This is a genomic window from Tenacibaculum skagerrakense, from assembly GCF_004345825.1.
Taxonomy (GTDB): Bacteria; Bacteroidota; Bacteroidia; order Flavobacteriales; family Flavobacteriaceae; genus Polaribacter; species Polaribacter skagerrakensis.
The window spans coordinates 288357-346027 of record NZ_SLXM01000002.1; the positions used below are offsets into that span (position 1 = coordinate 288357).

Below are 57671 nucleotides of genomic sequence, written 5' to 3' on the forward strand. Positions count from 1 at the left end.
AAAGGATGTGAAAAAATAGAAGCAGAAGTTGTAAGCTATAAAAAGGAAAGAGGCGGAATGAGAAATGATTACACAACTTTTCATTATCCCTATGTAAAAATAGAATATGAGCCAGGTGAATATATTCTTGTCAAATTAAGGTATGCCAATAATATAACTAAACCGTTTTCTATTGGAGAAAAAGTGAATGTGTTTTGGTATTACGATGATTTATTATATTGGGATACTTATGAGAAAGGGATTTATAAATATTTGCCAAATTCATGGAATATTTTTTAAGAATATAAAATCAACGCTACACCAATCATAATTCCGGCTAGCGGCACTAATTTCTTTCGTTTGTTTTTCTCTTTAAATAAAATACCACCGAGAATAACAGCAATAATTAACTGACTTCTTTTTATGGCAGATAATAGCATGATTAACGATTCTGGATCTTGTAATGCTTTAAAATAAAAGTAATCTGCTAATTGTAGTAAAATTCCAACTGCAGGAATAGACCATCGCCATTTAAAAGCTTTACGTTTTTCAATTTTTGGAAACCAAATAACACTCAGAATAACTAAAAGAATCAGAATACAATAAAAGCAAAACCAAAATTGTAAGGTTTGCGGATTCAAACTAATTTTCTGAATTAAAAACTTATCGTATAAACCACTCGAAGCTCCTAAAAAAGTTGCAGCTATAATGGCATAAATCCACTTGTTACTTTTAAAGACTATTCCCTCTTTTTTTCCAACTTGAGAATATAAATACACAGAAAAAATAATTAGAAAGAAACCAATCCATTGATATAAACTTGGTCTTTCTTGATAAATAAACATCGCTCCTAAAAATGTAAAAAAGGGTCCGCCAGAACGAATTGGAGCAACAATAGTCAGTGGTAAATGTTTTAAAGCTTGGTATGCTAAAATCCAAGAAGCACACATAATCATCGACTTTATAAATATAAAACCATGTTTTTCTAGTGGAATATCCTGAATGATAAATCCTGCTTTTCGGGTTGCCTCAGGAAAGAAATGAGAACCAATGTAAAAAGGTAATAAAAGTAAAAGTCCACTAATTAGTGTACCTAAAAGTACTGGATATACTTCATTGTCTTTTACAGCATGCTTTTTACATAAATTGTGTAAACCTAAAAATAATGCAGCCAAAAGGCCTAAATACATCCACATAAGTATTGCTTTTTTGTTTTAAAAGCTGCAAAACTAATTAATACAAATGATTTAGACCTTGTTGTTTAATGATTGTCTTTAATATGAAAGTAATAAACATCAACCTGAACTTATTTCAGGTTCTCATTTACGTAGCTTACAATCCTTTATAAACCATTTTAATATCACTGCGTTTATATGGAGAGTTATTTTCTAATTGTACTTCTACAAAACCAAATTTTCTATAGATATAGATTGCATTTTCTAATTTAGTGTTCGAGTAGAGTAGTAGCTTGTTGAACTTATTTTCTTTGGCAAAATCAATACATTTTGTCATTAATTGTTGACCAATTTTATAACCACGATGTTTAGGCGAAACAGCCATTTTTGTTAACTCAAAAGTTCCATTGTCATCTAAAGGCATTAAGGCAACTGTTCCAACCACCTCGTCATTTAATTTAGCAAAGAATATATATCCACCTTTGTCAATAATATACTTTTGGGGTTTGCTTAAAACTTCTTCATCAAAAGGCTCCACATAAAAGTATGTTTTCAACCATTCAATATTTAATTCATAAAAATATTGAGCATATTCAGGATTGTATCCTGTAATTTCTAGCTGTTTTTTGTTGTTTAACGTGTAATGTTCCATAATAGCATCACTAAAATTCTGTTGAGTAAATTTTTTTTCTAGTTTATTGATGTGTTCGATTAATGAATCCGATTTAATTTGAGTGTAATCTTTAATGGTATGTTCTATACTTTCCCAAAGTGGTTGAATATCTTCAACTAGTTGAATTCCTTTTTTGGAAAGAGAAATGAGTTTTTTACGCTTGTCTTCTTTGTCTGATTTTAAACGAATCAATCCTTTTTTAGCTAATTTGTTAATTGCTTGAGTAGTTGCTGGCTGAGATGTTTGTAAACTCTGATTGATTTCTGTATTCGTAACTTCCTTTTTATGTAGTATTACTTTCAAGGTAGGAAATAGATATGGGTCAAAATCAAACCCTAAAGTATCATAGACAATCTGAGTTTCTTTCATCATATATTCACTTAATCTTTTAAGACGAGATCCTATTCCAACTTCTCCAATTCCTTGTAAAGCATCCATATTTAAATTCTTATTTATATAAGTACTTATGCAAATTTATAAATTTAATTTAAATAAATGTAAAATAAATTATATTCCATAAATTTATATTCCTTGGAAAATAATTTAAAATTTAGTAACTTTGTATAGAAATTAAATAACCTTAATCATGAATAAAAATAAAATCATCTATTACGCAGCTACTGGATTGTTAACAGCACTTATGCTGTTTTCTGTTAGTATGTATCTTTTTAATAATGCTGAAATTGTAAAAGCTTTTGAAACAATGGGGTATCCTAGTTATTTAGTGTATCCTTTAGCTACCGCAAAAGTTTTAGGTTTAATTACTATCTGGTTTATAGCGAACAAATCATTAAAAGAATGGGCATATGCTGGATTCTTTTTTAATACGTTACTTGCTTTTTTTGCACATGTAATGATTGGAGATGGACAACAAATGGGAGCGTTAATAGGATTTATTTTAGTGATTATTTCATACACTTTTAGTAAGAAAATAAATGAATAAAGCATCAATAAAATTATCGACAAGAGATTACATGACTGAAGCTAAAATGAGAAATCATTTTGAAGTAATCGACGAACCAGTTACTGTTGGAGGAGATGACAATGGAGCAACACCGGTTGAACATTTATTGTCTGCATTAGGCAGTTGTGTTGCAATTACTTTACGCATGTATTCACAACGTAAAGGTTGGGATTTAGGAAAAATATCTGTAGATATTACTCAAAAGAATGTTCAAACGCAAAATGGAGTTTCTCAAGTTTTTGTAGAAGATATTTCTTTTGAAAAAGAACCAACAGACGAACAAAAAAAGAGACTTAAAGAAATAGCAGGAAAATGTCCTGTTGCCAAAATAATAAAAGGAGAAAATTTAATAGAAAGTAATATAATATGAAAAAAATAGTAGCATTCGCAGGAAGTACAAGTAGTACATCAATCAATAAACAATTAGCAACTCACGCAGCATCAAAGTTAAACAGCTTAGCATATGATGTGTTGGACTTAAATAATTATGAAGTGCCAATTTATAGCGAAGATGTAGAAAAAAACAATGAATATCCTAAAGGCGCTTCAGAATTTAATACTGCATTAGATTCTTATGATGGTTTTATTATTTCTTTAGCAGAACATAACGGTTCTTACACTGCCGCATTCAAAAATTTATTTGATTGGGTATCTAGAAAAAATAAAGAAGTATTTAGAAACAAACCGGTTTTAGTGATGGCAACTTCTCCAGGAGCTAGAGGTGGTGCTTCCGTTTTAACAAGTGCTAAGGCAACTTTCCCACACATGGGAGCGAATGTAGTAGCTAGTTATTCTTTACCTCAGTTCTATGAAAATTTCAAGGATGAAGAAATACAACATGATGGACTAAAATCTCAATTAGAAGAAGCAGTTAGCGAATTCGAAAAATCAATTTAAAATGGGAGACATAGCTAAGGATATCAATACAACATTTGAAAGCAATAAGCTTAAGGCTTTTTTGAATATTAAATACACAGCAAGTTGGATTAATACAAAAGAAGTTGAGTTTTTTAAACCTTATGGTATTTCTCCTCAGCAATATAATATCCTTCGAATTTTAAGAGGTGCGGGAGAAAAAACTAAGGTGCAAGTTGTAAAAGACAGAATGGTAGATAGAGCACCTAATGTTACTCGTTTAATGGATAAACTCTTAGAGAAACATTTAATTGCTAGATCTCGTTGTGAGGAGGACCGGAGAGTAGTATATGTTAGTATTACTGATGAAGGTTTGTTATTGCTATCTGAATTAGATGAAGCGATGACAGGGTTCGATGTTGTTAAAAATTTAACCGAAGAAGAAGCTGAAATATTAAGCAATTTATTAGATAAAATAAGATAATCATGAAACTAGAAAAGTTTCCTGCAGAAACAAGAGGATTTGCAAATCACGGTTGGTTGCAGGCTAACCACTCTTTTAGCTTTGCAAATTTTTATGATCCAAATAGACTTCATTACGGAGCATTACGTGTTTTAAATGATGATTTAATAGCGCCTGGGACAGGTTTTAGTACGCACCCACATCAAAATATGGAAATCATAACAATTCCTTTAAGTGGTGTGTTAAAACATAAAGACAGTATGTCTAATGAGTGGTTGTATGTAAAACCTAATGAGGTTCAGGTGATGTCTGCTGGAAAAGGAATTTATCATTCTGAAATGAATGGATCAACAGAAGACCATTTAAGCTTATTTCAAATTTGGATTATTCCCAATAAAGATGGAGTTGAACCAAGATATAATCAAGAAGCTTTTAATCCTGAAGAAAGAAAAAACAAACTACAAGTATTAGTAAGTTCACTAGATGATTCAAATAAAAATGGATTAAAAATTCATCAAGATGCTAAATTATCTCGTATCGATTTAGATGAGGGAAAAACTTTTAAGTATGATTTAAAATCTGAAAAACATGGAGTTTATATCATGAATATAAGTGGAAATATAGCTGTGGATAATCAAGAATTATCCAATAGAGATGCACTTGGGGTTTCAAAAACAACTACTTTTAGTATTCAAGCAAACACAAATTCTGAACTATTATTTATTGAAATCCCTATGAACTAGTTTTTGACTTCTTGGTTAAAGACTTATTAATATCATTTATCTACGTCATTCTGAATTTATTTCAGAATCTTCTAATCTCTATTGCTGAAGCATAATGAGAAACTGAAACAAGTTCAGTTTGGCGTAAAATTTTAAAACAGCCTTTTATTTTTTAATCACTTTTATAACTTGATGTTCACCATTTTCATTTTGAATTCTTATATGGTATAAGCCACTAGCAAAAGAATCAATATTTAGTTGAACTTTAGATGACGAAATTTTGGTAGATAAAACTGATAGTCCAACTGAATTAAAGATAGTAATTGAGTAATTGTTAAATTCTTTAAATTGAAGGTTTAAATCTCCAAAAGTCGGATTTGGAAAAGCATTATTTTCGAGTAATACAACATCTGGGTTACTAAGTGTTCGATTTACTGAAAAATCTGTTACAACAGGAAAATGATCAGAAGCTACACTAGTGTCAAATTGTTGAAGCCCGTATAAGTTTAATCGGTCGGTTGGCATTATTTCAGTTTGAATTACAAATGACTTTTCTGATGTTAATACATAGTCAGAAAAAATCATGAAATCCAATTTACCTGGAGGAAAAGAAGAACTATCCGATCGCCACGTATAACTCATTCTAATCTCACTCTGTAACGCATTTTCTTCTTTAAAATCAGAGTTATCCCAATCCAATGCTCCTCCAGCACCGTACGTAAATGTATCTTGAATATCTCCAGTTAAAAGTGTTGTTAATTGTTGTGAAAGTCCTACTAAATTCAAATCACCAGAGTACACCATAGGTGTGTTCTCAGGCAATGTAATTATTCCGCCTTCAGATTTAGCATCCAAAATAAAAGCAGCGTATTGGTCGGCTTGATCTTGACGGGCATCGTCTGCACCACAACAATTTAAATGTGCGTTTGTATATAATAAATCAGTTCCATAACTATCAGGTAAATCTATCAATACAGGAAACTGTCTCGTTAAGTCCCATTCTTGAATAATTTCCCAACGCGATACTGTAACTTCACCACCATGTTTTCGAACATGCCAACCTTCAGCATTACCAAGTGGAAGCCAATTGTCAAATAACGATTTAATATAACTTGTACTCGTATTAGAGCTTTCAACAAAACCTACAATATCAGGCTGAATTGCTTTCATGATACGTTCGTATTCATCAAGTTTATTAGAGTCTAGTAACGAGTTTAATTTGGTGTTATAGGCTACGATTCTAATGAAAGAATTATCAGTTTTATTAAAATCTACAGGAGTATAAGGAGTAACTGGTGTTTCATCAAAAATGTACGTGAAAACATTGTTAAGATTTGGCAACCAATCAAAATTATCTCTATTTCTCAATAAGATTTTTACACTAGATGAGGGAAATAAAGCATTGGTTCCGTCAGGAATTGCATTACGCCCTATAGCTATTTCAAATTCATCAGAAGTTACAGTAGGTGCAGATCTAAATTCTATATCAGAAAATAGCACCTGAGGAGCGGTTGTTCCAGTGTAATTATTGTAAACAATTCGATTAGCAAACTCTATACCTAATTCAGCACCATAATCATCTCTTACTTTAAAACCTGTTTCAGAATTAGTATCGGTATCTAAATAAATAAAGAAATTGTGTAAAATAGGAGATCCTTCTGTCAAATCAAATTCTTGATTTGCTTTTACTCTTATATATAAATAATTCTCATCGTTGGTAACTTGAAATTCTAATAAATCAACACCATCAATTGTTTCAGCGGTATCTATATACGTAGTTAAACTTGGAGTCCAATCATCAAAAAAACCGTCTATGGCTATTGGAGTAGATTGAGCATTTAGGAAAGAACTAGCTATTGTTAAAGTAATTAGTAGTGAGGTTTTTATAATATTCATTAGGTCTAAATCTTAGCGAAGCAAATTTAATATGAATTGATAATAAAATCTTGAAAAATGGTGATAAATAACAATTATGATTTTTATTTTAGGAAAATAGAATTATCTTGCAAGTATTATGCGTGCATAATAAATTTAAAACAACAAATTAGATGACTAAGTACAAACATATTTTTGAACCATTAGATTTAGGATTTACTACTTTGAAAAATAGAATCTTAATGGGTTCTATGCACACTGGACTTGAAGAAGAAAAAAATGGGTATGAAAAGATTGCCGCGTTTTATGCTGAAAGATCAAGAGGAGGTGTTGGATTGATTGTAACAGGAGGAATTGCTCCAAATATTCAAGGTTGGACAGGTCCTTTTTCTGCAAGAATGAGTACTAAGAAGCATGCAAGAAATCACAAAGTAATTACAGATGCTGTTCATAAAGAAGGAGGAAAAATATGTATGCAAATTTTGCATGCTGGAAGATATGGTTATCATCCACTAAATGTTGCACCTTCAGCAATTAAAGCACCTATCAATCAATTTAAACCCTTTAAGTTAAAGGAATCTGGAATTAAAAGAACCATAAAAGATTTTGTTCGTTCTGCTTCACTTGCAAAAGAGGCAGGGTATGACGGAATTGAAATTATGGGTTCAGAAGGATATTTAATCAACCAGTTTATCGCCAAAAGAACAAATAAACGAAATGACGATTGGGGAGGTAGTTATGAAAACCGAATGCGTTTACCTATTGAAATCGTAAAACAAACTAGAGAAAAAGTAGGTAAAGAATTTATAATTATCTATCGCTTATCAATGTTAGATTTAGTTGAGAATGGTAGTTCTTGGGATGAAATTGTAACACTGGCTAAAGAGATTGAAAAAGCAGGAGCAACTATTATCAATACAGGAATAGGTTGGCATGAAGCTAGGATTCCAACAATTGCAACTTCAGTTCCTAGAGCGGCTTTTACATGGGTTACTAAAAAAATGAAAGAAGAAGTTTCTATTCCATTAGTAACTTCAAATAGAATTAATATGCCAGAAACGGCAGAGAAAGTGCTTGCAGAAGGAGATGCAGATATGATTTCAATGGCACGTCCGTTTTTAGCAGATCCAGAATGGGTGAATAAAGCAGAGCAAGAAAAGTCGGATGAAATCAATACTTGTATAGCTTGTAATCAAGCATGTTTAGATCATGTTTTTGAGCAAAAAGTTGCCAGCTGTTTGGTAAATCCAAGAGCATGTCATGAAACAGAATTAAACTATACACCAACAGATAAAAAGAAAAAAATAGCTGTAGTTGGAGCAGGACCAGCTGGTTTAGCTGCGTCTACAGTAGCAGCGCAACGTGGGCATGATGTAACGTTGTTTGATGGAGAATCGGAAATAGGAGGGCAGTTTAATATTGCTAAGCAAATTCCAGGAAAAGAAGAGTTTTATGAAACGATTCGTTATTTCGGAAAGCAGATAGAATTACATAATGTAAACTTGAAGTTGAACACAAGAGTTTCTGCTGAAGAGTTAATGGAACAGGATTTTGATGAAATTATATTAGCAACTGGTATTTCTCCTCGTGTTCCTCGAATCAATGGAATAGAACATGAAAAGGTGTTAAACTACATTGATGTATTAAAACTGAAAAAACCAGTTGGAAAAAGAGTTGCCGTTATTGGAGCAGGTGGAATTGGTTTTGATCTTTCTGAATACTTAGCTCATGAAGGAGAAAGTACTTCTCAAAACATTGATGCTTGGTTAGAAGAATGGGGAATTGATAAAAAAATGGAAGCTCGAAGTGGTATTGAAGGTGTAGAAAAACATGTACATCCATCACCAAGAGAGATTTATATGTTCAAGCGTAGTAAAGGAAAGTTTGGAGGAAACTTAGGAAAAACTACAGGTTGGATTCACAGAGCAAATCTTAAAAAGAAAAATGTACAGTTTATCAATGAGGTACAGTATACTAAAATTGATGATGAGGGATTACATTATACTCAAAATGAGGAACAAAAATTACTTCCGGTTGATAATGTTATTATTTGTGCAGGGCAATTACCTTTTAAAGAATTGTTAGAACCATTGCAAGCTAAAGGAGCAAATGTTCATGTGATTGGTGGAGCTGATGTTGCCGCTGAATTAGATGCTAAAAGAGCTATTGACCAAGGAAGCAGGTTAGCAGCAGCACTATAATTATTTGATCATTTTTACTGAATTAATATTACCATGTCCATCAAATTCCTTCACGGGGTTTGATGGATCTGTCATCCACTCTCCATCTACAATAAACTTATAGTGATGTTTTCCATAAGGTAAACGAGTAGAAAAAGTCCAACCATTTTCTGCTTTTTTCATTTCATAAGAACTCTCAGACCAATCATTAAAAGAGCCTGTTAAGATTACTTTGTTAGCCTCTAGATTACCTTCTAAATAAAATTGAACTTTTTGGTTAATATCAATAACTGAATTGTACTCCCCATATTCATTAGGAGTTTTATTTGAATTTTCAGGATCTTCTATCCAATAGCCATCAATGATAAAACGATACTCATAACGATCTGGTTTTAACTGTAACGTTAATTCCCAGCCTTCATCTGTTTTATTCATAGAAAAAAGTTCTTCATTCCATTTGTTAAAAGAACCCGCTAATATTACTTTTTTGGCGTTTCTGTATCCTTTTAAAAAAAACTTAGCATTACCTTTTTTACTTGGATATCCGGTGTACATTTTTAGGTTGTAAGTGTAGTAGTTTTTGTTGCCTTCTTTTGCGTACGTAATGTTGCTAACATTTTTATCAGGCTCAGCCCAAATTCGATTGTTAATTACAAATTTGAATTCCCAATTAAAGTTATCTTTAAAATCATCTAGCTTTTTACGAAGTTCAAAAATATGTTCACTTACCTGTGTCATTTTCCAGCTATCTCTAGACCATGAATTAAAATTACCTGCAACTACTACATTTTGGATGTCAAAATCGTCAAACTCCAATCGCTCTAGTGTTTTTTCGTCGGTAGCTTTTGTATAATCTCGTTTGTCAAAAGAAAAAACAACTTCATCTCCTTCAATTCGATACCCTTTCATAGAATTCTCCTGAGAGAAAGCTTTAAAGTTTATAAAACTGATTAGTATAATATATATGTAAATCCAATATTTCATTTAATTATCGTATCAAAGGATATTTAATTATATATAGTTTTTCTTTTCTGTAATTTATAATAACTCGTCTTTGCGCGAAAAAATCATGCCCCAAAACACCATCTAAATCTGTACCAAATGCTTTATTCATATTATGTAAATTCGTTAGCATTGTTTTCATCGGACCAAAATAGGTTTTATCACTAAGTCTCACTCGAAACAGATTTCCATATACTACTTCAATCTCCTTTTTACTGGCTCCGATTAGCTTTATTCTTTTTTGCGGATAAAAATGTTTAAGTGCTTTTTTAGAAATTCCTTTATGAATTTGATTGAATTCAGCACCCGAATCCAGCGCTAATGTAACTTCTTCTTTGCCAATATAACTATTTATAACAATTGTATGGTTTTTAAGTTGAAAGTCTAAGGTGTCAGAAATTTTCTCTAAATAAATTTTATCGCTTAATGTATTTCCTTCAGAATCAATCTTAGTTAAAGTAATTTGATTTAAATACAAATCAATAAACACTTCATAATCCTTTAAGATATTAAAGCCAATAATTCCTAAAAGTTTTATTTTTTTGCTTTTTTCAATATGAGATAAATCTATAATGTCAGATTGTTTGTCTTTCAGAGTCAGCTCTTTGAGTGATAATTTTTCTATTTTTTTTTCGAATAGCTTGTCAACATTCTTAAGAATTCCAGAAGTAGTTTTAGTAGCTTTTTGGAAGGGATACGTTTTAAAGTGAACTTTATTTAAAATCATAGTTTCAGATCCAGTATCTATAATGAAGTTACCACTTTCACCTTTTATCTTCCCTTCAATTACGATAAGCCTATCAACTAATTTAAACGGAATTCGAGTAGAGTACTCATTAATTATAGTAGCGTTTTTTAAACGAATGGGAATAGAATTAAATACAATTTCGTTGTCAGTATTAGCAATACCAACTTTGTAAAGTACTAAGAGAATTAGTAAAAAAAACCTTTCAGCCATATTTAAAAGACGATACTATATATGGTAGTGTTACACTTTTACCTATTAGATGAAGTGTATTTTTTTCTAAAAAAAATGGCGATAGATGTAAAGAATTGCTTTTGAAGTTCAAATATTTCTCGATATTTGTATTTCACTTTGCGCAATATTGTTACCGTTAAACTTCTTAAAAAGATAAGTAACGCGCTTTAAAAATAAAGATTCAATGGCAATGAATAAAAATACAGTGTTGGGTTATGCAACATTAATTATGATTATAATGGGTGTTCTTTTAGTGATGTTAGCGATTTTTAAATACGATGAAATTGCTGGATATGGTTTTGGAGCCGTAGGATTAGGTTTTTTCTCAATCGCTTGGGTTTTCAATGCTTTAAAAGGACGTGTATAACAAACTATTACTTTTTAATTTAATAAACTAACTAATCAAAAATGTCTGACGATAAGAAGATCATTTTTTCCATGAATAGGGTTTCTAAAACCTATCAATCTACTGGAAAACAAGTTTTAAAAGATATATATCTAAGTTTCTTTTACGGAGCTAAAATTGGAATTTTAGGTCTAAATGGATCGGGTAAGTCTACCTTGCTTAAAATTATTGCTGGAGTTGAAAAAAACTACCAAGGAGATGTTGTTTTTTCACCAGGCTATAAAGTAGGATATTTAGAGCAAGAACCACAATTAGATGAAGATAAAACAGTTTTAGAAATTGTTAAAGAAGGTGTTGCTGATGTAGTTGCAGTATTAGATGAGTATAACAAAATCAACGATATGTTTGGTTTGGAAGAGGTGTATTCTGATGCTGATAAAATGCAAAAATTAATGGATCGCCAAGCAGAGCTTCAAGATAAAATTGATGCTTCTAATGCATGGGAACTAGATACTAAGTTAGAAATTGCAATGGATGCTTTGCGTACTCCTGATGGTGATAAGAAAATCGGAGTATTATCTGGAGGAGAAAAACGTAGAGTTGCTTTATGTAGATTATTATTACAAGAACCTGATATTTTATTATTAGATGAGCCAACCAACCACTTAGATGCAGAATCTGTACATTGGTTAGAGCATCATTTAGCACAATACAAAGGAACTGTAATTGCGGTAACGCACGACCGTTATTTCTTAGATAATGTAGCAGGTTGGATTTTAGAATTAGATAGAGGAGAAGGTATTCCATGGAAAGGAAACTATTCTTCTTGGTTAGACCAAAAAGCAAAACGTTTAGAACAAGAAAGTAAAACAGCTTCTAAACGTCAAAAAACATTAGAGCGAGAGTTAGAATGGGTTCGTATGGCTCCAAAAGGGCGTCATGCTAAATCAAAAGCCCGTTTAAAGAACTACGACAAATTAATGAATCAAGATCAAAAGCAAACGGAAGAAAAGCTTGAAATCTATATTCCAAATGGTCCGCGTTTAGGAACAAATGTAATTGAAGCTAAAGGTGTTTCTAAAGCTTTTGGTGATAAGTTATTATATGAAGATTTAGAGTTTAACTTACCACAAGCAGGAATTGTTGGAATTATCGGTCCAAACGGGGCTGGTAAGACGACTATTTTCAGAATGATTATGGGAGAGGAAACTCCAGATGCTGGAACATTTACAGTCGGAGAAACAGCTAAAATTGCTTATGTAGATCAAAACCATGCGAATATCGATGTAAATAAATCGATTTGGGAAAACTTCTCAGACGGGCAAGATTTAGTAATGATGGGAGGAAAGCAAGTTAATTCCCGTGCGTATTTAAGTCGTTTTAATTTCTCAGGAAACGAACAAAATAAAAAGGTAGATACACTTTCAGGAGGGGAGCGTAACCGTTTGCATTTAGCAATGACGTTAAAAGAAGAAGGAAACGTTCTTTTACTGGATGAGCCTACGAACGACTTAGATGTTAATACACTTCGTGCATTAGAAGAAGGTTTAGAAAACTTTGCAGGTTGTGCGGTAGTAATTTCTCACGACCGTTGGTTCTTAGATAGAGTGTGTACCCATATTCTAGCATTTGAAGGAGATTCTCAAGTATATTTCTTTGAAGGTACTTATTCTGAATATGAGGAAAATAAAAAGAAACGTTTAGGTGGAGATATCATGCCAAAACGAATTAAGTACAAAAAATTAATTCGATAACAATTAAAACTCACCGAAAGGTGAGTTTTTTTATTTATTGGTCTCAACTAAGGGTCTAAAACCCTGCAATTTTATTGCAGCACTTTCAGTTATATGAAAAATTAATACCTTTCAGATATGGAAAGATCACTACGTAAAGGCTCTCATACAGTAAGTAGGTTAACCTGTCATATAGTTTGGGTTACAAAATATCGTTATCAGATATTGAAAGGAGATATTCAGGTTCGTTGTCGAGAACTTCTGATGCAAATTTGCGATGCAGAGAACGTATCGATTTTAAAAGGATTAGTTAGTTCAGATCATATCCATATGCATATGCATATAGAATATGCCCCTAAACAAAGTGTAAGCTATTTAGTAAAACAACTTAAGGGAAGAAGTTCTCGTAAACTTCAACAAGAATTTAGAAAATTAAGTGATCTTTACTGGGGGAAACATTTTTGGGGAGTTGGCTATGGTGTTTGGAGTACAGGTAATATCACAGATGAAATGGTTAATGAGTATTTAGAACATCATAGGAAACCGAACTCGGATAATTCTAATTTTATATTAGAATGAAAAAGGGGACTTTTAGTCCCCAGTATAATAAAACCTCTGTACTTTCAGTACAGAGTGATTTAGTAATATTTTATATGAAGGAGTTTAAAGTAAACATAATGTTACTAAAGAAACATTATGTAATAGTATTTTTAGGTTTAATATTATCGAGTTTACTAGCTTTACTTATTGGCGCTATTTTTACAATGTTTTTAAAATTTCATAATACTACTTTTATAGTATTTGTGTTTTTGAGTATTGTGTTTTATTTATGGTTCATTGATTTTTTTAAAAGTTTTTATATTAAAAGAATCAAATTGATTTTGGATACTGATAAATTGATTGTCGAAGGACTTAATAAAGACGATATAAATATTGAATTAGACCAAGTAGAACAATTTAATTATAAATATCAATTCAAAAATTATCCAATTATTTCTATAAAATTAAAGAACAAAAAAAGGATTAAATTTCATTATTTCGAAAAGTGTAATGAGGAAGTTGAGGAGTTTGTCTATTTAATGAAAAATTCTTTGAAGAATTATTAAAATAGATTACTAGTAATCACTTAACTTTTAAGGTAGTTCAAAGGTTTTCGGTTTTGGTATATCTAAAAAAACAATCATTAAATTATCAATCTGCTAAAAATTAGAATTTTAGTGATTTAAATGTTTTTTCTCAAAAAAATAGATTGTAATTTTCACGTTTCAATAGACAATCTAGTCTCATGAGTAAATATTATATTTTTGACTTCGATAGTACGCTTACAAAAGTAGAAGCGTTAGATGTACTGGCCGAAATAACGCTAGCAAACAATCCAAAAAAAGATGAAATTATTGAAGAGATTATCAAAATAACCAATTTAGGAATAGATGGTGAGATCTCTTTTACACAGTCTTTAGAACGTAGGATTAAATTATTGAATGCAAAACGATCCGACCTAGATTTGTTAATTGAAGAATTAAAAAAGCGTGTTTCTTCATCTATTGAAAGAAATAAAGAATTCTTCGAAGCTTATTCTGATCAGATTTATGTGATTTCAGCAGGCTTTAAAGAGTTTATTGTTCCTATAGTAGCTGAATATAATATTTCAGCGGATAGAGTTTTTGCCAATACATTTGAGTTTAGTAAGAATGGAGATATTATTGGATTTGATAGAGATAATATTCTATCTGTTCATAATGGAAAAATTGAATGCTTGAAAAATTTAAATTTGAATGGCGAAATTCAAATGATTGGAGATGGTTACAGCGATTATGTAACCAAAGAAGCTGGTGTTGCTGATAAATTTTTTGCGTATACAGAGAATGTTCAACGCGAAAAAACAATTCAAAACGCCGATTATATTACACCGAATTTAGACGAATTTTTATTTATAAACGATTTGCCAAGAAATATATCTTATCCAAAAAACCGTATCAAAATGTTATTACTTGAAAATATACATATTGATGCGTATGAGAAATTTTCAACTGATGGATTTACAGTAGAAACTGTTTCAAGGAGTTTATCAGAAGAAGAATTAATAGAAAAGCTTCAAGATGTTCATGTTTTAGGAATACGTTCTAAAACACAAGTAACACAAAAAGTAATTGAAAATGCACCAAGACTATTAGCTGTTGGAGCTTTTTGTATTGGAACAAAACAAATCAACTTAGAGGCTTGTAAGGAAAACGGAATTGTTGTTTTTAATGCTCCATATAGTAATACACGTTCTGTTGTAGAATTAGCTATAGGTGAGATTATTATGTTAATGCGTAGTGTTTTTCAGCGTAGTTCCGAGATCCATAATGGAGAATGGAATAAAACTGCACAAGGTTCAAGAGAAGTTCGTGGTAAGAAACTAGGTATTGTTGGTTATGGTAATATTGGAAAACAATTATCTGTTTTAGCGGAAGCTTTAGGTATGGATGTGTATTATTATGATGTTGAAGACAAGTTAGCTTTAGGAAATGCTACAAAAATGAACTCACTTTCAGATTTATTATCAATTGCTGATGTAGTTACGTTGCATGTCGATGATAATGCATTGAATAAGAATTATATAGGAGAGAAAGAGATTTCTCAAATGAAAGATGGTGCACATTTAGTGAATTTATCTCGTGGTTTTGTGGTAGATATTTCAGCATTAACAGCGGCATTAAAGTCAGGAAAATTAGCTGGTGCAGCTGTTGATGTATATCCTGAAGAACCAAGTAAGAATGGAGAATTTTACACTGAGTTAAAAGGATTGCCTAATGTAATTTTAACACCTCATGTTGGTGGTAGTACAGAAGAAGCGCAACGAGATATTGCAGATTTTGTACCGAGTAAAATAATGGGGTATATAAACTCGGGTAATACAGTAGATGCTGTGAATTTTCCAAATATTAGATTACCAAAGCAACAAAATGCACATCGTTTTTTACATATTCATAAAAATGTTTCAGGTGTAATGGCAAACATTAATAAAGTGGTTGCAGAATATGGTTTAAACATTGTTGGGCAATATTTATCTACTGATGATAAAGTAGGTTATGTAATTACGGATGTTGATAAAGATTATAATCAAGAAGTAATTCAGGAACTAAAAAATATAAAAGGCACTATTCGTTTTAGAGTATTGTATTAAAAAAATATTCATAGTTAAAATTAAAAAACCTTGTTGAAAATTTTCAACAAGGTTTTTTTCATCTATAAAATATAAAAAAGTTTGGTTAGCGATTTTTTATTTTAAAGTATCAATATTACTTTGAATCGACCAAGCAAAATCAAGCATTAATCTTTTTTGGAAAATTGAGTCTTTATAACTTAAATAAGTATCTCCAACATAAGGAGGCGAAGACACATTTGAATTTACACTTACAGCTGTATTTACAGCAGCCGACATGTGACAACTCATACAGTTAGACATGGTTCCTAAATTGGTTTCAATTTTAGCGCCATTACTGTATACATAACTAGTCTTGGCATCAAAAACATCATTTCCAAATCCAGACTCTAAATAAGGGTTAAATCCTATAACTAATTCTCCTTCATTTTTACCACCTACATAAGGTTGAGCAGGAATAACCATAGAATAAGCAATATCCATAGCATAGTGTCTTGCTTGATTAGATAACCCAATACCGCTTCTAGCAGAGGCAATATCATCAGAACTTGGAATAGAAGGAGTATCTGGAGTTGCAGACCACCAGAAAGTTTGCCATACCCAACGCTTAATCTCCTTTGTTCCAACATGCATTCCAACTAATAAAGCAATATCACCTTCTTTAGCTTGTTTAGTTGGGTCAGTTATATTGTTTGAAGAGTTATACGAATCAGCTAAGCTCTTATCAATTGAAAAATGTATAAAGTCATTTAAGTAAAATGTATTTTCAGCAGTAACATTATTACATTCATAATCTAAGCGACCATTTGGATTTGATTTAGTAGACGCATTAGTATCTACATGAATACAAGATTTCCATTCCTTTTCAGGATAACCTTTGTCTTTATATTCTGGACCATGCCAAGCAGCCATTGTGTAAATTCCTTCAGAACTTACACTGTTTTGAGTAATTACTTTATAAACTGGTTTAATAGTAATAGCGTCATGTGGAAACTCAGGAATTTGACTATATTCACCTGTTTGCATCGCTTTTAAAGTCGATAAATAAAATATTTTATTGTCAACTGCATATTTTTCAGCAGAAGGATTATAAGCAACAACTTCAACGATATCAGTATCGTCAAAATCCGTTTGCTTTAACTTTGCATGCCCAAACTGATTTGGCTTATTAAATCGTAATCCCATAAATTCATTTTTAGTAGGATTATTCATTTTATCCAAAATTTGTTGTGGGCTAGCCCATGTTTGATAAGTTAATTTTCCTCCTTCCACAGAAGAAGTTAAATGTTTCCAAACATACCAGCTGTGCTTGTACATTGCTTTAAAATTATCGTTAGCAATCCACTTATTAATTGTAGTAGAGTCAGATGGGTATTGGTAAGTTTCTACTGGAGGAACAACCGATCCATACTGATCATCTTTTTTAGGTTTATTACATGAAGTAACAATCAAAATACTTGTAAGTACAGCAATGAACTGAATAGTTTTCATAAAGTTAGTTTTTAATTGGTAGGTTAAAATTAGTTCTAAATTTAACATTTTTTAACTAAAATAGCCTAAGTGTATTTATAAAAAGTATTAGTGTACAGATTTTGGTAATGAGTGCTCATAATTTACTCCTTAATAACAAATAAGAAGGAAGCTATTTTTTATATATTTGAGTCAAAATCAATCTTTGATGAACTACGAAAACTCGTTAGACTACGCGAAACAACTTGATAGAGAAGATTCATTAGCTTATGTACGTGATGAATTTCATATTCCAAAAGACAAAAATGGTAAAGACTGGTTGTATTTTACAGGAAATTCACTAGGACTTCAACCTAAACAAACACAACAATATATTCAACAAGAGTTAGATGATTGGGCAAAATTTGGTGTAGAAGGTCATTTTGAAGCAAAAAATCCTTGGATGCCATATCATGAGTACCTTACAGATAAAATGGCAAAAATTGTTGGGGCAAAACCATTAGAAGTAGTGGTGATGAATACGTTGACTACAAACCTACATCTGTTAATGGTTTCGTTTTATCAACCAACAAAAGAGAAGTATAAAATTGTTATCGAAAGTGATGCTTTTCCATCGGATAGATATGCTGTTCAATCTCAATTAAATTTTCATGGTTTCGATGTCGAAGAAGGTCTAATTGAATGGAAACCTAGAAAAGGAGAGGAAATATTAAACATTGAAGATTTAGAACAAATCCTTCTAGAACAAGGAGATGAAATAGCTCTATTACTAATAGGTGGTGTTAATTACTATACAGGTCAGTATTTAGATCTAAAAAAAATAGCTGAACTAGGTCATGCAAAGAGTTGTATTGTCGGAATTGATTTAGCGCACGGAGCAGGAAATATTCAACCTAATTTACACGAAAGTGGTGTAGATTTTGCAGCTTGGTGTACGTACAAATATTTAAATTCTGGGCCAGGAAGTTTGTCAGGATTATTTGTTCATGAGAAGCATGCACACAATAAAGAATTGCCTCGTTTTGCAGGATGGTGGAATCATAATAAAGAAACAAGGTTTAACATGCGACAACCTTTTGATGTAATGCCAGGTGCAGAAGGATGGCAATTATCAAATCCACCAATTTTGTCAATGGCTGCAATTCGTTCTTCATTAGATTTATTTGATAAAGTAGGTATGGACGCTTTACGAGAAAAATCTGAAAAACTAACGGGGTATTTCGAATATTTAATCAATGAAATTGATACCGATAGAATTAAGGTAATTACACCTTCAAACCCAAAAGAACGAGGATGTCAATTATCCATTCAGGTGAAAAATGCAGATAAAAATTTACATAAAAAACTTACTAAAAATAATATCATAACAGACTGGAGAGAGCCAGATGTTATTCGTTGTGCTCCAGTTCCTATGTACAATACTTTTGAAGATGTATTTCAAATGGTGGCAATTTTAAAAACATTGTTGTAAAATGAACAAACAAGATAAAATACTAATTATTGGTGCGGGATTATGTGGTAGTTTACTAGCATTGCGGTTGGCTCAACATGGTTTTAGAGTAGAATTATATGAAAGTAGACCTGATTTAAGAAAGGTTGATATTTCAGCTGGTCGTTCAATTAATTTAGCATTATCTGATCGTGGATTTAAAGCGTTACGCTTAGCTGGCGTTGAGGAAAAAGCTCGTGAAATTTGTATTCCGATGTATGGAAGATTGATTCATGATATTGAAGGGAATACGTTTAATTCAAATTATTCGGGTAGAGAAGGAGAGTACATCAATTCAATTTCTCGTCAAGACTTAAATTCATTATTATTAGATGAAGCCGAAAAGCATGAAAATGTAAACATTCATTTTAATAGTAAATGTCTTTCTATAGATATTGAAAGCACAATCGCTCATTTTAAAAGTTACGATACAGGAGAAAAATTTTCTGTTGATGCAGATGTGATTTTTGGAGCTGATGGTGCAGGTTCTGTACTACGTAAAAGTTATTATTTAGAACGTAAATTTCTGTTTAGTTATAGTCAGGATTATTTGACTCATGGTTATAAAGAATTAGAAATTCCTGCGGATAAGAATGGAAAGCATCAAATTAGTAAAGACCATTTACATATATGGCCAAGAGGAAAGTATATGCTAATTGCCTTGCCAAATTTAGATGGAAGTTTTACAGTTACACTATTTTTAAGTTATGAAGAAGGCGAATACAACTTTAATAATTTAACTACAGAAGAAAAAGTAACTGAGTTTTTTGAAAGTCAATTTCCAGATGCATTAGCGTTAATTCCAAGTATAAAAGATGAATTTTTTAATAATCCAACAGGAGCTTTAGGAACTGTAAAGTGTTCACCTTGGATGTACCAAAATAAAACATTATTAATTGGAGATGCAGCACATGCAATCGTTCCTTTTTATGGACAAGGAATGAATGCTTCTTTTGAAGATGTGGATGTTTTTGATTCAATTTTAAATGAAGTTGGAGGAGATTGGGATGCTGTGTTTAAAGCTTATCAAGAAAGAAGAAAGAAAGATACTGATGCCATTGCTGATTTAGCTATTGACAACTATTATGAAATGAGAGATCATGTAGCGAATCCGCTTTTTAAACAGAAAAGAAAAATAGAGATGGATTTAGAAAAACACTTTCCAAAAGATTATTTTTCTAAGTATTCATTAGTTACTTTCAATGAAGAAATTGGTTATAATGAAGCTTTAAAAAGAGGAAGAGCACAAGATAAAGCATTGTTAAATCTTATAGCTGATGAAGCTGTTTCTACCTCAGAAGATATGTCTATTGATGAATTAAAAATAGTTCTTGGCAAAGTTCAAGAAGAAACAGATGATATTTTAGAAGAAGACAGAGTAGCAGGTTTAAAATAATTAAGAGAATGTCATCTCGAGCGTAGTCGAGAGATTTTATGAAAAAGTATTATGTTTATATAATTGAATGCTTTGATAACTTGTTCTATGTTGGAATTACAAATAATATATCAAGAAGATTTGAAGAGCATGTAGAGGGGTTAAATAAGAGGTGTTTCACTTACAAAAGAAGGCCTTTGAACTTAGTCTTTAATCAAGAATTCGATGATGTGATTCAAGCTATTCTTTTTGAGAAGAAGGTTAAAAAATGGAGTTCAAAGAAAAAAAGAGCTTTAATAGAGGGCGATTTTGATTTAATAAAAGTTTTATCTGAATGCAGAAATGCAACACACTATAAATATAAACCATAATAAGTAGATGTAACTTTAGTGAAGTGGAGGGAGAGTATTTAAATATGGATCTCGACTGCGCTCGATCTGACAAATAATGAAAACATATATCGTATTATTAAGAGGTGTTAATGTTTCTGGTAAGAATAAATTACCAATGGAAGAGTTGAGGAACTTGTTAAATGAATTAAATTTTTCGAATGTATCAACCTATATTCAAAGTGGAAATATCATTTTACAATCAGAAGCAACAAAAGAAACAATAGTAGATGCAATTCGTAATGCGATAAAGTTGAAATTTGGTTATGAGGTGCCTGTTATAATTCGTACCCCTCAAGAATGGAAAAGAGCTATTGATAACTATCCGTTTTCAATAGAAAATGAAAAAATAGTAGCTTTTTGCTTTTTAGACACGGCTGTTTCCATAACTGAAATTGAAATAAAAGGGATTAATGAAGATCAATATAAGATAAATGATGATGTTGTGTATTTGTTTTGTCCTTCAGGTTTCGGAAGAACGAAACTAACAAACAATAGTATAGAGAAGAAATTAAATGTTGCTGCAACTACACGTAATTTAAAAACTACTTTAAAGTTGTGGGAGCTTTCAAAAGAAATTAACTAAAATGGAAAAAAAAGTTACACCAAGAGGTGCCTATCCTCATGTAAAAGTTGTAGGTGATTTTATTTTTGTTTCAGGTACAAGTTCAAGAAAACCAGATAATACAATTGCTGGAGTGGAGTTAATTGATGAAATGAATACAAAAAAATTAGATATCGAAGTACAAACAAGAGAGGTGCTTAAAAATATCGACCGTAATTTACAAACTGTAGGTGCTAGTTTAAAAGATGTAGTAGATGTCACTACCTTTCTAGTAAACATGAATGATTTTGCTGGATACAACAAAGCTTACGGTGAATTTTTTGATAAAGAAACTGGACCGACAAGAACAACTGTTGCAGTTCATCAATTACCACATCCCGATTTAGTTGTAGAGATTAAGGTTACGGCTTATAAGAAACAAGAATCGAGAAATAAGATTTAAGATAAAAGATAATAATGTCTCGATTCTTTTTTCATCATTCTCACATCTATAATGAAATGAACATTAAAAACTACATAAACGGCGAATTTGTAAATCCAGTTAAAAATCAATGGATTGATAATTATAACCCATCTATTGGAGAAGTTTACGGACAAATACCAAATTCAACTGAGGAAGATATTGAACTGGCTTATGAAGCAGCAAATAAAGCTTTCTCCTCTTGGTCTAAAACAACTTTAGATGAAAGAAGTTCAATTTTATCAAAAATAGCACAACTCATTAAAGATAAATTAGATTTCTTAGCTGAAGCTGAGTCAAAAGACAATGGAAAACCACTAAGTTTAGCAAAAGCAGTTGATATACCAAGAGCTTCATCTAATTTTCAGTTTTTTGCTAATGCTATTACTCAATTTGCATCAGAAGCTCATGAAAGTGTGGGCTTAGATGCAGTAAACTTAACCTTACGTCAACCAATCGGTGTTGTAGGTTGTATTTCACCTTGGAATTTACCACTATATCTTTTTACATGGAAAATTGCACCAGCCATAGCTGCTGGAAATTGTGTAGTTGCAAAACCTAGTGAAATTACACCAATGACTTCATACTTACTTGGAGAAATTTGTAATGAAGCGGGTTTACCAAAAGGAGTCCTAAATATTGTGCATGGTTTAGGAAATTCAGCTGGACAAGCTATTGTTGCTCATCCAAAAATTAAGGCAATTTCATTTACTGGAGGAACTTCCACAGGCGCTCATATTGCTAGAACTGCAGCTCCAATGTTTAAAAAGTTGTCGTTAGAACTAGGAGGGAAAAACCCTAATATAATCTTTGCAGATTGTGATTACAATAATATGTTGGAAACTACTGTGAAGTCATCTTTTGCAAATCAAGGACAAATTTGTTTATGTGGAAGTAGGATTTTCATAGAAGAAACTATTTATGAAAAATTCAAACAAGATTTTATAAAAAAAGTAAGCCAATTAAAAGTTGGCATTCCTTTTGATTCAGAGACAAATATTGGAGCATTAGTATCTAAACCTCATTTAGAAAAAGTAAAGTCTTATATAGCTATAGCTGAAGAAGAAAAAGGAAAAATTCTATTTGGAGGAAAAGAAGTTAAAGTCGATAACGCAGAAAATGGGTATTATTTACAGCCAACAATTATTGAAGTGGAGGATAATCAATGTAGATTAAATCAGGAAGAAATATTTGGTCCGATAGTAACAATTATGCCTTTTAAAACTGAAGAGGAAGCATTAACTTTGGCGAATGATGTTTCATATGGATTATCAGCTACAGTTTGGACTAATAATCTTAAAAGAACAATGAAGGTGAGTCAACAGCTACAAGCAGGTATTGTATGGATAAATACTTGGTTAATGCGTGATTTAAGAACTCCATTCGGAGGTGTTAAAAATAGTGGAGTTGGTAGAGAAGGAGGATTTGAAGCGTTAAGATTCTTTACCGAACCCAAAAATATATGTATCAAATATTAATTTTATTAAAGTTTACCATGAAGTTTAAGTTGTTTTTGGTGTTGTCGATTATTTCTATTGTAAGTTTCGGACAAAAGAATAATATAGATGTATATAAAACTAGTGAGTATTTTATTGAGTTTCCTAAGAGTTGGGAACTAAAAAAATCAGAGCAGAAAGGTGTTGAGTTTATTTTATTTTCTAGCAAACAAAAAGTAGATCCATTTAGAGAAAATATAAGTCTAGTTATTCAAGATTTAGAGAAAGATATGACTTTAGAATCTTATATTGAAGTTACTGAATCTCAGTTAAGGAATATGATGAAAGGAACTTCAGTTCAAGAGAATGTATACGATAAAATAAATCAGAGGCATACTTTAGTTTATATAGTAAATATTTCAGCTTCATATTTAAAGGTGAAGCAACACTTTTATAAGAGAGGAAATAAAATGTATACGTTAACTTTCACTGCGCTGCAAAAATCATATGACGATTACAAAAAGATAGCTGATGGAGTTTTAAATAGTTTTAAATTTATACCTACTAAGTAATGGATTTATACTTATTTAATAAAAATGCACTAGTTTGCGGAAGTACACAAGGAATTGGTAAAGCAGCCGCTATTGGATTAGCAGAAGAAGGTGTCAATGTAACTTTGGTTGCTCGTAATGAAGAAAAATTGAAGTCAGTTTTAAAAGAGCTTCCAAACAGCAATCAAAAGCATTCTTATATTGTTGCTGATTTTTCCAACCCAGAAGAGTTGCAACAAAAAATTAAAGCTTCAGCTAATAATTTTCATATTCTTATAAATAATACTGGCGGACCAGCTGGTGGACCAGTTTTTAACGCTCAATTAAGTGAGTTTGAGAAGGCTTTTACCATGCACTTAAAGTGTAATCATATATTGGTTCAGTCAGTAGTTCCTTTTATGAAAGAAGTTGGTTATGGTAGAATTATTAATGTGATTTCCACTTCTGTAAAACAACCTTTAGACGGATTAGGTGTTTCTAATACAATTAGAGGTGCTGTTGCGAATTGGTCAAAAACCATGGCAAATGAATTAGGTCAATTTGGAATTACAGTTAATAATGTATTACCAGGTGCTACTGCTACCGAAAGATTAAATGAAATTATAAACAATAAAGCAGCTAAAACAGGGAAATCGGTTGAAGATGTTACAGAAACAATTAAAAATGCAGCACCAGCCAAACGTTTTGCTCAGCCTAAAGAGGTGGCAAATGCAGTTGTGTTTTTAGCTAGTGAAAGAGCAAGTTTTATCAATGGAATTAATGTTCCTGTTGATGGGGGTAGAACTAAATCTTTATAGTTATAGTTTTATTGGTTGTTTATTGACACTATAATCATTTTTCTGATTGCTTTCATTTCTTTTTCTGATTTAATTGAGCTAAGGTCTATTGTAATTTTTTTATGACTATTGGTTTTAAGAATTACGTTATCTTCTGATGCGTACGCTTTATCAATTTCGTTAGTATTGATTTTTTGAGTAGTTTCAGATTCTTTTGTTCTAAATGTTAACTCATTTTTATTGAGCTTGATAAAAAGCCCTTTTCTTTGGTTTTTAAATCTCTGGGAACGAATTAGTAAGAAAATACCAACTAAAATCCCTAAAGGTTTGTCCCAATCTCCAGGGAAACTAGTTATAAAATCATTAGTTTTTAAATAATTTAATAATTGATAGCTAAAAGAAATCACTAAGAATATACCGGTTGATATAAAAAGAATTGTAGAACTGTTTCTTCCTTTTTTAATAGTGTAATTCATTGGTTTTTGTAAATTCATAAAGAGTTCGGGTTGTAATTTAATCATTAAAGGGTAATTTTTTCAAATTAAATTAAGCTTGATTTGATATGTATCTTTACACTTTTACTTAAATTTATAACGCATTAAAACTAGCATATGAATTTAGTACAGCCTCTTAATTTTAAAAAGTGGATAGATGAACACCGTCATCTTTTAAAACCACCAGTAGGAAATAAACAAGTTTGGGACAATGGAGAATATATAGTTATGGTTGTTGGAGGCCCAAATAATAGAAAAGATTATCATTATAATGAAACACCAGAATTTTTCTATCAGTTAGAAGGAGATATGGTGCTTAAAATTATTGATGATAAGGGAGAGATGATTGATGTTGAAATTAATGAAGGTGATATTTATTTATTACCAGCCAAAGTACCTCATTCTCCTCAACGAAAAGAAAATACAGTTGGTTTAGTTATCGAATATCCTCGTTCAGAAGGAATGTTAGATGCTTTAGAGTGGTATTGCGAAAATTGTGGAACTCCATTATATAGAGAAGAGTTTGCATTAGATAATATTGAAACTGATATGCCGAAAATTTTTGATAAGTACTATTCAGATAAAGATAAGTGTACTTGTATGAATTGTGGTACTGTAATGCAACCGCCGAATAAAATTAAGTAAGCAATACTTTGAAAAACTATAAACTTTAAAAACATATCAAACTTTGACGAAAAGAAAACTTAGAATTAACGGTCATTCTCATTTACTTCCTTATCCTGAGCAAATCCCACAGTTTATGAAAGACAAAGGGATTTTTTGGGTTGATAAAGATAAAAAGTTTATGCTCCAAAAAAATTGGAGTAGACCCGTTACTGATTCCAGTTTTTTTCTGAATGAAAAGTTGGAATGGATGGATCATTTCAATATTGATCATGCTGTAGTACTTAATTTATCACAGTTGTATGGTAACGGTCTTCGTTTGGAGGAAATGAAACAAGCTTTGCGTTTTCAAAACGATTTTAATGCTCGGGTACAACAAGATCATCCTAATAAATTTACGTGTGGTTTTGTAGTACATCCAGGTTTTGTTAGAGGAGCTTGTTGGGAAATTGAACGTTGTGTGGAGCAATTAGGAATGAATTTGTTATGCTTACCAACACACTATATGGATACTATCGGTACTTGGCGTTGTATTTTTGATGAAGAAAATGAGCCAATTTTTGAGTTGGCTAATAAATATAATTTAGCAGTTGAGGTTCATCCTTATGATGGAGAAAAGTTTATTAAACTAGAAAACACAAGTTGGCGATTTCATTTAATTTGGATGCTAGCACAGTGTGCAGATGCCTACCATTTTTTAACACTAAATGGTTACTATGATAAATATCCAAATATGCGTGTATGTTTTGCGCATGGAGGACAATTAGCTCAAATGAATTTAGGTAGAAGAATTCAAGGATTTGATGGGAGGCCAGATTTATTTGAAGGTAAAATTCATCCAAGGAAAGCAGTAGGTAATAAGAATATCTTTTTTGACACATTGGTACATGATACTGGCTCTTTAGAATTACTGATAAAAAACCAAGGAACCAATCAAATTTTAATAGGTTTAGACGACCCTTATCCTTTAGGAGAAATGGAAAGTGACAAACAGTCTTCTTATCCTGGGAAAATTTTAGATTTAGCCATTACCAGAAATATTATAACTGAAGAACAAAGAAATGAAATGTGGGAAGATAATGTATTGAGATGGTTGTTTGGAGATGATGAAGAAAAAAAGAAAAATTTAGTAAATAAGATTTTAAGTTAATTGCATAAAAAAGCCTCAGAAATTCTCTGAGGCTTTTTAATTATTGGTCTCAATTTAGGGTTCAAAACCCTGCAATTTTATTGCAGCACTTTCAGTTATATGAAAAATTAATACCTTTCAGATATGGAAAGATCACTACGTAAAGGCTCTCATACGGTAAGTAGGTTAACCTGTCATATAGTTTGGGTTACAAAATATCGTTATCAGATATTGAAAGGAGATATTCAGGTTCGTTGTCGAGAACTTCTGATGCAAATTTGCGATGCAGAGAACGTATCGATTTTAAAAGGAGTAGTTAGTTCAGATCATATCCATATGCATATAGAATATGCCCCTAAACAAAGTGTAAGCTATTTAGTAAAGCAACTTAAGGGAAGAAGTTCTCGTAAACTTCAACAAGAATTTAGAAAATTAAGTGATCTTTACTGGGGGAAACATTTTTGGGGAGTTGGCTATGGTGTTTGGAGTACAGGTAATATCACAGATGAAATGGTTAATGAGTATTTAGAACATCATAGGAAACCGAACTCGGATAATTCTAATTTTATATTAGAATGAAAAAGGGGACTTTTAGTCCCCAGTATAATAAAACCTCTGTACTTTCAGTACAGAGTGATTTAGTTATAGAGTTCTTATTTAAAAGTAGAACTAGCGTTAATAGCAACTTCGCTCCATGTTTTAGAAACTCCGTCCTCACCTTGGTGTAAATCTTTACAAACTATATTTAAAGAATCTATGGCACTTTGAGCATTCCATTTAGCAATATCCATAGTTGTATTCATATTAAATGTTTTCCCTTCAATTGAATATTTGAATGGTAGTTTTTGAGTCATATTGTTCATTGTAAAGTCAGCAACTCCTGTACTATCAGAATCAATACTAAGTTTACCTGTTAATGAAACTGTGTTTTCCATAACTCCAAAGAAAAACTTTCTAATTTTAAGGTTTCTACCATTATCTTTAGTTTCTAACCCGCTAATTGGAATGTTAAATTCGACTCCATTAATCGCTTCTTTTACAGAATTTCCGTCTCCGCCATTCGTAATTTCTATTTTTTCAAAAGTACCATTTACAGGCACTTTATCTGTAGTTTTATATGCTGTAAAACCAATTGTTGTTTCTGCGTTTTTTAATGAATAAGGAGCAGCTTTTTCTGTAGAAGTTGTTTCAGTTTCTTCCTTAGATGTTTCTTTTTTTGCTTCTGACTTGCAAGAAGTAAGTAAGCTACTAAATATCAAAGCAAATAAAATTGTTGAAAATTTGTTCATCGTAATTATTGATTTTTAAGATTGATAAGAAATTTACTATTATTTATAATAAGATAAATACATTTTTAATTGTTTAATCTTATTTTAAAATTGAGTTAACTAATTCAATATAGCTTCTTTTTGCCTCTTCTTCATTCATTCCTTTTAATTGAGCCCAGGCATTAAATTTGAAGGCGTTTTTTAAATCATCTTCATTCGCATTAAACGAAAAGTTGTCACCTCTTGTAGCTTGTTTATAATAGGCATACAATCGCAATAAAACATCTGGTGCAAGTTGTTGTTTTGTAGTAGATGCTTTTCGAAATGCTTCATTAAATAGTTCGTCCAAATTAGAAATCATGCCTACATCAAATAATGTATGTACAAATATACAAAGGGTGCAAGGAAAAACAAGCTATCTAATCGATCTAATAATCCACCATGACCAGGCATAATAGTTCCACTATCTTTAATATTTGCCTGACGTTTAAATTTACTTTCTACTAAATCACCAAAAGTTCCTAGTACAGATGTTAAAACCGCTATTATAAGCCAAGAAACAGTAGTCAGTATTTCTGAATACCTACCAATTAAAAACCCCGCAAAAACAGCAAATAAAAAACCACCAATAAAACCTTCAATTGTTTTTTTAGGAGAAATTCTTTCAAATAATTTAGTTTTTCCAAAATTTTTTCCAACAAGGTATGCAAAGCTATCATTAGTCCAAATGATAATAATGATATAAATTATAAGCTGCGGTTCATATTGGTTGTTTAAAAATGGTAAAAAAGCAAGAAAGAAAAAAGGAAGTACCAGATAACTTACAGTGGTAAATGCTTTTAAGATATAAGTCTGTTTGTTAAAATTCTTTCGATACAAATCTATTATAAGATAAACTGAATGAAGTAAACAGAATATAAGGAGGTAAATAATTTTATTAATATCTAAAATATTCAAATAATTGAGAGATATTAAAGCCACCAATGAAATAATCGACAATAAAACATTATTAAGTTTAATAATCTTAGAAAACTCCCATAAGCATACACTGCCGAAAAAAGTAATTAAACCAATATAGGTATTTGGTGAATAAACAATTGCAAAAATAAAGATAGCGGCATAAACAATTGCTGATAAAACTCTAGTAGAAAAATTGTTCATGTTTATAAGTCTTCAAATAATAAGAGGTACAAGTTTTTAGCATTGATGTTGCCATAACTTAAAAAATCATCTCCTACCTTATTTTTTAATGTGTAATGTTTAATGGAACTAATATTTGTAGGAATATTACCTCTGAAATTTGTTTTTATACCCGTTAAACCTTCACTAATATTTTTAACAAGCTGACTTGTAGTAGCATAAACGATAAAATTGTCAGATAAAGAAGCTAATTTATGACTTCCTAATTGATTTGAGGAGAACAAAATTTCACCTGAATTTGCAATTAAATGCTCACAATTTATAAAAATAGGATTATTGCTCTTGATGTTTTGATTAATAGTTATTCCATCAATTTTTTTTGATAGTTTCAAGAGGTCTAAATCATTACAAGAAATAGTATCCCATTTGTTTTCGCTAACTATGTTTTGAAGATTGTCGGTTACTTCATCAATTTTAGTGCAGTATAAAAACTTTCCTCCTTCATTAATAAAATGATGTACAAAAGAATCATCAAGTGATAATTTTACAGGTTGTTTTTTTATAAAATTATCCTTGACTGATTCTTTATGTGCACCAAATAACTTTCTTATAATATTCATTAAAAAGTTACTATTCTTGATCTAGTTTGTATCTATATTTTTTTCAGTATCAGGAGCTTCCTTTTTAACCTCAAAAGGTCTCATCCCGAAAATTTCAATTAAATCATCTTTGAATATAACTTCTTTTTCAAGAAGCTTTTGAGCTAAAACATCCAGTTTATCTCTATTTTCATCTAAAATCTGGATAGCTCTAGCATATTGTCCCTCAATAATTTTTGAAATTTCTTTATCAATTACCTTAGCAGTGTCATCACTGTATGGTTTTACAAAAGAATCATTACCAGAAGAGTCATAATAAGTTACATTTCCAACTTCTTCGTTTAAACCATATACAGTAACCATAGCGCGAGCTTGTTTAGTTACTTTTTCTAAATCGCTTAATGCTCCAGTTGAAATTTTATTAAAAATTAATTTTTCAGCAGCTCTACCACCCATAGTAGCACACATTTCATCTAACATTTGTTCTGTTTGAACAATTTTTCTTTCCTCTGGTAAATACCATGCAGCACCCAAAGATTGCCCTCTAGGTACAATAGTAACTTTAACTAAAGGCGCAGCATACTTTAACATCCAGCTAACAGTGGCGTGTCCTGCTTCATGATACGCAATTACTTTCTTTTCTTTTGGTGTAATTACTTTATTTTTCTTTTCTAAACCACCAACTATTCTATCGACTGCATCAAGAAAATCTTGATGATGAATAGCTGATTTATTATTTCTAGCAGCAATAAGAGCAGCTTCATTACAAAGGTTGGCAATATCTGCTCCAGAAAAACCTGGAGTTTGTTGTGCTAAAAACTCTAGTTTTACATCATCAGCTAATTTCAAAGGCTTGATATGAACTTCAAATATTTCTCTTCGTTCATTTAAATCTGGTAAATCAACATAAATTTGACGGTCAAATCTTCCAGCACGCATTAAGGCTTTGTCTAAAATTTCTGCACGGTTTGTAGCTGCTAAAACAATTACATTAGACTCAGTTCCGAAACCATCCATTTCGGTTAATAATTGGTTTAATGTATTTTCTCGTTCATCATTACCGCCCGTCATACTATTTTTTCCTCTTGCACGCCCAATAGCATCAATTTCATCAATAAAAATTATTGAAGGTGATTTTTGTGCTGCTTGTTTGAATAAATCTCTTACACGAGATGCACCAACACCTACAAACATCTCAACAAAATCAGAACCCGATAAAGAGAAGAAAGGAACACCTGCTTCACCTGCAACAGCTTTAGCTAATAATGTTTTACCCGTGCCTGGAGGTCCTACTAATAAAGCTCCTTTAGGAATTTTTCCGCCTAATTTAGTATACTTTTCTGGGTTTTTAAGGAAGTCAACAATTTCTTGTACTTCTTCTTTAGCACCTTCAAGTCCTGCAACATTTTTAAATGTTGTTTTTACTTTTGTATTTTCATCAAATAATTTTGCACGTGATTTACCAATATTAAAAATTTGGCCACTACCACCAGATCCTCCACCAGCTCCAGACATTCTTCTCATGAAGAATAACCAAATGGCAATAAGTAGTATAAAAGGTAAAGCACTAAAGATGGTATCTAAGATACTTGTTTCTTGATCGTACCCTTTGTCAAAGGTTAAATTGTTACTTTCTTTTAGTTTGTTAAGTTCACTTTCAAAACTTTCTAACTTACCAAATTCATATTCATAAAGCGGCTGGCCTTTGCGATAATACAAAGATTCTTTAGCTTTTTTATACTTTTCGTTTGTATCGATTAAATCACTTTTAATAAATATTTTAGCAAAAGATTTATTAGTAATAATTGTGATTTTCTCTACATCATTATTTTTTAGTATTTCAGTAAATTCATTACTAGTAAGCTTTTTTGAGTTCATATTAGCAGAGCTAAATAACTGTAAAGCAATAAAAAATAATATTATAGGTATATATATCCAGTATGAATTTAGTGTAAACTTCGGATTGTTTTTTTTCTTTTCACTCATAAAAATTTGGAGATTTTAAGGATTATTTAGGGTTACGCCGGACTTATTTCTGTAATTTTAGCATCACCCCAAAGACTTTCAATGTCGTAATAATCTCGAACATGTTTTTGAAAAATATGAACAACAACATTCACGTAATCCATTAAAACCCATTCAGAGTTTCCTTGTCCTTCAACATTAAAAGGTTTGTCTTTTAGTTCTTTACTAACTACTTTATGAACCGAACCTGATATAGCGTTAACTTGTGTGTTTGAATTTCCTGTGCAAATTACAAAATAATCACATACGGTGTTCTCAATTTCCCTCAAGTCTAAAAGTTGAATATTTTCCCCTTTAACATCATCTATACCTTTAATAATCGTCGCGATTAATTCGTCTGTACTTGCGTGTTTTTTTGTCATTAAAATTTTTTAGTTTTAGCAAAGTTATTATTTTTTTGCGAGTAATTTGTGTATTATTAATACGAGTTACTATAATAAATCTATATGCGAATAATCAAACTCAATGCCACTGCTTCTACAAATTCATTTTTAAAAGATCTGTCAGTTACTACTAAACTAGAAGACTTTACAGTTGTAGTTACGGATGAACAAAGCTCTGGTAGAGGACAAATGAATACTGTATGGTTGTCTGAATCTCATAAAAACCTCATGTTTAGTGTGTTTGTTAGTTTTGACAACTTTGATATACAGAAGCAAACGTATCTTAATTTTGGAGTGGCTGTAGCTATGTTTGATATGTTGAATAGTTTGAATGTTCCTAGATTGTCAGTCAAATGGCCAAACGACATTCTGTCAGAAAAGAAGAAAGTATGTGGCGTTTTAATCGAAAATATTTTAAAAGGAAGAATGATTAGTGCTTCTATTATAGGAATTGGCTTAAATGTTAATCAAGACAGTTTCCCCGATTATTTACCAGATGCAGCTTCTTTAAAAATGATTTTAGCTAAAGAGTTTAACTTAAAAGTGTTATTAAATAAATTTATAGAGAAATTAGAATACTACATCAATTTACTGAAAAATGAAGATTACGATTTGTTAGAAGAGTTGTATTTGAATGTTTTGCACAAAAAAAACATCCCAAGTATGTTTAGAACTACTGAAGATGTTTTGTTTATGGGTAAAATAATAGGAGTAAACACTTCAAATGGTAAACTCCAAATAGAATTAAGTGATGAAACCGTAAAAGAATTTGCTCTTAAAGAGGTTTCATTTGCTTAATTTATAATTTCTCAAGATTTTCTGTTAATGTATTTATGAAGTTAGTTAATGGTTTTTTCACCATCATTGCCATCATAGGATTAAAACTACTTTCAAATTTTAATTGCACATTACTTTGATTTTCAGAGATAGAGTTAATATCTGCTGCTAATGTAAAAGGTAATTTGCTGCTTGCTGCACCTAAAGTAACATTTGAGTATTCGGTTTTTTCTTTCATAACCAATCTGATTTCAGGCATTCCTTTCAAACCGAAAATAAAAGAATCTCCATCAACTTCAAATTTTTCAGTATTCTCTGGCATTAATTGTTTGAAGTTTTCCAGTTGTATAAGAAAATTGTATAAATCCTCTTGTGATTTATTTACAGTGATACTATTTCCTTCGATATTCATTTGTTAAGTTTGTTTTGTGTATTTTAATTTATTGATTCCATTCACTTGGGTTTAACCTCCAACTCTCAAGTGTAATTAATTCTTTTTCATTTATATAATTACTATCTAAAGCTTGTTCTAATAACTCTTCGTAATTACTAAGAGTCGTAAAATCTAAATTAAAATCTTTAAAAGCTTCAGATGCAATTGAAAAACCATAAGAAAAAATTGCAACCATACCTTTAACAGTAGCATTAGCTTCTTTTAAAGCTTTAATAGCATTTAAACTGCTTTTTCCTGTGCTTATTAAATCTTCAACAACTACTACATTTTGACCACTTTCTAAAAATCCTTCAATTTGATTTTTTCTACCATGTTTTTTAGGTTCTGGTCTAACATAAACAAAAGGAACACCTAATTCTTGTGCTACTAAAACACCAATAGCAATCGCCCCGGTTGCTACACCAGCAATAACATCTGGCTTACCATATTTTTCCTCTACTAATTTCGCTATCTTCTCTTTCAAGAAATTTCGAACAGGAGGATATGATAGTGTTACCCTATTATCACAATAAATTGGTGATTTCCATCCAGATGCCCATGTAAATGGTTCATTAGGACTTAATTTTATAGCTTTCACTTGTAATAAAAGTTCGGCAGTTTTTTTTGCAGTATCTTTGTTTAAAATCATAGCGCAAATGTATAAAGTTTTTGTGAATGATAGACCTATTATATTTACATCTTCATCAATAAAAAATGATGATTTTTCTGTAATGAATTACAAAGATATCATTTTAGAAGATGTTATTAAAGAGGTAAAAACAGGTAAGTCTAATGGCACTTATTTATTTACTCCAAATTTGGATAAAGTTTGGAAAAAATTCTGTGTGGACTACAGACTTAGAGAAGCGGGTGGGGGATTAGTAATTAATCCTAATAAAGAAATTCTATTTATCTACAGAGCGAATAAGTGGGATTTACCCAAAGGTAGAGCAGAAAAGAATGAGGAGATTGAAAAAACTGCTATTAGAGAAGTTAAAGAGGAAGTAGGTATACAAAATATTGTTATTGAAAAATTTTTAACTAATACTTATCATTTGTATCCATCAAGAGGAAAAGATAGATTAAAAAAAACGTATTGGTATCTGATGAGAACAGATGTTGATGCTACTTTACAACCTCTTTTGGAAGAAGGTATTACTGAAGCAGCTTTTTTTGATGAAAAAAAAATAAAGAGAATTATTCTCAAGAACACTTACAAGAACATTATCGCAGTTTACAATCTTTATAAAAGCACTTTTGCTTAATTTTTTCATATTTCTTCAAGGTAAACTGTCACCCTGTCATAAAAAACAATCAAAAGCTGTCAAAACAAATTAAAAAAAGCGTTGGCATGACCTTTGACATTTTCTAATCGTAAAATTTTGAATAAAAATAAAATCGATAATAAAGTTATGAGTAAAATTATAGGAATAGATTTAGGTACTACCAACTCTTGTGTTTCTGTAATGGAAGGAAACGAGCCAGTAGTAATTCCTAATTCTGAAGGAAAAAGAACTACACCTTCTGTAGTTGCTTTTGTAGAAGGAGGAGAAAGAAAAGTTGGTGATCCTGCAAAACGTCAGGCGGTAACTAACCCTACAAAAACAGTTTATTCAATTAAACGTTTTATGGGGAATAAATATTCTGAGTCTCAAAAAGAAGCGGATAGAGTACCTTATGATGTTGTAAAAGGAGACAACGATACTCCTCGTGTGAAGATTGATGATCGTTTATATACACCGCAGGAAATTTCTGCAATGGTGTTACAAAAAATGAAAAAAACAGCTGAAGATTATTTAGGACAAGATGTTTCTGAAGCTGTTATTACTGTGCCAGCATATTTTAATGATGCACAACGTCAGGCAACTAAAGAAGCTGGTGAAATTGCAGGTTTAAAAGTTCGTCGTATTATCAACGAACCAACTGCTGCTGCTTTAGCTTACGGATTAGATAAAGCGGATTCTGATAAGAAAATTGTAGTATTTGACTTTGGTGGAGGTACACACGACGTTTCTATCTTAGAATTAGGTGACGGTGTATTTGAAGTATTAGCTACAGATGGTGATACACACTTAGGAGGTGATGATGTAGATGAAAAAATCATTAATTGGTTAGCAAATGAGTTTAATGCTGAGGAGAATATGGATTTACGCAAAGATCCAATGGCATTACAGCGTTTAAAAGAAGCTTCAGAGAAAGCTAAGATTGAGTTATCAAGTACTACATCAACTGAGATTAACTTACCTTATATTACAGCTACAGCTTCTGGTCCAAAACACTTAGTAAGAACGCTAACTAGAGCTAAATTTGAGCAGTTAATTGATGATTTAGTAAAAAGAACAATTGAGCCTTGTAGAACTGCTTTAAAAAATGCTGACTTATCTACTTCTGATATTGATGAGGTAATTTTAGTTGGAGGTTCTACACGTATTCCTGCAATTCAAGAAGCGGTTGAAAAGTTCTTTGGAAAAGCACCAAGTAAAGGAGTAAACCCAGATGAGGTGGTGTCTTTAGGAGCAGCTATTCAAGGAGGGGTGTTAACTGGAGATGTTAAAGATGTACTTCTTTTAGATGTAACTCCATTATCATTAGGTATCGAAACTATGGGTAATGTATTTACAAAGTTAATTGAAGCAAATACAACAATTCCTACTCAAAAATCACAAGTTTTCTCTACGGCTGCTGATAACCAACCTGCTGTTGATATTCACGTATTACAGGGAGAAAGAGCAATGGCTGCTGATAATAAAACTATTGGACGTTTTCAATTAACTGATATTCCACCAGCACCAAGAGGAGTTCCTCAAATTGAAGTTACTTTCAATATTGATGCAAACGGAATTATTAACGTTTCAGCAAAAGATAAAGGAACTAATAAAGAGCAAAATATTCGTATTGAAGCTTCTTCTGGATTAACGGATGAGGAAATCCAAAGAATGAAAGCTGATGCCGAAGCAAATGCAGACGCAGATGCAAAAGCTAAAGAAACTGCTGAAAAAATCAACGGTGCTGATTCAATGATTTTCCAAACAGAAAAGCAGTTAAAAGAATTTGGAGATAAATTATCAGCTGATAAGAAAGCTCCGATTGAAAATGCTTTAGAAGAATTAAAGAAAGCTCATGAGAGTAAAGATTTAGCTTCAATTGATGCTGCAATGGAGAAAATCAACGAAGCTTGGAAAGCAGCTTCAGAAGAAATGTATGCGGCACAACAACAAGCAGGTGGAGCTACAGGAGCACAGCCAGAAGGGAATGCAGAAACTGCTGATAGCGGTGATAATGTAGAAGATGTAGATTTTGAAGAAGTAAAATAATACTTTTTTTAAGTTGAATATATTCAAACCAGTTATACGATTGTATGACTGGTTTTTTATTTTTATAAAATGAAATTTTACCAGAAAGAAATTAATTTACCTCAGTTTAAAAGAGGATATCATTTAATTACGCATCTTTTAGAGGATGCAATTCCCGAACTAGAAAATATTTCAATTGGACAGTTTCAAGCTTTTATTAAACATACTTCAGCAAGTTTAACTATCAATGAAAATGCGGATCCAACTGTGCGTATGGATTTTGAAACACACATTAATAAAATGATTCCTGAGAATATGCCCTATTATAAGCACGACTATGAAGGTTCAGATGATATGCCAGCACATATTAAATCTTCGATGCTGGGTTGTCAAGTGTCAATTCCTATTACAAATGGAAAGTTAAATCTTGGAACATGGCAAGGAATTTATTTAGGTGAGCACAGAAATTATGGAGGAAATAGAAAAGTTGTAATTACTGTTTTTGGAGAGTAAGAGGAATTTTTAGAGTATAAAAAAAGCAATTGTATAACAATTGCTTTTGTCTATTTTATGAAATTATATTTTACTTTTCTAATCCTTTTTGTAGTGCTTCTTTAATACCTTCTAAGTTTTCAGAGAAAGCCATCATCTGACTTAATATTTGTGCCATTTCATTCTTGTCTCCAAAGCCTTTCAGTTTATTATTTTTTAAGAAGATTTCTTTAATACTATTCCAGCGAGCACTTTCCTCCTCTGAAAGTTTATTTATCAGTTCTTTGTATTTTAATAAGTTTCCTTCGGCTGCAGAGGTTAAAGTTTGTGATTCACTTTCGTAATGAGATAATAACAATCGTTGTAATTCGTCATTGTTCATAATAGGAACAATTTTCGCTACTAATTTATTCATGTCACGATACGATCCTTGCAGTTTAAAAGAAGGTTCAGTTCTATATTGATCTTCCATTGCAGCAGATTGAATATAAGCTTGATTTACTTTTAAAACTGTATCGCGAACCGTAATTACTTTCTCTAAAACAGATGTGTAATCTTGAATTTCTTGTTTCGTATGATTTCCTTTTAAATCAACATCACCAGTATTATTCTCAACTTTATCTATTAAAGAATATACATCTTCAAAATATTTACTGCTTAATTGGTGTAAAACAGGATTTGAAGTTAACGAGTTTTCTATTAAACTTAACTTGAATAAATGAGCTGTATCTCCAATAATATCTCCTAAATTGTAAATATCTGCACGGTTCGCTAACATATCAGGTATTTGGAAACGATCTCCACTTTCTGTATATGGATTTCCAGCCATGATTACGCTGAATTTCTTGCCACGTAAGTCGTAGGTTTTAGGTTTTCCGTTAAAAACACCTTCAACTTTACGAGTTCCATCAGATAATGAAATGAACTTTTGTAAAAACTCAGGATTACAGTGTTGTATATCGTCTAAATACAACATCACATTGTCGCCCATTTCAAAAGCCAAATTCAACTTTTTTAGTTCTTCTCTTGAGGCTGAATTATTAGCAGACATTGGATCTACAGAAGTTACGTCATGACCAATGGCAGGACCATTAATTTTCATGAACACCAAACCTAATCGATTTGATATATATTCCATTAAAGTGGTTTTACCGTAACCAGGAGGGGAAATTAATAGCAACATTCCCATTCTGTCGGTACGTTTATTGTCACCAACTGTTCCAAGTTGTTTAGCTAAATTATCTCCGATTAAAGGAAAGTAAACTTGATCAATTAATTTATTTCTAACAAAAGAAGACAGCACTCTAGGTTTAAATTCTTCTAGCTTTAAATCTTCTTTTAATTGCTCAGTAACTTCTTGTTTCGCTTCTTTATATTGAATGTAATTCGGTACTTCTACAGAAACGAAATGTTCATGTTTTTGAATAAATTCATGGTAATTAAACTCATAAATCCCTTCATTAATTGAGTTATGGTCTCCTTTTAGATTTTCAATTTTTTCTATCGGGTGAACTGCTTTAATTTCAGTTTTTGATTCGTTTTGAAATAATGATATACAAACAATTTCATCAATATAGACAATAGCTTCTTTCTTTTTAGATGAGAGAAATGAAGAAACCCACTGTTTAGCTAAATTGATTTTATTGGTATAACTTTCAATTTTATCAATTCCACTCCTAAACTTATGATAAGCATCTTGTTTTTTTAAGGTCTTTATAAAATCTTCTTTCAAACTAACGGCATCCGCACTTAATTGGAATGTATTATTTGCTTTCAGTTCATCAAATAAATAATAAGCAATTTGAGTAGATAATTCACTTTTAAAGAGTTTAGAGTTATCTGCAAAAACGGAGATAGTTTCACTCAAGCTGTCTATAATAAACGAATACGATTCACTGTTAGGGAAGACGCTTAGTACTTCTCCAGAAGCTTTTATGTTTGAGTTAAGTACTGTTTGTTGTTCTTCTTCTAAAGAATTCCAAAAATACTGTGCATACGCTCTTATAGTAGGAGAGAAGGTGAGTAATCCTAACTCATGGTGTTTATGTACTAACGTGTGTAAAATTTGACTCGCATCTACGTCATGAACTCCTTTTACGTATCCTTCAGAGTATAAATTACTACTTTCTTTTTGTACAACTTCAAGTAGTTGTTCTACCGTTTTATTTAGTAATTCAGTTTCTGGTTTGCTCTTGAAAATTTTATAAGCAAGATAAGCTGCTCTGTATACATCAGTGTTTTCTGAAACTAATTCCTGATTCCAATATTTTTTTGATTGTAGCAAGACTTTATTGTCAATAGTATCGTAAAAATCAGTACCTGTTAAATGATAATAGAGCTCTTCGTTTTTATAAACAATTGTTAAGTCGAGCGCTTGTTTGTTTACTCCGAATTTATGTTTTCCAAGTTTGATGATATTTTCACCATCTTCATATAACTCTTGCTTATCTTTTAGTTTTCTTAAAGCATCTTCTTTAGCAACTTTTAATTGAGTTTCTATGGCTTCTGCTTTTCCAGCATCATCTAATTCTTTTAATTGATTAACAATATCTCTTACTTTGTTAATCATTAAATCAGCGGCAAAATAACCATTGATATCTTCTACAGAATCGAAACTCTGGGCTTTTTTTGCAATTCCTTTTAAAATTCTCTCAGATGCAGTTTGAAGAGCAACCGCTTTTTTATTTCTTTTTTCAATTAAGTTGTTCTTTCTTGCATCAAAAGCAGCGTGAATTTCCTCACGTTTTTCAATAATTTGACCTATGAATTCTTCAAAATCCGCAAATTTACCTTCTAGTTCTTCTAGTTGAATCGCCGTTTTAGTTAAGAACTCATCACATTTATCTGGCGTTGTAGCCATATCAATGTAATTGATAATACTTTGATCAATTAACTTTAACTGAGCGACGAAATCAGCTTTAGCTTCAGAGCTTCCAAGGCTTTTTATTTTGTTTTTTATTCCTGCTTTTAACTGGTTTAGTGTTGCAAAAATGAGCGAAATATTATCAATTATTTTTGTCGATTGAGAGGTATCTTCGATCTCAAGATTTGAAACGATATCAATTAACATTTCTAAATCAGCAGTAATTTGATTAACTTCTTTTTCAAGAGCTTTTGCATCGACTACTTTTTTAATTTCAGGTAACGCTTTTTCTTTTTCTGAAACTCTTTGGTGATAAGGAGCTAGTGCCTTGTCATTTAGTAAAAATTGAACACAGCGTTTCGAAATTAAGTTGTTTTGCTCTGCAACTTGTTCTTCTAATGCTTCTAAATGTTCTTTTTGAATATATCGGACATCATGTAAGCTAATTACTTCACCACGTAAACTTCTAAGTTGACTTAGTAATCCAACAAAATCATCAATAGATTTAAAAGAAGTACTTCTTATTTTACTAAAAAGCTCATCAGATTTTTTATTGATTTCTTGAGTAGCTTTTTCAGCTTGTTTTTTTAATTGAACTACTTTTTCAAATTCTTCAATAGCAGCATTTGCTGCTTCATTTATTTGACGTATTGGTTCGTTTAATTGATGCGTTTCTTCTTCCGGAAGCCAATAATAGGTGTCGTTTATATCTTTCGATATTTTAGCAATGTCATTGTATAAACCAGTATAATTATCCTCTTTATTTAAAAGGTTAATCAGCTCATGACATTCGGCCATGGCTTTTACAATGTCTTTATTACCAATTTTATATAGTAAACTATCTGTATGTTGAGATGGCATAAAACTTCCTTTTAAATAAGGAGTTTGCCAAATTTGAACTACATGATGTTTTGTTTGTTCGTTTTCAGTTCGGAAATAACACAATTCACCATTTTCAAGTAAGGTAAATCCGTTACAGATAATAGGCGTTTTTACTTCCTGTTCAATAATGTTGTACGACATTAAAATATACAATCCACGAATAGTAGCGTAAAATACATACAAGAAATCTTCACCATTAGGAGAGCTAATTTTCTTCTGAAATTTTACTTCTTTAACATCACTTTCGAAAATTTTATGCTCACCTGTTTGTAAATAGTACCCGTTTGGAAAAATAATTCCGTGTCCGTCTGGAAGTTGAACAGCCGTATCTTTTATACTGTCAATTCTTTGGACTTCCTGTAATTTATGGTTATATACAAAATAACGGGGAGCTTCCTGAAATGGTTTAATTTCTAAAGTGGTTAAATTACCTAAATCTCCATATCTAAATTGGCCATCATCTAAAGTTTGATCTATATGTTCAACAGGCTCAGATAAGATTCCTTTTCCGTCGTCTGTATTGTCTTCAATTTTAATGGTTAAATCGCCTCCAATGGTTTCAACAAAAACTTTATCAAGGACTGAAATATGAGAGTGTACTCCGTAACGATGCATGTCTCGAGTAACTTCTTGCCACTGGAATTCGTGTTGCGTAGGAAATTTATATTCATGCTCACTTCTGTTATCAACATATTGAAGTGAGTTATCATTGATTAACCATTTAAAGGTTTTAATGTCATTGGTGTTTTCGCTAAGTTGAAAAACCATATGTAGGTAATTACCTACAATAGCGAACTTAGAAAATATAGTTTTACGATAGTACTTGTAAAGATTAGTAAAATCATTTATAAAAACATCGTCATGTATTAAATCGAGTGTTTGTAAATGGAAGTGATTTTCTTTGAATTCATAAACACTAAATACATCTGATAATTTAATGTCTGTACGTAACCCAAAGTGTACATTATATCCAAAAATTGAAGTATTCCCAAAAGAAACAATATCTCTGGCAATACAGTTGTTTTCGGTATTTATTCTGTCGTTAGCAATTAATTTGGTTTCTATAGTACCAAAAACATGTTTTCTAGCATCGTTCAGCTTATGTAATCTGTCTTGTAGTTCTTGCTTTTGTTTTTGCAATCTACCTTGAATGATTTCATAAGTTCCTCCGTCTAATTGTTGATTGTTTTGGTTTTCCATATATTTTTTAGCGTCTGGATTGTTAGATGTAAGGAACGAAAGATGTTCCTGAAAAAAAATGAAATTGAGTGAAATACACCCAAAACAAAAAGAAAAGAGTCTAGTCTTTTGAGCTAGACTCTTCTATTAAATTATTAAGATAATTTCTTGTCAGATAATCCTAATCCTTTAGCAAGGTTGAAAAGATTACTGAATAATCCTTCTTCATCTGTAGTATTAGCTCTGTCTTTTAAATCCATTAAAAGGTTAGCTACCGTTAGGTTTTTTATATCTTCTGAAGAGATCCCGTACTTAGTAGCAAAATCTTTAACTTTTTCTAATAAGTTTCCTTTTACATCATCACTTCCTAAGATAGCATCTTTTACATCTTGAATGTTATTACTATGCTGCACTAATCTATCGATTCCTTTAGCTTTGGTAATTTGTCCAATAATTTGATCAAAGAACATTGTCTCTCCACCAACGATATCGATATTAGCAGCTCTTAACGCATCACCAATAACTTGTGCTTGAGCATCTGCAATATCTTTTTGGATTTGAATTTGAGCTAAGTCTACTTTTAATTCTTTCTCTAAACGTAACTTAAATTCTTCGTGCTCTTTACCAACACCGTCAAGCTTCTTCATAGCTTCAGCTTTTTCTTCGATTCCAACGGCATCTGCAATAGCTTTTTCTTTAATAACTTGAGCTTCTGCTAAACCTTCTTCTCTAACAGCCTCCGCTTTAGCTAAAATACCAGCAGCTTCTGCTTTTGCTTTTTTCTCGATAATTGTAGCTTCTACTAATCCTTGACGCTCATTAGCATCTGCTTTAGCATGCATTACTTGAGCTTCAGACATACCAATAGTCGCTTCTTCTTTAGCTTTAGCTTCAGCTAACGTTTTACGAGCCTCAGCTTCTTTTTCACTAGCTTCTTTTTGAGCTTGTGCTTCAATATTGATTTCTTCAGCCTTTTGTTTAGCTGCTTCTTTTTCTGCTTCTGCTTGCTTAATTCTTTTGATTAAAGATTCTTCCGCTTCCGCCTCAGCAACTGTAATTTTCACTTGCTTCTCACGGTCTGCAGTTTTAAACGCTTCAATATCTTTCATGTTTTCGCGCTCTTCAACCACACCTTTTTCTAACATTACACGATCACGAATAACATCTTGAATGTTTTTCTTTTCTACTTCAACAACTTTGTCTTTCTCAATTTGAGCTAATGTTACAATTCTTTCACGTTCAGTAGCTTCTAACATTCTGTCTTTTTCAACTCTTTCGATTTCTACAGCTTCTGTACGTAGTTTATTTTTCTCAGCAACAATTACTTGGCGTTGCTTGTTTTCTTCTGCAACTTGAACCTTCTCTTCAGTTGCAATTCTAGCTGTTTCTGATTTTAAACGTTCTTCTTCTGCAACTTTTAGTGTTTCTGCTTCTTCACGAGCTTTGATGTTAGCAATTTCGCGTTTTTGTTGCTCTTCTTTTTCAGCTAATTGTTTGTCTAATTCTAAAATAGCCTCACGAGCTTCAACATCTTGTTTACGAATAATTTTTTCTTCGTCTCTTTTGATGAGGTTAGCTTGAATATTTTGAGCAGCTGTTAGTTCTGTAATTTTTTTGATACCCTCTGCATCTAGAATATTGTCAGGCTTTAAAAAAGTTACTGGAGTTTGTTCTAAGTAATCAATTGCGCAGTCCTCTAATGTATATCCATTTAAATCTGTTCCAATAATATCTACAATTTCATCTCTAAATTCACGTCTTGCTTCATATAATTGAACAAAGTCGAATTTCTTACCTACTGTTTTTAAAGCTTCCGAAAATTTTGCTTCAAATAATTCTTCAAGAGTTTCAATATCAGAGGCTCTTTCACAACCAATGGTTTGTGCTACCATTTTTATAAATTCTACCTCGTTATTTACGCGAACAAAGAAAGCTACTTTAATATCTGCACGCATATTGTCTTTACATACGAGCCCATCATCTCCAATACGTTCAATTTGAATTTTCTTTACTGAGATGTCCATAATTTCCACCCTATGGAAAACAGGAACTACGTACATTCCTCTGTCTGTTGCAACTTTTGTTCCTTTGAAACCAGTTCGCACTAACGCTTCACCCTGTGGAACTTTTTTGTAGAACATTGCTATTATAGCGAAGTATACGATAACAATGAATAGGACAATACCAAGTCCGATACTTAATAATTGAATGATAGAATCTGTCATAGTAATTAATTAGTTTTTGTTGATTTTTTTTATAATTTACTAGTTAAAAATTTATATCTATGCTATCTGTAAAATACTCTTGAGCATAGTAATAAAGTTTGTTTTTACTTTGTTTGATGATTAAGATTTGAGATTTATAATTTATTTTTTTTCCATCTAACGATTTTATGTTAATATTTAGAGTGTTTCCATCAGCTTTAATTTCAGCTCTTCCTAATTTATCTTCAGATATTGTTGATAAACTTATCCCTTTTCTTCCTGCAATTTCGGTTGCAGAATCTCCATCTTGATTTAGGTTTCGAAAAAAATTTTTAAAAGGAGATGTAAATACTTTTGTTGCTAATAAAGAAGGGAAAAAACCTGCTATCATCAGAATAAATCCAAATGTGTTATCATAGCTGTTTGTAACAGTTGTTATAATTGTTGTTGTGAGCCACCAAATAAAGATCCATATTGTAAATGTAAACATGAAAGGTAGACCAACAAAATTGAAGTAAATAAGCAAAACTTGCCACCATTTTAATGGTTTTCTTCTTTTTCCAACAATATCTTCTTTGTTAACTTCGGTGTTTGCGACATCATGGAAATCTATATCACTACCTTCTAGTCCAGTACCAATATTAGAATCTACATCTATGTCAACATCGGCATCGATATCTACATCTAAGTCAACGTCAATATCCATGTCTAGATCAAAATCGATTCCAGATATCATGGTAATAAGCCAATAAGTTAGAAGGATAATAAGAAGTATTGTCAGAGTTATGTTAACATCAGAAAATACAATATCGGTTAATGTCATAGCTTGTTTATTTTTGGGGTGCAAATTATGAATTACGGATATGATTTAAAAATAATATTTTAATAATTATCAATCCGTAATTCGTTATTGATTAATCATTTAATCCCATTTCTTTTTTTAAAGCCGCTAAATCGTCATCAGCTGATTGCTCAGTTGTATTAGTAAGTTCGTCTAATTTTTGTTCAAATGTTTTGTTTTCTTTAGCAATGTTACCATAAGCGTCAGCTAATGCTTCTTCTTGTTCGATTTTACTTTTCATTCTTTCTAACATAGCAACTGTACTTGAACTATCAATTTCAGCCATTTCCTTGTTAAGGCTTTTAGTAGCTTTAGCAACTTTATGGCGAGCTTTTAAAGTTCTTAATTCGTTTTCCCATTTCTTTAAAGAATTTTTAATCTCTTGAACGGAACTTTCAAGTTTTGCAACTGATTCATCAAAGCTTTCAGATTCGCTTTTAGCATTTTCTAATTGCTGATTTGTTTCTTCTTTTCTAACTAAAGCTTGTTTTGCTAATTTGTCAGCTTCTTCAATAGCTATTTCTCCATTTTTAGCTTTTGTTAGTATGAGCATTGCTTTTTGTTGATAGTCGTTTGCCTTAGAAGAAAATTCTTCCACGTCATTTTTAGCTCGAATAGCTAATGCTTTAACTTGTGCTAAAGATTCTAACGATTTTTCCAAATCAATTTTTAAATCCCGAATACCTTGTTCGGTCATTTTAATAGGATCTTCCATGCTGTCTAGTGCAGCATTTGCTTCAGCTTGTCCTATTTTAAATAATCTTTTAAATAAGTTCATAGTATTTTAATATTTTGAAAATTCTATAATTTCATTCGAATATTCACTAAGTAATAAACTCAGAGAGTTTAAAGTAGCTTCTAATTCGTTAATGTCTAAGTTTTCTAATTGTAAAGTGTCTCTAAAAATAACACGTTCTCCTTTTTCATCGAGTACAAAAGCACCGTGAATTATGTCTCTGTTTTTTTGAAGTAATGCCTTAAACATAGCTTCATTTGGCTTTTTTACTTTGAATATAAATTGTTCTACAATCAAAATTGGATACGCCACTCCGATGATTAGGTTTTTAATTCCAAAATTTTCTTTTTCAATAACAAAAATCCCCTCAGGTTCGATTTCTTTACGTATTGTAAAGTTGAGTTCTAATAAATAATTCTTGGTTTTTTCAAAATGAATGTTCATTAGCAATTAGTATAGTTTAATAGTTGTTACATCAGTTTGTTAAGCAAAAAAAGATTTTACAATCATTATTGCACAATGTAAAGTTAATAGAATCATAGTTAATTGGTTTTTTTAGTTAGTGTTACTTTTTCTAGAAAAATTAGCAATATTCATTTTTATTAGCTAATATTGTTAGTGTAAATATACAAATAAAAATTAAAATTGCAAATAAAATTAGCAAATCATGTCTTTTTTTGGGAGAAACATAAAGAAAATTAGAGGAGTTAAGGGATTAAGTCAAAAAGCTTTTGCCGAGTTATTTGATTTAAAAAGAGCTACTTTAGGGGCTTATGAGGAGGGTAGAAGTGAACCTAGAATTGAAACGATAATTAAAATTGCTAATTATTTTAGCATTACTATAGATAGTTTGCTAACCTCTGATTTAACTGTAAATGAATTATTACGTTTTAAGGATGATTTATTGTTAAGTGATGAGTTGGAAGAAAAAGAACAGATGTTATCCATAAAATATGTTTCAGAGAAAAATATAAGTTCTTATACAGGGTATTTTGACAATGATGCGTTTTTAAATGATTTACCAGAAATTAGTTTGCCTATAGAATCTGAAAAATTAGTCAGAGCTTTTACGGTTACTAACTTGGAAATGACAGATCATGATAAAGGTTTATACCCAAAGGATGTTGTTATTGCTGAGCAAATAGCTCAAGAAGATTTTGACAACTTCGGTAATGGAGAAATTGTAATAGCGGTACTAGAAAAAGAAATTGTAGTGCGAAAAATTTATTTTGTCGCAGACAACGTAATTCTAAAAGCAGCACATAAAAATATAGAAGAAAGAATTTTTCCGAAAGCTTCAATCAAAGAATTGTGGCATGCAAAATTTTCTTTCATTCGTCGTTTACCAGAAGTGGGGGATGATGTTGAGAATAAATTATTGTTCTTAGAGAGAGAGTTGCTAAAACTTAAAAATAACAGTTAAACCTTATAATCGTTATTTACACCAATACTAAAACCAAAGCGAGTTTCATTTTCACTACCTAATCTGTGGATAGCGATTTTACCTAAGCCTATTTTACTAAACTCATTAAAAGTAATGTCATCTTCCTCAAGAAACAATTTACCAGAAAAGCTTTTTTGAGGCACATATTCACTCGGGTTGTTTGTACCTTGATAAACTCTCAAAGATACTATTTGGTTATTGTCGTTTACACTACATAAAAAACCATATTCATCCCATATTAAATATTCATTACTAGAGCTGATCTTTCTAGTAGGTTCACCAAAAACGGCAAGTAAATCAGAATCCTTACAAGGAAAATCTAACAAGTACTCATTTATTTTTAGATAATCCGTAGCACAATTTATAGTAAATTCTTTCTGTTTCTTTTTCTTAAAAAACTTAAGCATAACGTTTTAAAAAAATCTTTTTTCAAGAGTAAAGCTATAAAATTAAATGATTTATTAAATAGGAAAAACATGTTTTTTACAAACAAAAGATAACTACAACGTTTTTTGTTCATTATTAATTAAATAAACTTTACAAGTTATATGTATTAGCTCTTTTGTAAATTTGTATTCCTAAAATTTAAGGTCTATGAACATACCTCAAACCAGTTTTCCAAGAGTAGTTATTATTGGAGGAGGTTTTGCTGGATTAGCTGCAGCTAAAGGATTAGAGAGAGAAGAGCTACAAGTAGTTCTTATAGATAAGCATAATTACCATACATTTCAACCATTATTATATCAAGTAGCAACCGGAGGTTTAGAGCCAGATAGTATAGCTTTTCCATTACGAAAGCGTTTTAATGATATCGATAATTTTTACTTCCGTCTTGCCGAAGTAAGAAGTATAGATGCAGAGCGAAAGCTAATACACTCATCTATTGGAAGTCTAGATTATGATTATTTAGTTATCGCTACAGGTTCGACAACAAATTTCTTCGGAAACACCAATATTGAAAAGTTTACGATGGAAATGAAATCAATTCCACAGTCGCTCAATATTAGAAGTTTAATATTAGAGAATTTCGAAGAAGCTTTATTGACTTCTGACTTAGAGGAAAGAAGAAAGTTAATGAATTTCGTGATTGTAGGTGGAGGTCCAACAGGTGTTGAGTTAGCAGGAGCTTTAGCTGAAATGAAAAAAGGAATTCTACCTAAAGATTATCCTGATTTAGATATCCGTATGATGAAAATCAATCTTATACAAAGTTCAGATTGTATTTTAAAAGGAATGAGTGAAAAAGCTTCTAAAAAAGCAGAGGATTTTCTGATAAAATTAGGAGTTGATGTATGGAAAAATTTAAGAGTTTTAAATTATGATGGAGAAACAGTTTCTACAAACGGTGAAGATCATTTTAAATCTTCTACGGTAATTTGGGCAGCTGGCGTTAAAGGAGAGTACGTAAAAGGTTTAAATGCTGAATGTGTTATTGAAAGAGCCGCACGATATAAAGTAGATAGTTTTAATAGGGTTACTCCTCACACAAATATTTTTGCTATTGGTGATGTTGCCTGTATGGAAACAGAAAATTTTCCTAAAGGACATCCAATGATGGCGCAACCTGCCATACAACAAGGAAGACTACTTGCTAAGAACATTTTAGCAGAGTTAAAAGGGAAACAGTTAAAGCCTTTTAAATACAATGATAAAGGAGCTATGGCTACTATTGGTAGAAATAAAGCAGTTGTTGATTTACCTAAATGGAAATTTCAAGGAGTTTTTGCATGGTTTGTTTGGATGTTTGTACACCTATTCTCTTTGATTGGATTTAGAAATAAAGCTGTTGTATTTCTAAACTGGGTGTATAATTATGTTCGTTTCGATAGAGAAACTCGTTTAATTATTAGGCCTTTTAAAAAAAGAAATGAATATTCTTTTGAAAATGAGACATAAAAAAAACACCTTTTAAAAGGTGCTTTTTTTAATTTATAAGTTAATTTACTTAATCTCTATTGGTAGAGGTAGTTTTAACTTCATTATTCTGGTCAATAATTATTTCATAATCAGAACAGAAGTCCATTTCAACCACTTCAACTACTTCTTCATTGCTTTTTAATACAATAGTGTATGTAATTTCACCAGGAGCATAACTTCTATATTCAGAAGCCTTCCCAGGTTCAATATTATTGATGTTTTCAGTATTACCTCCAGAGGTTTTAATTTGAACACTAACATCATCTGTTCCCATATTTGATACTCTAGCTCTTGGGTTCTCATTATCACATTCAGAACAAGATGATAAAACCGTAAGGGAAATAAAAAAGGATAAAGCAATGAACTTTTTAAACGTTTTCATGTTTGCTATTTAGGGGTTATTCGGCTGCGAATATAGTTTTTTTTAAGCAAAAACAAGAAAAACAAAGGTTTAGTGACGCTTAACTAGGGTTGAAGTTAACAACATCCAGAACCCGGTTCGCAAGATGTGCCTTGACTTTGTAAACTAGAAAGACGAATTTTTGGTTTTTGTTGTGGAGAAATCCCACACTGATCTTGCGCTAAACAGGCAGTAGCAGTATTGGTTAATAAAAAAGATTTTCCATCAAAGTCTAAACCATATTTTCCAATTGTTGTTTCTCCTTGGTACTCTATCTCAATTTCAACATCTTTTAAATTCAGCGTTTTTTCTGATAGTTCAATAATGTGAACTAATTTTTCAGGATGTAATCTGTGATTATAATCATCGGCATTCCAAAGTTGAAAATTAATACGTTCTTCTTTTCTTAACACGCCGCCACAATCAATAAAGTGCTTGCTTACTTTTCCAACTTCTGTTACATGGAAATGTTCTGGAACTAAATCTCCATTCGGTAACTGAAAAGCTATAGTTGTTAATTGACTTAAATGTTGTTTTATTTCTGATAATTTCATAATTGTTTAATTTAATTTTGATAAAACATAATATATTTCTGAAGCAATTTGATTACTTCTAGTTAAATAAACTTCACTTTGTTTATCTGTATTATCTGATATTTTTGGATCTTCATAAGTAATTGGAATTCTAATTTCTGAACCTGCTACAAAAGGACAGCCTCCATCAGCTTCAGAACAAGTCATAATCGCCGCAAAACTTGAATTAGGATTGAATTTGTTATCATATTTTTTAGAAAAACTAATAATAGGATGACAAGTTGAGTCAAATTTTATAGCATAAATAGGATTTTGTCCTTCACTTAATTTCTTTATTTCAAATCCTTGATGTTCGAGTGTTTGAATAATAGGAAGCGCAATAGATGTAGCTTCAGTTCCTCCAGAATAAGTTGTTATGGAGTTTATGTTAAAATACTTTGCAAGTGTTTGCATCCATATTTGACCTAAATGACTTCTTCTAGAATTATGAGTACATATATAGTTGATTCTAATTAACTCATTCTTGTCTATCTTTTTTTGTAAATAATCAATAAATGGATATAAAATTTCTTTTCTTATTTCAGAAATAGGTAAGAACGAAATGTTTTCTATTGTTTTTTCTAATTCTTTATTCATTGTAATATTACGATTAATTGTTTTAAATTTTTTTAGCAACAGTTATTATTCTCATCTGAGAATATTAACAGAAACTGAGAAAGAATAGTCTTAATTTCAGACCATTTTTTTTCATTCAAACAGTAACAAATACTAGTGCCTTCTATAGTCCCTTTAATAATTTCAACTTTCTTTAGTTCTTTTAAATGCTGAGAAATAGTAGGTTGAGCTAAACCAATTTCGTTAACTAAATCACCACAAATACAAGTTTTAGTTTTAGCCAAGTATTCTAAAATTGCAATGCGAGCAGGATGACCAAGTACTTTAGCAATACTTGCTATTTCATTCTGCTCTTGTGTAAATATTTCAGATTTTGTTAATCCCATTTATTTATCTTTATATTGCAATATTACGATTAATTAATTTAGTAAACTATTTTTTAGTTCATTTATTTTAGCTTTAGCCTCATGGTGTATTTCATTAGTGTCTTCATCAAACCATACATGAACATCACCAATATAATCCATTCCTAAATATTTTGCACTTTCTACAAAAGGCATTTCAAAACCTTTTCTTCTATCATTTCCTCCAGAATTACTTATCATAGCCATTTTTTTACCTCTCATTTTTCTACCTAATTCTTTTTTATAATGTAGTAAGTCAGATAAACGATCGAAAAATACTTTCAGGATTCCGCTCATTGTGTACCAATATACAGGCGTAGCAAAAACAATAGTATCGTACTTTTCAATTATTTCTTCCATCAAGGGGATAAAATCATCATCAGCATTTTTAAACTCATAACTAAAGTGACCTATTTTTTTATCAAATAAATCAATAATATCAAAGTCAGTATTTGAGTTTAAATAATTTATAACTTTATTAGTGTTCCCTAGTTTTTGTGAACTCGCTTGTATAATTACAGTTTTTTTCATTCTTAATTTAAATTTAGATTTTAAAAGTAATTATACGCTTCATTTCATTTTAACAAAATTAATTGCTAAAATTGATGCGATTCAAGGTAAAATCGATTAAAAAAAGCATATATTTTTATACATTTATGCTATAAATTGAAAATGCAGATGGATAAAAACAAATACAAGGTTTTGCAACCTGTTGAGCTTCAAAAAATTCCTACGCTCGAACCTATTGAAGATGCAGAGAAAAAATTAAAGAAGGTTAGAAAAAAAATAGCTGATTTACAAAATACTATGTATGCAGAAGGTAAATATAGTGCGCTTATATGTTTACAAGGTATGGATACTTCTGGAAAAGATAGTTTAATCAGAGAGGTTTTTAAGCAGTTTAATGTTAGAGGAGTTGAGGTGTATAGCTTTAAAGTGCCAACTGAGAAAGAGTTAAAACATGATTTTTTATGGCGTCATTACATTGCGTTGCCTGCTAAAGGAAAAGTAGGCGTTTTTAATAGAACTCATTATGAAAATGTTTTAGTAACAAGAGTCCATCCAGAATATGTGTTTTCAGAGAATATTCCATCTGTGAATAGTTTAGAGGACTTAGATGACGATTTTTACTATCGAAGAATGGAAAGAATTAATCAGTTTGAAAAACATGTTGCAGACAACGGAACAATTATTTTAAAATTCTTTTTACATCTTTCTAAAACAGAACAAAAAAACAGGCTGCTACGAAGATTAGATATACCAGAAAAAAACTGGAAATTCTCTGCAGGAGATTTGAAAGAGCGAAAACTTTGGGACAAATATCAAGAATGTTATGAAGATGTGATTAACAGAACTTCAACTGAATATGCTCCTTGGTTTATCGTACCAGCTGATGACAAACCAACGGCCCGATTTATAGTGGCAAATACCATTTTTGAGGAATTCAAAAAATATAAATTCAAAGAGCCAGTTTTAGAGCCAGAGTTGATGGAGAAATTAGATGAGTTTAAAACTCAATTACATAATGAATAAATTACCTAAATGGAATTAAATCTTACAAAACCTCTTGTGTTTTTTGATCTAGAAACAACTGGAGTAAATATAGCTACAGATCGAATTGTTGAAATTTCTATTTTAAAGATATTCCCTAACGGAACACAAGAAAGTAAAACATGGTTAGTTAATCCAGAAATTGAAATACCTGCACATGTAACTGCTGTACATGGTATTACAAACGAGAAAGTTGTTAATGAACCAACATTTAAAGAATTGGCTGATAAAATTAATGAAATGATTGGTGATGCTGATTTAGCTGGATTCAATTCGAATAGATTTGATATTCCACTTTTGGCTGAAGAGTTGTTAAGAGCTGGTATCGATTTTGATATGGAGAATAGAAAAGCCATTGACGTTCAGGTGATTTTTCATAAAAAGGAACAAAGAACATTAAGTGCTGGATATAAATTTTATTGTGGTAAGGATTTAGAAGATGCGCATTCTGCTGAAGCGGATACGTTAGCAACTTATGAAATTTTAAAAGCCCAGTTAGATAAATATGAAGATATAGAAAACTCTGTAGATGCTTTAAGCGAATATTCAGCTCATACTAAGAGAGCAGATTTTGCAGGTTTTATATTATTTGATGATGAGAAAAAAGAAATTTTCTCTTTTGGAAAATATAAAGGACGAAGAGTAGTTGATGTATTACAAGAAAACCCAGGATATAATTCATGGATTCAACAGGCAGATTTTCCGCTGTATACAAAAAAAGTTTTACGTCAAATAAAAGAAAGAATGTCTAAGGCTAATGAAGCTACAGCTACAGATACAATGTCGGATGAAGAAAAGTTGAAAGCTTTACAACAAAAATTTAATTTAAGATAATATGTACGTATCATATAACGATTTGCCGAATACATCTAGAGTTTGGATATACCAATCTAACAGAGAGTTTACTCAAGAAGAGATAGAGATTATTTCGGCTAAGGCTATTTTATTTATTGATCAGTGGACGAGACATGGAGATGATTTAAAAGCTTCGTTTACTATTAAGTATAATCAGTTTTTAATTATTGCTTTAGATGAAAGTTTTAACAATGCATCTGGTTGCTCTATAGATGCTTCTGTACGTTTTATTAAATCTTTAGAAGAGGAATTAAGAGTTGATCTTATGGATAAGCTAAATGTTTCTTTTAAAGATGGAGAAAGAATAAATGTTGTTAGATTATCCGATTTTCAAGATTTTGCAAAGGAAAATAAGGTGAATTCAAACACAATAGTTTTCAATAACATGGTTACAACCAAAGAAGATTTCGAGCATAAATGGGAAGTTTCAGCTAAAGAAAGCTGGCATAACCGTTTTTTGGTATAACTATTGTTTTTATAAGTATAATCCCTGCTATTCTGATGTAATAACTAGAGATGTAATATCTCAAACTAAAAAGCGCGTGTAAGATTTTTATGGAGAAAAGAATACTATTTTTATTGATTCCGTTATTTGCAATTGTTGTAAAAGCTCAACAAACAGATCCGTTAAAAGCAGAACAATACATACTTCAAAATGAATGGGTCGATAGTATTATGAAGTCTATGACTGTTGAAGAAAAAATTGGACAGTTATTTATGATTCAGGCGTATTCTAACAAAGATGCATCACATGAGCAATTTGTAAGCGAAATGATTACCAAATACCATGTTGGTAATTTAATCTTCATGAAAGGAACACCAGAAAAGCAAGTTCAATTAACTAATAAGTATCAAAATTTAACTTCTAAAGTTCCATTATTAATTGGTTTTGATGGAGAATGGGGCTTGGATATGCGTTTAGAAAACACCTATCGTTTTCCATGGAATATGACGCTAGGAGCTATCCAAGATAATAAGTTGTTAGAAGATTTAGGTAAACGTATTGGAGAGCAATGTAAAAGAGTTGGAATACATGTTAATTTTGCTCCTGTTGTAGATATAAATACCAATCCAAATAATCCAATTATTGGAAATAGATCTTTTGGAGAATCAAAAGAAAGTGTTGCTGATAAATCAATAGCGTTTACCAAAGGAATGCAAAATGCAGGAGTTTTAGCGAATGCAAAACATTTTCCAGGTCACGGAGATACTGCTACTGATTCTCATTTGACGTTACCTACGATTAATTTTTCTGAAAGAAGAATAGATTCTATTGAATTATATCCTTTTAAAAAACAATTTGAAGCAGGTGTAGCTAGTGTTATGACAGCACATTTAAGTATTCCTTCTTTAGAAATGAATTCAAACTTACCCTCTTCCTTATCTGAAAATGTAGTAACAAACATTTTGAAAGGAAAAATGGGGTTTCAGGGGTTAATTTTTACAGATGGTTTGAATATGAAAGGAGCAGCTGATTATGCAACACCGGCAGAAATTAATTTAGCAGCTTTTAAAGCAGGGAACGATATTTTATTAATCCCTCAAGATGTTCCAAATACAATAGCGTTGTTTAAAGCTTCGATAGAGAAGGGAGATTTAACAGAGGAACGATTAGATTTTTCGGTTAGAAAAATTTTAAAAGCAAAATATCTAGTTGGATTAAACAGATTTACACCAATAGCTGAAGAAAATTTACTAGAAGATTTAAATACCATCAAAGATCAATTATTACATCGTAGGTTACTTAAAAATTCTGTTACAGTTGTTAAAAATAACTTCAATACAATTCCACTTAAACATTTAGAGCAAAAGAAAATAGCTTATGTTCAATTAGGAGATGATTCGGGAGAATATTTTGCTTCAACGCTGAAAAAGTATACTAAAGTTGATGTTGTGTCTGATCCAAATTTAGGCGGGCTTTTAGAGAAACTTAAAAAGTATAATTTAGTAATTGTCGGTTACCATAAGTCAAATAAAAACCCATGGAAAGATTATAAATTTTCCAATAAAAATTTAGTTTGGCTTCAAGAAATAGCTAGGAATAATGAAGTGATTTTAGATGTTTTTGCCAGTCCTTATAGTTTGTTACAAATTTCAACATTTAAAAATATAGATGGTGTTGTAGTTTCTTATCAAAACAGCCAACTATCTCAAGAATTATCAGCTCAAGCTATTTTTGGAGCTTTTGATATTAAAGGAAAATTACCGGTTTCTATCAATAACAATTTTGTTGCTGGACAAGGAATAGAACTAAAATCACTAAAAAGGTTAGGATATACTATTCCAGAAGAAGTTGGAATGTCTTCTAAGAAACTAGAATCAATTGATCGATATATAGATACAATATTAACCGAAAAAATGGCTCCTGGAGGACAGGTGATTGTGGCAAGACACGGAAAAGTTGTTTACAATAAAAGTTTTGGTTATCAAACAGATAATAAAAGAAGAAAAATTAAAGATTCTGATATTTACGACTTAGCTTCTTTGACAAAAATATTAGCTACTTTACCAGTAGTCATGAAGCTTGAAGAAAATAAGAAACTTTCGCTTTTTTCAGATTTAGATGATTTACTTCCGTCTTATAAAGAAAGTAATAAAGAAGGATTAAATTTAAAGCAAATACTTTCTCATTATGCTCAATTAAAATCATGGATTCCGTTTTACATTCAAACGTTAGACTCTGTAACGGGTAAGGTATCTAAAGAATTATATAGAAGGAATAAATCAAATAACTTTAGCATAAGAGTAGCCAAAGATTTGTATTTAAAAAGCACCTATAAAGACTCAATTAAAACATATATAATTGATTCAGATTTAAGAGAGAGTGAAGGTTACAAATACAGTGACTTAGGGTATTATATTTTAAAAGATATTATAGAGAGAAAATATGAAATGCCTTTAGATAAAGTAGTTGATGATGAGTTTTATAGATCTTTAGGGTTGGATAGAACTTCTTACTTACCATTAAAAAAATTCAATTGGACCGAAGTTGTTCCTACCGAAGAAGATGATTATTTCAGAAACCAACTATTAAGAGGTTATGTGCATGATATGGGAGCTGCAATGCAAGGTGGAGTAGGAGGTCATGCAGGTTTATTTGCCAATGCTAATGATGTAGCTAAAATTATGCAGATGTATTTGCAAAACGGTTACTATGGTGGAGTACAATATTTAAAACCAGAAACAATTGAAAAATTCAATAAACGCTATTATTCTCATGTAAGAAATAGAAGAGGTTTAGGATTTGATAAACCACAGATTAATCCTCGTGAGAAACCAACTTGTGGTTGTGTTTCAGATAATAGTTTTGGACATAGTGGTTTTACTGGAACGTATACTTGGGCAGATCCTGATTCTGGAATTGTATTTGTTTTTCTATCGAACAGAGTATACCCTACGATGAAAAATAGAAAATTGGTAAAAAGTAATGTTAGAACTAAAATTCAAAGTGCTATTCAGGAAGCTATTATTAAATAGCAACTAATTTTTAAAAGCATATTCGATAATATTTGCTCCCATTTTTAAGGCTTTCAATCGTACTTCTTGCGGATTATTATGTACAATTTGGTCTTCCCATCCATCGCTCAAGTCACTTTCATAATCGTAAAAAACAACTAGCCTACCTTCGTAAAAAATACCTAAACCTTGTGGAGGTTTTTGATCGTGTTCATGAATTTTAGGTAATCCGTTAGGAAATTTAAACGTTTGATTATAAATAGGATGGTTTTTTGGGATTTCTTGTAAGCTTAGTTTAGGAAATATTTTTTTTAATTCTCTTCGGATGTATTTATCTAAACCATAATTATCTGAAATATGTATAAAACCACCAGAAATTAAGTAGTTTCTTAAGTTTTCAATATCATTATCATCAAAAAAAACATTACCGTGTCCTGTTAAAAACAAAATAGGATAATTAAATACATCAATATTGCTAGGTGAAACAGTTGCAATGTTAGTGTCAATTGAGGTCTTACAGTATTGATTA

At 31.1% G+C, this 57671-nt stretch carries 60 protein-coding genes (2 of these 60 cut by a window edge); 33 read left to right on the top strand and 27 right to left on the bottom strand.

What is annotated here, in order from left to right; translation table 11 throughout:
• A protein-coding gene (locus EV195_RS05620) for a hypothetical protein (protein ID WP_132793816.1) crosses the window boundary here: on the top strand, window positions 1–279 show its 3' portion. Its footprint begins 81 nt before the window's first position; 279 of the gene's 360 nt are visible here — the last part of the coding sequence; the start codon falls outside the window, past its left edge; it ends in the stop codon at window positions 277–279.
• Here the strand turns inward: EV195_RS05620 and EV195_RS05625 are convergent.
• Window positions 276–1175: an EamA family transporter gene (locus EV195_RS05625; protein WP_132793817.1), complete on the bottom strand. Its 900-nt coding sequence runs from the start codon at window positions 1173–1175 to the stop codon at window positions 276–278. The two genes, EV195_RS05620 and EV195_RS05625, sit on opposite strands and share 4 nt — an antisense overlap.
• Window positions 1176–1311: 136 nt before the next feature.
• Window positions 1312–2265, bottom strand: coding sequence for a bifunctional helix-turn-helix transcriptional regulator/GNAT family N-acetyltransferase (locus EV195_RS16925; protein ID WP_132793819.1), 954 nt, complete (start codon window positions 2263–2265; stop codon window positions 1312–1314).
• A gap of 148 nt (window positions 2266–2413) precedes the next feature.
• On the opposite strand from EV195_RS16925, the gene EV195_RS05635 reads away from it, so the two are divergent.
• The 5 genes from EV195_RS05635 to EV195_RS05655 are packed head-to-tail and all read left to right on the top strand — an operon-like array spanning window position 2414 to window position 4852.
• Window positions 2414–2770, top strand: coding sequence for a DoxX family protein (locus tag EV195_RS05635; RefSeq protein WP_132793820.1), 357 nt, complete (start codon window positions 2414–2416; stop codon window positions 2768–2770).
• Window positions 2763–3161 (top strand): OsmC family protein, encoded by a 399-nt coding sequence (locus tag EV195_RS05640; RefSeq protein ID WP_132793822.1) that lies wholly within the window; start codon window positions 2763–2765, stop codon window positions 3159–3161. Before EV195_RS05635 ends, EV195_RS05640 begins: the two co-directional genes overlap by 8 nt.
• Window positions 3158–3688 (top strand): NADPH-dependent FMN reductase, encoded by a 531-nt coding sequence (locus tag EV195_RS05645; RefSeq protein WP_132793823.1) that lies wholly within the window; start codon window positions 3158–3160, stop codon window positions 3686–3688. Before EV195_RS05640 ends, EV195_RS05645 begins: the two co-directional genes overlap by 4 nt.
• Window position 3689: 1 nt before the next feature.
• Window positions 3690–4130 (top strand): MarR family winged helix-turn-helix transcriptional regulator, encoded by a 441-nt coding sequence (locus EV195_RS05650; RefSeq protein WP_132793825.1) that lies wholly within the window; start codon window positions 3690–3692, stop codon window positions 4128–4130.
• Between the two features lie 2 nt (window positions 4131–4132).
• Entirely contained in the window at window positions 4133–4852 is a 720-nt protein-coding gene (locus EV195_RS05655) for a pirin family protein (RefSeq protein WP_132793826.1), read from the top strand.
• A gap of 144 nt (window positions 4853–4996) precedes the next feature.
• Here EV195_RS05655 and EV195_RS05660 read toward each other — a convergent pair whose 3' ends face one another.
• A complete protein-coding gene (locus EV195_RS05660) occupies window positions 4997–6727 on the bottom strand; it encodes a T9SS type A sorting domain-containing protein (RefSeq protein ID WP_132793828.1) in 1731 nt (576 codons plus the stop codon).
• Between the two features lie 152 nt (window positions 6728–6879).
• Here EV195_RS05660 and EV195_RS05665 point away from each other — a divergent pair, with 152 nt between their 5' ends.
• Window positions 6880–8907, top strand: a complete 2028-nt coding sequence (locus tag EV195_RS05665) for an NADPH-dependent 2,4-dienoyl-CoA reductase (protein ID WP_132793830.1) — start codon at window positions 6880–6882, stop codon at window positions 8905–8907.
• Here the strand turns inward: EV195_RS05665 and EV195_RS05670 are convergent, their stop codons facing one another.
• Both EV195_RS05670 and EV195_RS05675 read right to left on the bottom strand, forming a co-directional pair.
• A complete protein-coding gene (locus EV195_RS05670) occupies window positions 8908–9870 on the bottom strand; it encodes a hypothetical protein (RefSeq protein ID WP_132793832.1) in 963 nt (320 codons plus the stop codon).
• 4 nt (window positions 9871–9874) lie between these two features.
• Window positions 9875–10846 carry a pepsin/retropepsin-like aspartic protease family protein gene (locus EV195_RS05675; protein WP_132793833.1) on the bottom strand — a complete coding sequence of 324 codons (972 nt, stop codon included), beginning with the start codon at window positions 10844–10846 and terminating at the stop codon, window positions 9875–9877.
• 211 nt (window positions 10847–11057) lie between these two features.
• On the opposite strand from EV195_RS05675, the gene EV195_RS05680 reads away from it, so the two are divergent.
• The 5 genes from EV195_RS05680 (at window position 11058) to serA (ending at window position 16115) form a co-directional block, all read left to right on the top strand.
• The gene (locus EV195_RS05680) at window positions 11058–11234 is read left to right on the top strand and encodes a CAL67264 family membrane protein (RefSeq protein ID WP_243693076.1); all 177 of its coding nucleotides are present in this window, start codon (window positions 11058–11060) and stop codon (window positions 11232–11234) included.
• Between the two features lie 41 nt (window positions 11235–11275).
• A complete protein-coding gene (ettA, locus tag EV195_RS05685; protein ID WP_132793836.1) occupies window positions 11276–12967 on the top strand; it encodes an energy-dependent translational throttle protein EttA in 1692 nt (563 codons plus the stop codon).
• 117 nt (window positions 12968–13084) lie between these two features.
• Window positions 13085–13525: an IS200/IS605 family transposase gene (gene tnpA, locus EV195_RS05690; RefSeq protein WP_132793838.1), complete on the top strand. Its 441-nt coding sequence runs from the start codon at window positions 13085–13087 to the stop codon at window positions 13523–13525.
• 296 nt (window positions 13526–13821) lie between these two features.
• A complete protein-coding gene (locus tag EV195_RS05695; RefSeq protein WP_132793840.1) occupies window positions 13822–14052 on the top strand; it encodes a hypothetical protein in 231 nt (76 codons plus the stop codon).
• 179 nt (window positions 14053–14231) lie between these two features.
• The gene (gene serA, locus EV195_RS05700; RefSeq protein ID WP_132793841.1) at window positions 14232–16115 is read left to right on the top strand and encodes a phosphoglycerate dehydrogenase; all 1884 of its coding nucleotides are present in this window, start codon (window positions 14232–14234) and stop codon (window positions 16113–16115) included.
• A 96-nt stretch (window positions 16116–16211) separates the two neighbouring features.
• Here the strand turns inward: serA and EV195_RS05705 are convergent, their stop codons facing one another.
• Entirely contained in the window at window positions 16212–17585 is a 1374-nt protein-coding gene (locus EV195_RS05705) for a hypothetical protein (RefSeq protein WP_132793843.1), read from the bottom strand.
• Between the two features lie 187 nt (window positions 17586–17772).
• Between EV195_RS05705 and kynU the strand changes: the two genes are divergently transcribed.
• From kynU to EV195_RS05745, 8 genes are all read left to right on the top strand, one after another.
• The gene (kynU, locus tag EV195_RS05710; RefSeq protein ID WP_132793844.1) at window positions 17773–19035 is read left to right on the top strand and encodes a kynureninase; all 1263 of its coding nucleotides are present in this window, start codon (window positions 17773–17775) and stop codon (window positions 19033–19035) included.
• 1 nt (window position 19036) lies between these two features.
• A complete protein-coding gene (locus EV195_RS05715) occupies window positions 19037–20449 on the top strand; it encodes an FAD-dependent oxidoreductase (protein WP_132793846.1) in 1413 nt (470 codons plus the stop codon).
• Window positions 20450–20487: 38 nt separating this feature from the next.
• Window positions 20488–20799 (top strand): GIY-YIG nuclease family protein, encoded by a 312-nt coding sequence (locus EV195_RS05720; RefSeq protein WP_132793847.1) that lies wholly within the window; start codon window positions 20488–20490, stop codon window positions 20797–20799.
• Between the two features lie 76 nt (window positions 20800–20875).
• Window positions 20876–21403 (top strand): DUF1697 domain-containing protein, encoded by a 528-nt coding sequence (locus EV195_RS05725; protein WP_132793849.1) that lies wholly within the window; start codon window positions 20876–20878, stop codon window positions 21401–21403.
• A gap of 1 nt (window position 21404) precedes the next feature.
• Entirely contained in the window at window positions 21405–21824 is a 420-nt protein-coding gene (locus tag EV195_RS05730) for a RidA family protein (protein WP_132793850.1), read from the top strand.
• 56 nt (window positions 21825–21880) lie between these two features.
• Window positions 21881–23320: an aldehyde dehydrogenase gene (locus EV195_RS05735; protein WP_132793852.1), complete on the top strand. Its 1440-nt coding sequence runs from the start codon at window positions 21881–21883 to the stop codon at window positions 23318–23320.
• On the top strand, window positions 23305–23850 hold the full coding sequence (locus EV195_RS05740) for a PsbP-related protein (protein WP_132793853.1): 546 nt from the start codon (window positions 23305–23307) through the stop codon (window positions 23848–23850). Before EV195_RS05735 ends, EV195_RS05740 begins: the two co-directional genes overlap by 16 nt.
• Entirely contained in the window at window positions 23850–24626 is a 777-nt protein-coding gene (locus EV195_RS05745; protein ID WP_132793854.1) for an SDR family oxidoreductase, read from the top strand. Before EV195_RS05740 ends, EV195_RS05745 begins: the two co-directional genes overlap by 1 nt.
• Before the next feature lie 8 nt (window positions 24627–24634).
• Here the strand turns inward: EV195_RS05745 and EV195_RS05750 are convergent, their stop codons facing one another.
• A complete protein-coding gene (locus EV195_RS05750) occupies window positions 24635–25099 on the bottom strand; it encodes a hypothetical protein (RefSeq protein ID WP_132793856.1) in 465 nt (154 codons plus the stop codon).
• 117 nt (window positions 25100–25216) lie between these two features.
• Here EV195_RS05750 and EV195_RS05755 point away from each other — a divergent pair, with 117 nt between their 5' ends.
• From EV195_RS05755 to tnpA (EV195_RS05765), 3 genes are all read left to right on the top strand, one after another.
• The gene (locus EV195_RS05755) at window positions 25217–25744 is read left to right on the top strand and encodes a 3-hydroxyanthranilate 3,4-dioxygenase (RefSeq protein ID WP_132793858.1); all 528 of its coding nucleotides are present in this window, start codon (window positions 25217–25219) and stop codon (window positions 25742–25744) included.
• Between the two features lie 43 nt (window positions 25745–25787).
• Window positions 25788–26873 carry an amidohydrolase family protein gene (locus EV195_RS05760; RefSeq protein ID WP_132793859.1) on the top strand — a complete coding sequence of 362 codons (1086 nt, stop codon included), beginning with the start codon at window positions 25788–25790 and terminating at the stop codon, window positions 26871–26873.
• Between the two features lie 123 nt (window positions 26874–26996).
• Complete coding sequence (tnpA, locus tag EV195_RS05765) at window positions 26997–27431, top strand: IS200/IS605 family transposase (RefSeq protein ID WP_132793861.1); 435 nt, start codon at window positions 26997–26999, stop codon at window positions 27429–27431.
• A gap of 74 nt (window positions 27432–27505) precedes the next feature.
• Here the strand turns inward: tnpA (EV195_RS05765) and EV195_RS05770 are convergent, their stop codons facing one another.
• The 6 genes from EV195_RS05770 to rsfS all read right to left on the bottom strand — a co-directional run bounded on the left by EV195_RS05770 (window position 27506) and on the right by rsfS (window position 32246).
• The gene (locus EV195_RS05770) at window positions 27506–28141 is read right to left on the bottom strand and encodes a YceI family protein (RefSeq protein WP_132793862.1); all 636 of its coding nucleotides are present in this window, start codon (window positions 28139–28141) and stop codon (window positions 27506–27508) included.
• A 79-nt stretch (window positions 28142–28220) separates the two neighbouring features.
• Window positions 28221–28481 carry an acyl-CoA-binding protein gene (locus tag EV195_RS05775; protein ID WP_132793864.1) on the bottom strand — a complete coding sequence of 87 codons (261 nt, stop codon included), beginning with the start codon at window positions 28479–28481 and terminating at the stop codon, window positions 28221–28223.
• Window positions 28482–28483: 2 nt separating this feature from the next.
• Complete coding sequence (locus EV195_RS05780; protein ID WP_132793865.1) at window positions 28484–29281, bottom strand: phosphatidate cytidylyltransferase; 798 nt, start codon at window positions 29279–29281, stop codon at window positions 28484–28486.
• Between the two features lie 2 nt (window positions 29282–29283).
• Entirely contained in the window at window positions 29284–29880 is a 597-nt protein-coding gene (locus EV195_RS05785) for a hypothetical protein (protein WP_132793867.1), read from the bottom strand.
• A 21-nt stretch (window positions 29881–29901) separates the two neighbouring features.
• Window positions 29902–31845 (bottom strand): ATP-dependent zinc metalloprotease FtsH, encoded by a 1944-nt coding sequence (gene ftsH / locus EV195_RS05790; RefSeq protein WP_132793869.1) that lies wholly within the window; start codon window positions 31843–31845, stop codon window positions 29902–29904.
• Window positions 31846–31877: 32 nt separating this feature from the next.
• Complete coding sequence (gene rsfS, locus EV195_RS05795) at window positions 31878–32246, bottom strand: ribosome silencing factor (RefSeq protein ID WP_132793870.1); 369 nt, start codon at window positions 32244–32246, stop codon at window positions 31878–31880.
• Between the two features lie 84 nt (window positions 32247–32330).
• Here rsfS and EV195_RS05800 point away from each other — a divergent pair, with 84 nt between their 5' ends.
• A complete protein-coding gene (locus tag EV195_RS05800; RefSeq protein WP_132793872.1) occupies window positions 32331–33065 on the top strand; it encodes a biotin--[acetyl-CoA-carboxylase] ligase in 735 nt (244 codons plus the stop codon).
• Between the two features lies 1 nt (window position 33066).
• Here the strand turns inward: EV195_RS05800 and EV195_RS05805 are convergent, their stop codons facing one another.
• Both EV195_RS05805 and pyrE read right to left on the bottom strand, forming a co-directional pair.
• Window positions 33067–33456 carry an SRPBCC family protein gene (locus tag EV195_RS05805; RefSeq protein WP_132793874.1) on the bottom strand — a complete coding sequence of 130 codons (390 nt, stop codon included), beginning with the start codon at window positions 33454–33456 and terminating at the stop codon, window positions 33067–33069.
• A gap of 28 nt (window positions 33457–33484) precedes the next feature.
• A complete protein-coding gene (gene pyrE / locus EV195_RS05810; RefSeq protein WP_132793875.1) occupies window positions 33485–34126 on the bottom strand; it encodes an orotate phosphoribosyltransferase in 642 nt (213 codons plus the stop codon).
• Between the two features lie 7 nt (window positions 34127–34133).
• Between pyrE and EV195_RS05815 the strand changes: the two genes are divergently transcribed.
• The 3 genes from EV195_RS05815 to EV195_RS05825 all read left to right on the top strand — a co-directional run bounded on the left by EV195_RS05815 (window position 34134) and on the right by EV195_RS05825 (window position 37283).
• Window positions 34134–34742, top strand: a complete 609-nt coding sequence (locus tag EV195_RS05815; protein ID WP_132793877.1) for an NUDIX hydrolase — start codon at window positions 34134–34136, stop codon at window positions 34740–34742.
• 147 nt (window positions 34743–34889) lie between these two features.
• Window positions 34890–36791: a molecular chaperone DnaK gene (gene dnaK, locus EV195_RS05820; RefSeq protein ID WP_132793879.1), complete on the top strand. Its 1902-nt coding sequence runs from the start codon at window positions 34890–34892 to the stop codon at window positions 36789–36791.
• Window positions 36792–36860: 69 nt separating this feature from the next.
• Window positions 36861–37283 (top strand): secondary thiamine-phosphate synthase enzyme YjbQ, encoded by a 423-nt coding sequence (locus tag EV195_RS05825; RefSeq protein WP_132793880.1) that lies wholly within the window; start codon window positions 36861–36863, stop codon window positions 37281–37283.
• A 70-nt stretch (window positions 37284–37353) separates the two neighbouring features.
• Here the strand turns inward: EV195_RS05825 and EV195_RS05830 are convergent, their stop codons facing one another.
• From EV195_RS05830 to EV195_RS05850, 5 genes are all read right to left on the bottom strand, one after another.
• Window positions 37354–42207 (bottom strand): DNA repair ATPase, encoded by a 4854-nt coding sequence (locus EV195_RS05830; protein WP_132793882.1) that lies wholly within the window; start codon window positions 42205–42207, stop codon window positions 37354–37356.
• A gap of 134 nt (window positions 42208–42341) precedes the next feature.
• Window positions 42342–44411, bottom strand: coding sequence for a flotillin family protein (locus EV195_RS05835; RefSeq protein WP_132793884.1), 2070 nt, complete (start codon window positions 44409–44411; stop codon window positions 42342–42344).
• A 43-nt stretch (window positions 44412–44454) separates the two neighbouring features.
• On the bottom strand, window positions 44455–45213 hold the full coding sequence (locus EV195_RS05840; RefSeq protein WP_132793886.1) for an OB-fold-containig protein: 759 nt from the start codon (window positions 45211–45213) through the stop codon (window positions 44455–44457).
• A gap of 91 nt (window positions 45214–45304) precedes the next feature.
• Complete coding sequence (locus EV195_RS05845; protein WP_132793887.1) at window positions 45305–46009, bottom strand: PspA/IM30 family protein; 705 nt, start codon at window positions 46007–46009, stop codon at window positions 45305–45307.
• A gap of 6 nt (window positions 46010–46015) precedes the next feature.
• Entirely contained in the window at window positions 46016–46411 is a 396-nt protein-coding gene (locus EV195_RS05850) for a type III secretion system chaperone family protein (protein WP_132793889.1), read from the bottom strand.
• A 223-nt stretch (window positions 46412–46634) separates the two neighbouring features.
• Here EV195_RS05850 and EV195_RS05855 point away from each other — a divergent pair, with 223 nt between their 5' ends.
• A complete protein-coding gene (locus EV195_RS05855; protein WP_132793891.1) occupies window positions 46635–47390 on the top strand; it encodes a helix-turn-helix domain-containing protein in 756 nt (251 codons plus the stop codon).
• Here EV195_RS05855 and EV195_RS05860 read toward each other — a convergent pair.
• Window positions 47387–47818: a DUF7738 domain-containing protein gene (locus EV195_RS05860; protein WP_132793893.1), complete on the bottom strand. Its 432-nt coding sequence runs from the start codon at window positions 47816–47818 to the stop codon at window positions 47387–47389. The two genes, EV195_RS05855 and EV195_RS05860, sit on opposite strands and share 4 nt — an antisense overlap.
• 187 nt (window positions 47819–48005) lie before the next feature.
• On the opposite strand from EV195_RS05860, the gene EV195_RS05865 reads away from it, so the two are divergent.
• On the top strand, window positions 48006–49307 hold the full coding sequence (locus EV195_RS05865; protein WP_132793894.1) for an NAD(P)/FAD-dependent oxidoreductase: 1302 nt from the start codon (window positions 48006–48008) through the stop codon (window positions 49305–49307).
• Window positions 49308–49356: 49 nt separating this feature from the next.
• On the opposite strand, the gene EV195_RS05870 is transcribed toward EV195_RS05865, so the two are convergent.
• The 5 genes from EV195_RS05870 to EV195_RS05890 all read right to left on the bottom strand — a co-directional run bounded on the left by EV195_RS05870 (window position 49357) and on the right by EV195_RS05890 (window position 51811).
• Window positions 49357–49710, bottom strand: coding sequence for a hypothetical protein (locus tag EV195_RS05870; RefSeq protein WP_132793896.1), 354 nt, complete (start codon window positions 49708–49710; stop codon window positions 49357–49359).
• Between the two features lie 95 nt (window positions 49711–49805).
• Entirely contained in the window at window positions 49806–50282 is a 477-nt protein-coding gene (locus tag EV195_RS05875; protein WP_132793898.1) for a DUF6428 family protein, read from the bottom strand.
• A 6-nt stretch (window positions 50283–50288) separates the two neighbouring features.
• Window positions 50289–50897: an arsenate-mycothiol transferase ArsC gene (locus tag EV195_RS05880; RefSeq protein ID WP_132793900.1), complete on the bottom strand. Its 609-nt coding sequence runs from the start codon at window positions 50895–50897 to the stop codon at window positions 50289–50291.
• Window positions 50898–50929: 32 nt separating this feature from the next.
• Complete coding sequence (locus tag EV195_RS05885; protein ID WP_132793901.1) at window positions 50930–51262, bottom strand: ArsR/SmtB family transcription factor; 333 nt, start codon at window positions 51260–51262, stop codon at window positions 50930–50932.
• Window positions 51263–51295: 33 nt separating this feature from the next.
• Window positions 51296–51811 (bottom strand): flavodoxin family protein, encoded by a 516-nt coding sequence (locus tag EV195_RS05890; protein ID WP_132793903.1) that lies wholly within the window; start codon window positions 51809–51811, stop codon window positions 51296–51298.
• A 147-nt stretch (window positions 51812–51958) separates the two neighbouring features.
• Between EV195_RS05890 and EV195_RS05895 the strand changes: the two genes are divergently transcribed.
• The 4 genes from EV195_RS05895 to EV195_RS05910 all read left to right on the top strand — a co-directional run bounded on the left by EV195_RS05895 (window position 51959) and on the right by EV195_RS05910 (window position 57163).
• On the top strand, window positions 51959–52813 hold the full coding sequence (locus EV195_RS05895; RefSeq protein WP_132793905.1) for a PPK2 family polyphosphate kinase: 855 nt from the start codon (window positions 51959–51961) through the stop codon (window positions 52811–52813).
• Window positions 52814–52822: 9 nt separating this feature from the next.
• The gene (locus EV195_RS05900; protein WP_132793906.1) at window positions 52823–53665 is read left to right on the top strand and encodes a 3'-5' exonuclease; all 843 of its coding nucleotides are present in this window, start codon (window positions 52823–52825) and stop codon (window positions 53663–53665) included.
• A 1-nt stretch (window position 53666) separates the two neighbouring features.
• Complete coding sequence (locus tag EV195_RS05905; protein WP_132793907.1) at window positions 53667–54152, top strand: ABC transporter ATPase; 486 nt, start codon at window positions 53667–53669, stop codon at window positions 54150–54152.
• A gap of 89 nt (window positions 54153–54241) precedes the next feature.
• Complete coding sequence (locus EV195_RS05910; protein ID WP_132793909.1) at window positions 54242–57163, top strand: glycoside hydrolase family 3 N-terminal domain-containing protein; 2922 nt, start codon at window positions 54242–54244, stop codon at window positions 57161–57163.
• Between the two features lie 3 nt (window positions 57164–57166).
• On the opposite strand, the gene EV195_RS05915 is transcribed toward EV195_RS05910, so the two are convergent.
• Window positions 57167–57671: the 3' portion of a DUF4159 domain-containing protein gene (locus tag EV195_RS05915; RefSeq protein ID WP_132793911.1), read on the bottom strand. Its footprint extends 134 nt past the window's final position; the window shows 505 of its 639 coding nt (coding positions 135–639); its start codon lies beyond the right edge, outside the window; the stop codon is at window positions 57167–57169.

Coding starts and splice junctions, on each gene's coding strand:
- EV195_RS05725 (WP_132793849.1), top strand. CDS start 20,876: ATGAAAACATATATCGTATTATTAAGAGGTGTTAATGTTTCTGGTAAG.
- pyrE (WP_132793875.1), bottom strand. CDS start 34,126: ATGATTTTAAACAAAGATACTGCAAAAAAAACTGCCGAACTTTTATTA.
- rsfS (WP_132793870.1), bottom strand. CDS start 32,246: ATGACAAAAAAACACGCAAGTACAGACGAATTAATCGCGACGATTATT.
- EV195_RS05645 (WP_132793823.1), top strand. CDS start 3,158: ATGAAAAAAATAGTAGCATTCGCAGGAAGTACAAGTAGTACATCAATC.
- EV195_RS05665 (WP_132793830.1), top strand. CDS start 6,880: ATGACTAAGTACAAACATATTTTTGAACCATTAGATTTAGGATTTACT.
- EV195_RS05855 (WP_132793891.1), top strand. CDS start 46,635: ATGTCTTTTTTTGGGAGAAACATAAAGAAAATTAGAGGAGTTAAGGGA.
- EV195_RS05675 (WP_132793833.1), bottom strand. CDS start 10,846: ATGGCTGAAAGGTTTTTTTTACTAATTCTCTTAGTACTTTACAAAGTT.
- EV195_RS05745 (WP_132793854.1), top strand. CDS start 23,850: ATGGATTTATACTTATTTAATAAAAATGCACTAGTTTGCGGAAGTACA.
- EV195_RS05735 (WP_132793852.1), top strand. CDS start 21,881: ATGAACATTAAAAACTACATAAACGGCGAATTTGTAAATCCAGTTAAA.
- EV195_RS05625 (WP_132793817.1), bottom strand. CDS start 1,175: ATGTGGATGTATTTAGGCCTTTTGGCTGCATTATTTTTAGGTTTACAC.
- EV195_RS05640 (WP_132793822.1), top strand. CDS start 2,763: ATGAATAAAGCATCAATAAAATTATCGACAAGAGATTACATGACTGAA.
- EV195_RS05870 (WP_132793896.1), bottom strand. CDS start 49,710: ATGAAAACGTTTAAAAAGTTCATTGCTTTATCCTTTTTTATTTCCCTT.
- EV195_RS05750 (WP_132793856.1), bottom strand. CDS start 25,099: ATGAATTTACAAAAACCAATGAATTACACTATTAAAAAAGGAAGAAAC.
- EV195_RS05805 (WP_132793874.1), bottom strand. CDS start 33,456: ATGAATATCGAAGGAAATAGTATCACTGTAAATAAATCACAAGAGGAT.
- EV195_RS05680 (WP_243693076.1), top strand. CDS start 11,058: ATGAATAAAAATACAGTGTTGGGTTATGCAACATTAATTATGATTATA.
- EV195_RS05660 (WP_132793828.1), bottom strand. CDS start 6,727: ATGAATATTATAAAAACCTCACTACTAATTACTTTAACAATAGCTAGT.
- EV195_RS05730 (WP_132793850.1), top strand. CDS start 21,405: ATGGAAAAAAAAGTTACACCAAGAGGTGCCTATCCTCATGTAAAAGTT.
- kynU (WP_132793844.1), top strand. CDS start 17,773: ATGAACTACGAAAACTCGTTAGACTACGCGAAACAACTTGATAGAGAA.
- EV195_RS05910 (WP_132793909.1), top strand. CDS start 54,242: ATGGAGAAAAGAATACTATTTTTATTGATTCCGTTATTTGCAATTGTT.
- EV195_RS05650 (WP_132793825.1), top strand. CDS start 3,690: ATGGGAGACATAGCTAAGGATATCAATACAACATTTGAAAGCAATAAG.
- EV195_RS05815 (WP_132793877.1), top strand. CDS start 34,134: ATGTATAAAGTTTTTGTGAATGATAGACCTATTATATTTACATCTTCA.
- EV195_RS05775 (WP_132793864.1), bottom strand. CDS start 28,481: ATGATTTCTAATTTGGACGAACTATTTAATGAAGCATTTCGAAAAGCA.
- EV195_RS05715 (WP_132793846.1), top strand. CDS start 19,037: ATGAACAAACAAGATAAAATACTAATTATTGGTGCGGGATTATGTGGT.
- EV195_RS05800 (WP_132793872.1), top strand. CDS start 32,331: ATGCGAATAATCAAACTCAATGCCACTGCTTCTACAAATTCATTTTTA.
- EV195_RS05895 (WP_132793905.1), top strand. CDS start 51,959: ATGGATAAAAACAAATACAAGGTTTTGCAACCTGTTGAGCTTCAAAAA.
- serA (WP_132793841.1), top strand. CDS start 14,232: ATGAGTAAATATTATATTTTTGACTTCGATAGTACGCTTACAAAAGTA.
- EV195_RS05740 (WP_132793853.1), top strand. CDS start 23,305: ATGTATCAAATATTAATTTTATTAAAGTTTACCATGAAGTTTAAGTTG.
- tnpA (WP_132793861.1), top strand. CDS start 26,997: ATGGAAAGATCACTACGTAAAGGCTCTCATACGGTAAGTAGGTTAACC.
- dnaK (WP_132793879.1), top strand. CDS start 34,890: ATGAGTAAAATTATAGGAATAGATTTAGGTACTACCAACTCTTGTGTT.
- EV195_RS05755 (WP_132793858.1), top strand. CDS start 25,217: ATGAATTTAGTACAGCCTCTTAATTTTAAAAAGTGGATAGATGAACAC.
- ettA (WP_132793836.1), top strand. CDS start 11,276: ATGTCTGACGATAAGAAGATCATTTTTTCCATGAATAGGGTTTCTAAA.
- EV195_RS05825 (WP_132793880.1), top strand. CDS start 36,861: ATGAAATTTTACCAGAAAGAAATTAATTTACCTCAGTTTAAAAGAGGA.
- EV195_RS05670 (WP_132793832.1), bottom strand. CDS start 9,870: ATGAAATATTGGATTTACATATATATTATACTAATCAGTTTTATAAAC.
- EV195_RS05885 (WP_132793901.1), bottom strand. CDS start 51,262: ATGGGATTAACAAAATCTGAAATATTTACACAAGAGCAGAATGAAATA.
- tnpA (WP_132793838.1), top strand. CDS start 13,085: ATGGAAAGATCACTACGTAAAGGCTCTCATACAGTAAGTAGGTTAACC.
- EV195_RS05705 (WP_132793843.1), bottom strand. CDS start 17,585: ATGAAAACTATTCAGTTCATTGCTGTACTTACAAGTATTTTGATTGTT.
- EV195_RS05635 (WP_132793820.1), top strand. CDS start 2,414: ATGAATAAAAATAAAATCATCTATTACGCAGCTACTGGATTGTTAACA.
- EV195_RS05780 (WP_132793865.1), bottom strand. CDS start 29,281: ATGAACAATTTTTCTACTAGAGTTTTATCAGCAATTGTTTATGCCGCT.
- EV195_RS05770 (WP_132793862.1), bottom strand. CDS start 28,141: ATGAACAAATTTTCAACAATTTTATTTGCTTTGATATTTAGTAGCTTA.
- EV195_RS05830 (WP_132793882.1), bottom strand. CDS start 42,207: ATGGAAAACCAAAACAATCAACAATTAGACGGAGGAACTTATGAAATC.
- EV195_RS05890 (WP_132793903.1), bottom strand. CDS start 51,811: ATGAAAAAAACTGTAATTATACAAGCGAGTTCACAAAAACTAGGGAAC.
- EV195_RS05845 (WP_132793887.1), bottom strand. CDS start 46,009: ATGAACTTATTTAAAAGATTATTTAAAATAGGACAAGCTGAAGCAAAT.
- EV195_RS05835 (WP_132793884.1), bottom strand. CDS start 44,411: ATGACAGATTCTATCATTCAATTATTAAGTATCGGACTTGGTATTGTC.
- EV195_RS05720 (WP_132793847.1), top strand. CDS start 20,488: ATGAAAAAGTATTATGTTTATATAATTGAATGCTTTGATAACTTGTTC.
- EV195_RS05865 (WP_132793894.1), top strand. CDS start 48,006: ATGAACATACCTCAAACCAGTTTTCCAAGAGTAGTTATTATTGGAGGA.
- EV195_RS05905 (WP_132793907.1), top strand. CDS start 53,667: ATGTACGTATCATATAACGATTTGCCGAATACATCTAGAGTTTGGATA.
- EV195_RS05875 (WP_132793898.1), bottom strand. CDS start 50,282: ATGAAATTATCAGAAATAAAACAACATTTAAGTCAATTAACAACTATA.
- EV195_RS05880 (WP_132793900.1), bottom strand. CDS start 50,897: ATGAATAAAGAATTAGAAAAAACAATAGAAAACATTTCGTTCTTACCT.
- ftsH (WP_132793869.1), bottom strand. CDS start 31,845: ATGAGTGAAAAGAAAAAAAACAATCCGAAGTTTACACTAAATTCATAC.
- EV195_RS16925 (WP_132793819.1), bottom strand. CDS start 2,265: ATGGATGCTTTACAAGGAATTGGAGAAGTTGGAATAGGATCTCGTCTT.
- EV195_RS05850 (WP_132793889.1), bottom strand. CDS start 46,411: ATGAACATTCATTTTGAAAAAACCAAGAATTATTTATTAGAACTCAAC.
- EV195_RS05860 (WP_132793893.1), bottom strand. CDS start 47,818: ATGCTTAAGTTTTTTAAGAAAAAGAAACAGAAAGAATTTACTATAAAT.
- EV195_RS05840 (WP_132793886.1), bottom strand. CDS start 45,213: ATGACATTAACCGATATTGTATTTTCTGATGTTAACATAACTCTGACA.
- EV195_RS05785 (WP_132793867.1), bottom strand. CDS start 29,880: ATGAATATTATAAGAAAGTTATTTGGTGCACATAAAGAATCAGTCAAG.
- EV195_RS05655 (WP_132793826.1), top strand. CDS start 4,133: ATGAAACTAGAAAAGTTTCCTGCAGAAACAAGAGGATTTGCAAATCAC.
- EV195_RS05900 (WP_132793906.1), top strand. CDS start 52,823: ATGGAATTAAATCTTACAAAACCTCTTGTGTTTTTTGATCTAGAAACA.